At 47.5% G+C, this 57,671-nt stretch carries 47 protein-coding genes (2 of these 47 only partly in view); 30 read left to right on the plus strand and 17 right to left on the minus strand.

Features of this window, described 5'->3' with window-relative positions; translation table 11 throughout:
- Window positions 1–895, plus strand: partial view of a helix-turn-helix domain-containing protein gene (locus HGH90_RS10790; protein ID WP_169191068.1) — the 3' portion only. The gene continues 68 nt to the left of window position 1, outside the view; the window shows 895 of its 963 coding nt (coding positions 69–963); the start codon falls outside the window, past its left edge; the stop codon is at window positions 893–895.
- Window positions 896–939: 44 nt separating this feature from the next.
- On the opposite strand, the gene HGH90_RS10795 is transcribed toward HGH90_RS10790, so the two are convergent.
- Window positions 940–1,851: a LysR family transcriptional regulator gene (locus HGH90_RS10795; RefSeq protein ID WP_168767408.1), complete on the minus strand. Its 912-nt coding sequence runs from the start codon at window positions 1,849–1,851 to the stop codon at window positions 940–942.
- 97 nt (window positions 1,852–1,948) lie between these two features.
- Here HGH90_RS10795 and HGH90_RS10800 point away from each other — a divergent pair, with 97 nt between their 5' ends.
- The 10 genes from HGH90_RS10800 (at window position 1,949) to HGH90_RS10845 (ending at window position 10,601) form a co-directional block, all read left to right on the plus strand.
- Window positions 1,949–2,560 carry an NAD(P)H-dependent oxidoreductase gene (locus HGH90_RS10800; RefSeq protein WP_168767407.1) on the plus strand — a complete coding sequence of 204 codons (612 nt, stop codon included), beginning with the start codon at window positions 1,949–1,951 and terminating at the stop codon, window positions 2,558–2,560.
- A complete protein-coding gene (locus HGH90_RS10805; protein WP_168767406.1) occupies window positions 2,557–2,844 on the plus strand; it encodes a putative quinol monooxygenase in 288 nt (95 codons plus the stop codon). The genes HGH90_RS10800 and HGH90_RS10805 overlap by 4 nt, the downstream gene beginning before the upstream one ends.
- Window positions 2,845–2,847: 3 nt before the next feature.
- Window positions 2,848–3,831: an aldo/keto reductase gene (locus tag HGH90_RS10810; protein WP_168767405.1), complete on the plus strand. Its 984-nt coding sequence runs from the start codon at window positions 2,848–2,850 to the stop codon at window positions 3,829–3,831.
- A 139-nt stretch (window positions 3,832–3,970) separates the two neighbouring features.
- Window positions 3,971–4,300 carry an ArsR/SmtB family transcription factor gene (locus tag HGH90_RS10815; protein ID WP_168767404.1) on the plus strand — a complete coding sequence of 110 codons (330 nt, stop codon included), beginning with the start codon at window positions 3,971–3,973 and terminating at the stop codon, window positions 4,298–4,300.
- Window positions 4,301–4,355: 55 nt separating this feature from the next.
- Window positions 4,356–5,195: an arsenite methyltransferase gene (locus HGH90_RS10820; RefSeq protein ID WP_168767403.1), complete on the plus strand. Its 840-nt coding sequence runs from the start codon at window positions 4,356–4,358 to the stop codon at window positions 5,193–5,195.
- Window positions 5,196–5,235: 40 nt separating this feature from the next.
- On the plus strand, window positions 5,236–6,312 hold the full coding sequence (gene arsB, locus HGH90_RS10825; protein ID WP_169191156.1) for an ACR3 family arsenite efflux transporter: 1,077 nt from the start codon (window positions 5,236–5,238) through the stop codon (window positions 6,310–6,312).
- A 31-nt stretch (window positions 6,313–6,343) separates the two neighbouring features.
- Window positions 6,344–6,757 (plus strand): arsenate reductase ArsC, encoded by a 414-nt coding sequence (locus HGH90_RS10830; RefSeq protein ID WP_169191069.1) that lies wholly within the window; start codon window positions 6,344–6,346, stop codon window positions 6,755–6,757.
- Window positions 6,758–6,938: 181 nt separating this feature from the next.
- Window positions 6,939–8,354 carry an aldehyde dehydrogenase family protein gene (locus HGH90_RS10835; protein ID WP_168767400.1) on the plus strand — a complete coding sequence of 472 codons (1,416 nt, stop codon included), beginning with the start codon at window positions 6,939–6,941 and terminating at the stop codon, window positions 8,352–8,354.
- Between the two features lie 82 nt (window positions 8,355–8,436).
- Window positions 8,437–9,237 (plus strand): helix-turn-helix domain-containing protein, encoded by an 801-nt coding sequence (locus HGH90_RS10840; protein WP_169191070.1) that lies wholly within the window; start codon window positions 8,437–8,439, stop codon window positions 9,235–9,237.
- 566 nt (window positions 9,238–9,803) lie between these two features.
- Complete coding sequence (locus HGH90_RS10845) at window positions 9,804–10,601, plus strand: DUF899 domain-containing protein (protein WP_168767398.1); 798 nt, start codon at window positions 9,804–9,806, stop codon at window positions 10,599–10,601.
- A gap of 65 nt (window positions 10,602–10,666) precedes the next feature.
- Here HGH90_RS10845 and HGH90_RS10850 read toward each other — a convergent pair whose 3' ends face one another.
- Window positions 10,667–11,779: an acyltransferase family protein gene (locus tag HGH90_RS10850; protein WP_168767397.1), complete on the minus strand. Its 1,113-nt coding sequence runs from the start codon at window positions 11,777–11,779 to the stop codon at window positions 10,667–10,669.
- A 348-nt stretch (window positions 11,780–12,127) separates the two neighbouring features.
- Between HGH90_RS10850 and HGH90_RS10855 the strand changes: the two genes are divergently transcribed.
- The 3 genes from HGH90_RS10855 to HGH90_RS10865 all read left to right on the plus strand — a co-directional run bounded on the left by HGH90_RS10855 (window position 12,128) and on the right by HGH90_RS10865 (window position 18,874).
- Window positions 12,128–15,259: a SusC/RagA family TonB-linked outer membrane protein gene (locus HGH90_RS10855; protein ID WP_169191071.1), complete on the plus strand. Its 3,132-nt coding sequence runs from the start codon at window positions 12,128–12,130 to the stop codon at window positions 15,257–15,259.
- Window positions 15,260–15,291: 32 nt separating this feature from the next.
- On the plus strand, window positions 15,292–17,034 hold the full coding sequence (locus HGH90_RS10860; RefSeq protein ID WP_168767395.1) for a RagB/SusD family nutrient uptake outer membrane protein: 1,743 nt from the start codon (window positions 15,292–15,294) through the stop codon (window positions 17,032–17,034).
- Between the two features lie 439 nt (window positions 17,035–17,473).
- A complete protein-coding gene (locus HGH90_RS10865) occupies window positions 17,474–18,874 on the plus strand; it encodes an OmpA family protein (RefSeq protein ID WP_169191072.1) in 1,401 nt (466 codons plus the stop codon).
- A 102-nt stretch (window positions 18,875–18,976) separates the two neighbouring features.
- On the opposite strand, the gene HGH90_RS10870 is transcribed toward HGH90_RS10865, so the two are convergent.
- Entirely contained in the window at window positions 18,977–19,426 is a 450-nt protein-coding gene (locus HGH90_RS10870) for a lipocalin family protein (protein ID WP_169191073.1), read from the minus strand.
- A 238-nt stretch (window positions 19,427–19,664) separates the two neighbouring features.
- Here HGH90_RS10870 and HGH90_RS10875 point away from each other — a divergent pair, with 238 nt between their 5' ends.
- The 5 genes from HGH90_RS10875 to HGH90_RS10895 all read left to right on the plus strand — a co-directional run bounded on the left by HGH90_RS10875 (window position 19,665) and on the right by HGH90_RS10895 (window position 24,347).
- On the plus strand, window positions 19,665–20,489 hold the full coding sequence (locus HGH90_RS10875) for a hypothetical protein (protein ID WP_169191074.1): 825 nt from the start codon (window positions 19,665–19,667) through the stop codon (window positions 20,487–20,489).
- Window positions 20,490–20,541: 52 nt separating this feature from the next.
- On the plus strand, window positions 20,542–21,075 hold the full coding sequence (locus HGH90_RS10880) for an RNA polymerase sigma factor (RefSeq protein WP_168767502.1): 534 nt from the start codon (window positions 20,542–20,544) through the stop codon (window positions 21,073–21,075).
- On the plus strand, window positions 21,075–21,686 hold the full coding sequence (locus tag HGH90_RS10885) for a hypothetical protein (protein WP_168767390.1): 612 nt from the start codon (window positions 21,075–21,077) through the stop codon (window positions 21,684–21,686). The genes HGH90_RS10880 and HGH90_RS10885 overlap by 1 nt, the downstream gene beginning before the upstream one ends.
- Window positions 21,687–21,953: 267 nt before the next feature.
- A complete protein-coding gene (locus HGH90_RS10890) occupies window positions 21,954–23,945 on the plus strand; it encodes a hypothetical protein (protein ID WP_169191075.1) in 1,992 nt (663 codons plus the stop codon).
- 24 nt (window positions 23,946–23,969) lie between these two features.
- A complete protein-coding gene (locus tag HGH90_RS10895) occupies window positions 23,970–24,347 on the plus strand; it encodes a DoxX family protein (protein WP_168767388.1) in 378 nt (125 codons plus the stop codon).
- 69 nt (window positions 24,348–24,416) lie between these two features.
- On the opposite strand, the gene HGH90_RS10900 is transcribed toward HGH90_RS10895, so the two are convergent.
- The 4 genes from HGH90_RS10900 to xth all read right to left on the minus strand — a co-directional run bounded on the left by HGH90_RS10900 (window position 24,417) and on the right by xth (window position 27,351).
- Window positions 24,417–25,343, minus strand: a complete 927-nt coding sequence (locus HGH90_RS10900; RefSeq protein WP_168767387.1) for an alpha/beta hydrolase — start codon at window positions 25,341–25,343, stop codon at window positions 24,417–24,419.
- A 61-nt stretch (window positions 25,344–25,404) separates the two neighbouring features.
- On the minus strand, window positions 25,405–26,010 hold the full coding sequence (locus HGH90_RS10905) for a DNA-3-methyladenine glycosylase (protein ID WP_169191076.1): 606 nt from the start codon (window positions 26,008–26,010) through the stop codon (window positions 25,405–25,407).
- Between the two features lie 221 nt (window positions 26,011–26,231).
- Entirely contained in the window at window positions 26,232–26,435 is a 204-nt protein-coding gene (locus HGH90_RS10910) for a dodecin family protein (protein WP_145670487.1), read from the minus strand.
- Between the two features lie 139 nt (window positions 26,436–26,574).
- A complete protein-coding gene (gene xth, locus HGH90_RS10915) occupies window positions 26,575–27,351 on the minus strand; it encodes an exodeoxyribonuclease III (protein ID WP_168767384.1) in 777 nt (258 codons plus the stop codon).
- 178 nt (window positions 27,352–27,529) lie between these two features.
- Here xth and HGH90_RS10920 point away from each other — a divergent pair, with 178 nt between their 5' ends.
- Complete coding sequence (locus HGH90_RS10920; protein WP_168767383.1) at window positions 27,530–28,117, plus strand: hypothetical protein; 588 nt, start codon at window positions 27,530–27,532, stop codon at window positions 28,115–28,117.
- 12 nt (window positions 28,118–28,129) lie between these two features.
- Here the strand turns inward: HGH90_RS10920 and HGH90_RS10925 are convergent, their stop codons facing one another.
- Entirely contained in the window at window positions 28,130–28,492 is a 363-nt protein-coding gene (locus tag HGH90_RS10925) for a DoxX family protein (RefSeq protein WP_169191077.1), read from the minus strand.
- Between the two features lie 60 nt (window positions 28,493–28,552).
- Window positions 28,553–29,149, minus strand: coding sequence for a Crp/Fnr family transcriptional regulator (locus HGH90_RS10930; RefSeq protein WP_168767381.1), 597 nt, complete (start codon window positions 29,147–29,149; stop codon window positions 28,553–28,555).
- A gap of 126 nt (window positions 29,150–29,275) precedes the next feature.
- On the opposite strand from HGH90_RS10930, the gene HGH90_RS10935 reads away from it, so the two are divergent.
- Window positions 29,276–29,998, plus strand: coding sequence for a carboxypeptidase-like regulatory domain-containing protein (locus HGH90_RS10935; protein ID WP_168767380.1), 723 nt, complete (start codon window positions 29,276–29,278; stop codon window positions 29,996–29,998).
- 25 nt (window positions 29,999–30,023) lie between these two features.
- Here the strand turns inward: HGH90_RS10935 and HGH90_RS10940 are convergent, their stop codons facing one another.
- Window positions 30,024–32,309 carry a glycosyl hydrolase family 95 catalytic domain-containing protein gene (locus tag HGH90_RS10940; protein WP_169191078.1) on the minus strand — a complete coding sequence of 762 codons (2,286 nt, stop codon included), beginning with the start codon at window positions 32,307–32,309 and terminating at the stop codon, window positions 30,024–30,026.
- A 290-nt stretch (window positions 32,310–32,599) separates the two neighbouring features.
- On the minus strand, window positions 32,600–37,663 hold the full coding sequence (locus tag HGH90_RS10945) for a hypothetical protein (protein WP_169191079.1): 5,064 nt from the start codon (window positions 37,661–37,663) through the stop codon (window positions 32,600–32,602).
- Window positions 37,664–38,144: 481 nt separating this feature from the next.
- Between HGH90_RS10945 and HGH90_RS10950 the strand changes: the two genes are divergently transcribed.
- Window positions 38,145–39,014, plus strand: a complete 870-nt coding sequence (locus HGH90_RS10950) for a glycerophosphodiester phosphodiesterase family protein (RefSeq protein WP_169191080.1) — start codon at window positions 38,145–38,147, stop codon at window positions 39,012–39,014.
- Here HGH90_RS10950 and HGH90_RS10955 read toward each other — a convergent pair.
- On the minus strand, window positions 39,011–41,431 hold the full coding sequence (locus HGH90_RS10955) for an outer membrane beta-barrel family protein (protein WP_169191081.1): 2,421 nt from the start codon (window positions 41,429–41,431) through the stop codon (window positions 39,011–39,013). The two genes, HGH90_RS10950 and HGH90_RS10955, sit on opposite strands and share 4 nt — an antisense overlap.
- A gap of 396 nt (window positions 41,432–41,827) precedes the next feature.
- Here HGH90_RS10955 and HGH90_RS10960 point away from each other — a divergent pair, with 396 nt between their 5' ends.
- The 3 genes from HGH90_RS10960 to HGH90_RS10970 all read left to right on the plus strand — a co-directional run bounded on the left by HGH90_RS10960 (window position 41,828) and on the right by HGH90_RS10970 (window position 44,694).
- A complete protein-coding gene (locus HGH90_RS10960; RefSeq protein ID WP_169191082.1) occupies window positions 41,828–43,069 on the plus strand; it encodes a hypothetical protein in 1,242 nt (413 codons plus the stop codon).
- Between the two features lie 59 nt (window positions 43,070–43,128).
- Complete coding sequence (locus HGH90_RS10965) at window positions 43,129–43,689, plus strand: hypothetical protein (protein ID WP_168767374.1); 561 nt, start codon at window positions 43,129–43,131, stop codon at window positions 43,687–43,689.
- A gap of 150 nt (window positions 43,690–43,839) precedes the next feature.
- Window positions 43,840–44,694, plus strand: coding sequence for an ester cyclase (locus HGH90_RS10970; protein ID WP_169191083.1), 855 nt, complete (start codon window positions 43,840–43,842; stop codon window positions 44,692–44,694).
- On the opposite strand, the gene HGH90_RS10975 is transcribed toward HGH90_RS10970, so the two are convergent.
- The 5 genes from HGH90_RS10975 to HGH90_RS10995 form a co-directional block, all read right to left on the minus strand.
- The gene (locus HGH90_RS10975) at window positions 44,695–46,149 is read right to left on the minus strand and encodes an NAD(P)/FAD-dependent oxidoreductase (RefSeq protein WP_168767372.1); all 1,455 of its coding nucleotides are present in this window, start codon (window positions 46,147–46,149) and stop codon (window positions 44,695–44,697) included.
- A 12-nt stretch (window positions 46,150–46,161) separates the two neighbouring features.
- Window positions 46,162–47,547, minus strand: coding sequence for a radical SAM/SPASM domain-containing protein (locus HGH90_RS10980; protein WP_169191084.1), 1,386 nt, complete (start codon window positions 47,545–47,547; stop codon window positions 46,162–46,164).
- Window positions 47,544–49,919, minus strand: coding sequence for a hypothetical protein (locus tag HGH90_RS10985; protein WP_211172620.1), 2,376 nt, complete (start codon window positions 49,917–49,919; stop codon window positions 47,544–47,546). The genes HGH90_RS10980 and HGH90_RS10985 overlap by 4 nt, the downstream gene beginning before the upstream one ends.
- Before the next feature lie 23 nt (window positions 49,920–49,942).
- Complete coding sequence (locus HGH90_RS10990; RefSeq protein WP_169191085.1) at window positions 49,943–51,445, minus strand: ferritin-like domain-containing protein; 1,503 nt, start codon at window positions 51,443–51,445, stop codon at window positions 49,943–49,945.
- A gap of 534 nt (window positions 51,446–51,979) precedes the next feature.
- On the minus strand, window positions 51,980–52,630 hold the full coding sequence (locus HGH90_RS10995) for a Crp/Fnr family transcriptional regulator (protein ID WP_168767369.1): 651 nt from the start codon (window positions 52,628–52,630) through the stop codon (window positions 51,980–51,982).
- A gap of 81 nt (window positions 52,631–52,711) precedes the next feature.
- Between HGH90_RS10995 and HGH90_RS11000 the strand changes: the two genes are divergently transcribed.
- From HGH90_RS11000 to HGH90_RS11020, 5 genes are all read left to right on the plus strand, one after another.
- Window positions 52,712–53,407: an HAD family hydrolase gene (locus HGH90_RS11000; protein WP_168767368.1), complete on the plus strand. Its 696-nt coding sequence runs from the start codon at window positions 52,712–52,714 to the stop codon at window positions 53,405–53,407.
- Window positions 53,404–54,027, plus strand: a complete 624-nt coding sequence (locus HGH90_RS11005; protein WP_168767367.1) for a chloramphenicol acetyltransferase — start codon at window positions 53,404–53,406, stop codon at window positions 54,025–54,027. The genes HGH90_RS11000 and HGH90_RS11005 overlap by 4 nt, the downstream gene beginning before the upstream one ends.
- Before the next feature lie 156 nt (window positions 54,028–54,183).
- On the plus strand, window positions 54,184–54,777 hold the full coding sequence (locus tag HGH90_RS11010; protein ID WP_168767366.1) for an RNA polymerase sigma factor: 594 nt from the start codon (window positions 54,184–54,186) through the stop codon (window positions 54,775–54,777).
- Window positions 54,778–54,867: 90 nt separating this feature from the next.
- Complete coding sequence (locus HGH90_RS11015; protein ID WP_168767365.1) at window positions 54,868–56,055, plus strand: FecR family protein; 1,188 nt, start codon at window positions 54,868–54,870, stop codon at window positions 56,053–56,055.
- Between the two features lie 169 nt (window positions 56,056–56,224).
- Window positions 56,225–57,671: the start of a SusC/RagA family TonB-linked outer membrane protein gene (locus tag HGH90_RS11020; protein ID WP_169191086.1), read on the plus strand. Its footprint extends 1,889 nt past the window's final position; 1,447 of the gene's 3,336 nt are visible here — the first part of the coding sequence; it begins with the start codon at window positions 56,225–56,227; its stop codon lies off the right edge, out of view.

A 57,671-nucleotide genomic window follows, 5' to 3' on the forward strand; every position in this document is an offset into this window, starting at 1 on the left:
TGAGTATAGTTTACCAATGCCGGGTATAGACGGCGCCGGTAAGTTCGTACGCTGCGATGACATGGCCATTGCCGATGGGAAAGTAACCGCCGGACCGCCGGCTTTCTCCTGGCAGCATTACAACGAACAAGCTTTTGTGGAGCTTAATTTTGTCATAGCGGGGCAGCTATGTCAAACACATGAGGGACTGATTGACCGTCAGTTGTTTAGGCAGGGTTATTCCAACTTGTTGTTTAATCCCCGGTCCTGGGAAAAGAATGAGCTGACCGGTGAGCTGGGGTTTCGTAACCTGGGTATTTATATCAGCCAGGAAAAGATGATAGGGCTGATCAACAACTATGCGCCGGAATTGCAACACCTGGTAACCAAAATAGAAAAGGAGATACCTTTTGTGATGCATGCCCCCACACCCCATTTCAGTCCAAGGTTGCGGCAGGCGCTCGGACAATTATGGGAAAGTCCTGTTCCGCAAGGCCTCCGGCGTTTGCATTTTGAAACGCAGATACTGCAACTTTTCTACCTGCAATGCGAGGCCCTGTTGCCTTCCCGCACGCCTCATCCAGGTGAAGCTTTGCGTACGGCCGACAAAGAACGGTTGCAGCAGGCACGCCAATACCTGCTCGAACACCTGGCTTTTCCGCCCACCCTGGGAGAGCTGTCCCGGATTTGTGGCCTCAATGAGTTTAAGCTGAAGAAAGGCTTCCGGTTGTTGTTTAACCAAAGTGTGTTCGCCTTCGTCAATAATGAAAGACTGGAAGCAGCCAGGCAGCAAATACTGCAGGGCGATCATAATATTTCCGAGATTGCCTACGGACTAGGATATACGCATCCACAACATTTTCACCGCGCCTTTAAAAAGAAGTTTGGTACCACGCCGGGAGGGTTGTTGAAGTAAACGGCCAGACTATAGTTACCCTGAATGTGGCCGCCATCACATTATTATGGTGCTACCGTTTCCCATTTCTCTTCCAGCAGCTGTTCCAGCTGCGCAATTTCTTTCTCATACATGGTTTTCTTCCTGGTGCCGAAGTGAAGTGTATTTTCCAATGGCTGACTACCTTCCCATACGATTTTAATTTTTCCGCTGTTGATCGCTTCTACGCATAAGAAATCCGGTACAATGGAAAAGCCCATGTTGTCGCTCAGGCAGCGAATAATAGAGCTGATATTGGGCACGATGTAATTGGGGCTAAAATCTGGGTGTTCTCCAAAATGCCGCTGCCAGAAGTTCTTCAGGTGGTCCATATCAGCGGCGGTGCTGTACCAGAGTTGCTGTTTTAATAGTTGGGTGGCTGCTTTCATGTTATCCTGGTGCAACAGCTCTTCCAGTTCGGTAGTATCGGTTTTGCTGCCGGCAATGAGCACAATCCTTTCTTTGGAGAAGGGCCTGTACTGCAGGTTAGGCTGATTCCCTTTTTGTGGCGTGATGATGAGGTCCAGCAATCCATTATCCAGGTCGTGTTGCATCTGGGGATATTCCCCGAATTTGATGATGAGATTGAAGGGGAGGCTGGCCACATGCTCTTCCAGAGTGTATTGAAACGTTTCAAAGCACATGCCTACGCTGATGGTTACACGTTCATTCTGGGAACGTTTATGAAAGTGTTGTTCACCTGTTTCTAACTTCTTCAAAGGGTCCAATATATAGTTGTACAGGATCTTTCCCTTTTCTGTGGGTACCATTCTTCTGGCAGAGCGGTCAAATAGTTTATACCCGGTGAAAGCTTCCAGCGAGTTTAAATGGAGGCTTACTCCCGGCTGGGAAATATTGAGTTCCTGTGCGGCGGCAGACAATGTTCCGGTTTCATATATGGCGTTGAATGTCCTGAGCCATTCGAGGTTCCATCGCATAACTATAATTTTTATGATACAAAGGTACAATTTAAGTTATTTGTGTGATATATAAAAGTGATAGAAATTTGCAGTATCAATAATTAAAATTATAGACATGAAGGTATTCGTTATCAACGCAGGTCAGGTCTTTGCCCATTCTGGTGGGCTGTTTAATAATACATTAACAAGCTGGACCGTAGAGTTCCTGGACCGGAAAGGAATGGACTATCAGGTGATAAATATCAACGATGACTTCGACCCAATGGCGGAAGTTGAACGTTTTAAATGGGCAGACCTCGTCATCTATCATTCTCCTATTTGGTGGTTCCAGGTACCCAACCGCCTAAAGAAATATATTGATGACGTGTTTACGGCCGGTCATCAGAACGGCATGTATGCCAGTGATGGCAGGAGCCGGAAGAATCCCGCTATTAATTATGGTACTGGTGGACTGATGCAGGGAAAGAAATATATGGTCACCACCAGCTGGAACGCGCCGGAAACAGCTTTTACGCTGCCCGGTGAATTTTTCGAACAGCATTCGGTAGATCAGGGCGTATTATTTGGCTTTCATAAAATGAACCAGTTCGTTGGCATGGACCAGGTACCGGGATTCCATTTCCACGACCTGGAAAAGAATGCCACCCCGGAGCGATTGGCCAATTACCGCCACGATTACCTTCAGCACCTGGAAGCTTCTATCACCTTTGAAAAACAATTATCATGAGCATTTATTTGACCGCTATTGTTAAAGCAAAACCTGCACACCGCGAGGAGGTGACAGCAGTATTACAGCATATGGTGAAAGAAACAAGGAAAGAAGCAGCCTGTCTGCAATATGATCTTCACCAGGGCGCTGCAGATGAAAACGTATTTGTTTTCTACGAAATATGGCAAAGTCAGGAAGGGCTTGACCTCCATGGGCAGCAGCCTTATATTGTTGAATTCGGCCGTTTGGCAGAAGACAAATTACAGGAGCCTCCGGCCATTTATCTCACTAAGAAAATATAAGCAATGGAATATAGAAAATTAGGTAACACCAGCCTGGAATTATCCGCTATTACTTACGGTGCATTTGCTATCGGCGGTAACATGTGGGGTGGTAACGAACAGAAAGATTCTATCGCGTCGGTAAAAGCATCTATTGACCATGGTGTTACCACGCTGGACACGGCGCCGTTTTACGGTTTCGGACTCAGTGAACAAATGATAGGTGAAGCCATTAAAGGATACGACCGGAGTAAGATTCAATTGTTGAGCAAATTTGGTCTCGTATGGGATGGCAGCAATCAGGGCAAAGGAGAATTTTTCTTCGATGCTGAAGAGGCAGGGAAAAAAATACCCATTTATAAATACGCATCCCGGGCTAACGTGGTCAAGGAAGTGGAAGAGAGCCTGCAACGCCTGCAAACTGACTACATCGACTTGCTACAGATCCACTGGCCCGACAGTACCACGCCCATCACAGAAACCATGGAGGCGCTGGAACTATTAATACAACAAGGGAAAATCCGCGCTGCCGGCGTGAGCAATTATGCCGTGCCGCAGGTAGCCGAAGCGCAACGAAGTATCAACATTGCCAGCAACCAGGTAGGATACAGTATGCTGAATCGCGGGATAGAAAAAGACCTGGTGCCTTATGCCGGGGAGCATAACCTGGGCATTATCGTGTACAGTCCTATGGAAAGGGGATTGCTGACCGGCAAATATTTCGAAGCCGGCCAACTAAAAGACAATGATCACCGCAATGGTTATTTCCAGCAATTCGACCTGGAAAAAGTGAAACTATTCCTGGACACGATCCGTCCGATTGCCGCCGCTAAAAATGCGACGTTATCTCAATTAGTGTTACGCTGGACCAGCCTGCAACCCGCTATCACAGTGGTATTGGCGGGCGCGAGAAATGCGGATCAGGCCATTGCCAATGCCAAAGCAATGGAAATAGATTTGACCGCAGAAGAGCTGCGATTTATTAATACTGCATTGGCAAAGATTTAATTACCCATATCCATTTGCTAAAAGGCTGGAAGCAAACCACTTCCGGCCTTTTTTTATTGCTGAACAGCGCAAGGCCCTCGAAAAAAATTTGTTGGATTAAAAATACATCGTAATATTGCGATGTAATAAGCATAGGTTTATGGGCGCCACGAAGACAGATTTATTCACCAAAGAGCAGAATGAAATAGCCGCTATGGCCAAGGCATTGGCACATCCTGCCCGTATCGCCATCCTGCAATACCTGGTGAAAAAGAATGCCTGCGTATGCGGCGACCTGGTAGACGAATTAGGGCTGGCACAGGCCACCACTTCCCAACATCTGAAAGAGCTGAAAACAGCAGGCATTATACAGGGAACTATTGAAGGCGTGAGCGTATGCTATTGTATCAATCCCAAAGTATGGAAGCAGTACAAGGAACTGTTTAATGTCTTCTTTAAAGAGGTAGACCTACAGCAAACCTGCTGCTGATATTTTTTTACCTGCATTTATCGCAATATTGCAATAATACAATAAATAAAACGCTATGACTACTGATGAACAAATGAAGGAGATCGTAAAACAGAAATATAGTGAAATCGCTTTACAAGACAAGGCTACCAACGCTGCCTCCTGCTGCGGTTCCGGTTGTTGCTCTACAGAAGTATACAACATTATGAGTGATGACTATACAACGTTAGAAGGCTATCAGCCTGACGCTGACCTGGGGTTGGGCTGCGGACTGCCTACCCAGTTTGCCAAAATCAGGCAAGGGGATACGGTGATTGATCTGGGTTCCGGCGCGGGCAACGACTGTTTTATTGCCCGGCAGGAAACAGGTGAAACAGGAAAAGTAATAGGCATCGATTTTACGCCTGCCATGATTGAAAAAGCCCGGGCAAACGCAGAGAAGCTACATTTCAATAACGTAGAGTTCCGCCAGGGGGATATCGAGAAAATGCCGGTCACCGCCAATGTAGCCGATGTGATTGTCAGCAATTGCGTATTGAACCTGGTGCCCAATAAAGATGGGGTTATCAAAGAAATATACCGCGTACTGAAACCCGGTGGACACTTCAGCATTTCCGATATCGTGTTGGAGGGCGAGTTGCCCGCTACCATTCAACGGGCCGCTGAAATGTATGCAGGCTGTGTATCCGGCGCTATACAAAAACAGGCGTACCTGGACATGATTGAAAACAATGGCTTCAAAAACATCACTATTCAGAAAGAAAAGTCCATTACCATTCCGGATGATATCCTGGCTAATTATTTGAGCACGGAGGAAATAGCAGCATTTCGTGCAGGTAATACAGGTATATACAGCATCACCGTATATGCCGAAAAGCCAGCTGATGCTGCTTGTTGTGCGCCGGGTTGTTGCTGATCAACGCCGTTATATATTTTATTACATAGACAACATTACCATGCAAAACTCTCATCCGGCCCAACGTAAGCAGCTGGGCTTCCTGGATCGTTACCTTACCTTATGGATTTTCCTCGCAATGGCTGGCGGCGTAGCGATCGGGTACTTTATACCGTCATCTTCAACGTTTATCCATTCCTTTTCATCAGGTACCACTAATATTCCCCTGGCTATAGGGCTGATTTTGATGATGTACCCACCATTGGCTAAAGTAAAATACGAGAACATGGGAGAGGTGTTCCGTAATACAAAGGTGTTGACTGTTTCTTTGGTACTTAACTGGGTAATCGGACCAATCCTCATGTTTATCCTTGCGGTGCTATTTCTGCATGGTTATCCTGAATATATGACAGGTCTCATCCTGATTGGCCTGGCCCGTTGTATTGCCATGGTCATCGTATGGAACGAACTGGCGGAAGGCAACCGCGAATATGCAGCCGGTCTGGTGGCCTTAAACAGCATCTTCCAGGTATTGTTGTACAGCGTTTATGCCTATATTTTCATCACCTGGTTGCCCACCGTTTTCGGCATGAAGGGGATTACAGTGCCCATATCCATTGCAGAAATCGCGAGAAGCGTGGGTATCTACCTGGGTATTCCGTTTGCAGCCGGCGTCATCAGCCGCTACAGCCTCATTGCCTGGAAAGGGGAGAAGTGGTTCCAGGAGAAATATGTTCCTTTCATTTCACCGGTTACTTTAATCGCCCTGTTGTTTACCATTGTGGTGATGTTTAGTCTTAAAGGAGAATTGATTGTACAAATACCATTCGACGTTGTTAGGATCGCTATTCCATTGGTGATATACTTTTGCATAATGTTCCTGGTAAGTTTCCTGTTAGGCAAAGCGATGGGCGCCGATTATTCCCGTAATGCTTCTATTGCTTTTACTGCGGCGGGCAACAACTTTGAGCTGGCTATTGCCGTCGCTATCGGCGTATTTGGTATCAACTCCGGTCAGGCTTTTGTGGGTGTAATCGGGCCCCTGGTAGAAGTGCCCGCATTGATTGCCCTGGTAAACGTTGCCTTCTGGCTGAGGAAGAAATGGTACGATACTCCTGTCTCCACTATTAAAGCGTAAATACCTTTAAAAACTATATACCTTACATCAAATGAAAAAAATATTGGTGCTTTGTACCGGCAACAGCTGCCGCAGCCAGATAGCAGAAGGCTATCTCAGACATTTTGCCGGTGATAAGGCGGAAATTTATAGCGCTGGCGTAGAAACCCATGGCGTCAATCCCAGGGCCATCACTACCATGGCGGAAGATGGTATTGATATTTCCGCACACACCTCCAACAACGTGGTGGAGTACAGTGATATTCCATTCGACTACGTCATTACCGTTTGTGACAATGCTAAAGAAAGGTGTCCTTTCTTTCCCACCACTGCGCGAAAATTTCATGAAAATTTCCCGGACCCAGCTAAAGCTGTTGGTACCGAAGAAGAAATTATGCAGCAGTTCAGGGTGGTAAGACAGTTGATTAAAGATTATTCCAGTGCATTTGTGGCTGCTCACCTCTAATATAACTACTGCTTGATATTTGAATCCCTTGCTTAAAAAGAATAGGCAGGGGATTTTTCTTACTATCAAATTGTTGCTCTGAATCTCATAGTCCTGAGCCATTCAACAAAGCATATTTGAGCTATACAACAAAGCAGATATTCCCCGCTTCCCGGACCTTTGTGATGTAAAAACAAAACACATGAAAAACATCACAAAAGGTTATATCAATGGGGAGTTTGTAACACTCCATGGAACACAGGTTTTTAATTTGATCAATCCCACCAATCACCAGCTAGTGGGCCAGGTGACCCTGGGCGATGAAGAAGATGTACAGCGGGCTATTGCTGCGGCTAAAGCGGCTTTTACCTCATTCTCTCAAACAAGCATAGCTACCCGTATTGAGCTGCTGGAAAGTTTAAAACAGGCGGTGAGTAAACGAGAAAAGGACCTCATAGAAGTGATGATCCTGGAATACGGCGGCACCCGGCAGTTCTGTACCATGAGCCTGCAAAATGCCATTGGGTCTTTCGACAATATGATAGCCACGCTGCGTCATTTTGAGTTTCAACGGAAATCCGGCAATACATTTATCCAGCTTACACCCGTAGGAGTAGTAGGTATCATCACCCCTTGGAACTCCAGCAACAGCTTCATTTGCAGCAAGCTGGCCACCGCTATAGCAGCTGGTTGTACCGTGGTGGTAAAACCCAGTGAAATGAGCGCGTTGCAAACGCAGTTGCTCACAGAATGTTTCCATGAAGCAGGATTGCCCAAAGGCGTTTATAACATGGTGAACGGACTGGGAAATATCGTAGGAAGCGCTATCACCAACCACCCGGATATTGCCAAGATATCATTTACCGGATCAACTGTTACTGGCAAACAAATTGCCCGGTCGGCCGTGGATACAGTTAAACGGGTGACCCTGGAGCTGGGAGGTAAGTCGCCGAATATTATTCTGGAAGACGCCGACTTTGAGCAGGCCATTCCCCAGGCGGTATTTGGGGCATATATGAACAGTGGACAAGCCTGTATTGCGCCTACCCGGTTATTGGTACCCAGGGCCAAACTGGAAACGGTTAACCAGATCGCTAAAGCGGCAGCAGCACGCGTGGTAGTGGGTAATCCGGCTAACGATGCTACCAATGTGGGACCAATGGTATCCGAAAAACAATTCGAGCGCGTACAGCATTACATCCAGGTGGGACTGGATGAAGGCGCTACCCTGCTAGCAGGAGGGCCGGGTAAGCCGGCCGGCCTGGAAGAAGGGAATTTTGTAAAAGCTACCATTTTTACGAATGTCCGAAACGATATGCGTATTGCCCAGGAAGAAATTTTTGGCCCGGTACTATCCATCATTCCCTATGAAAATGAAGAAGAGGCGATTGCCATTGCCAATGATACCGTGTATGGACTAGCGGCCTATGTAACGGCTGCCGACGAAGACAAAGCGCTGAAAGTGGCCTCCAGGATTGACGCCGGCAGGGTATGTATCAATGGATTCAAACATGATCCCATGGCGCCTTTTGGAGGCTTTAAGCAATCCGGCCTTGGACGCGAATTTGGCGTATATGGATTGGAAGAGTACCTGGAACCTAAATCCATCCTGTTATAGACTGCAAATCAAAATGTTTTATATTTATGAACATCGCCCGGGCATGTACCGGGCCATGTTTATATACAGACCGATAAATAAAATGCCTGATAATACGAGCAATATTAATTATTCCTGTCACTTTACCGTATTCCGGGAAGGAGAGCAGTTTGTTACCCACCATAGCCTGGCAATGATAATTTCAGGAGAGATGGAACTAAATGATGGTACCGAACGGAAAATATTCAGGAAAGGCGATATCTATCTTGCCAGGAAGAACCAGTTGTTGAAGTTTATTAAAAATCCAACGGAGAAAGAGGAGTTTAAGTCTTTGTCCATCCGGTTTGGAGAGGAGTTACTTCGGCAAGCCAGCGCCCGGGAGGCTTTTCAGCTGGAGGAAAAACTCACTACGCCCTCATTTATTGATTTGTCGACAGCGCCCCACTTGTTTTATTTCATGGAGTCGCTATTGCAATACAAGGATCTACTTGAAAATAAAGCCCCGGAACTGCTGGAACTGAAACAACAGGAAGCCCTGATGTTATTGTTTGCGTACGATAAAAACCTGAAAAAGGTATTATTTGATTTTTCAGATCCATATAAAATCAACCTGGAAGAATTTATGCAGCAGAACTACCACTTCAATGTGAGGCTGGAGCGTTTTGCCTATCTGACTGGGCGGAGCCTGGCCACCTTTAAGCGGGACTTTCAGAAGATATTTCAGACTTCGCCCCGCAGCTGGCTGCAGCAACGGCGTTTGCAGGAGGCCTATTTCCTGATTACCCAAAAAAGGCAACGCCCCAATGATATTTACCTCGACCTGGGCTTTGAAGATTTGTCGCATTTTTCTTTTGCTTTCAGGAAACAGTTTGGACAAGCGCCTTCGGAGTTGTTGAAGAGTTGAAGCGTTATTTATTGTGGGACTTTCTATGATTTTGCGTTGGATAACCATCCGTAGATTTGCAAACAGCATGGGCGGGTTGAGGAATTTTTAATATATTCGTTCAAATATCCCTATATGAAAATCAGGCCACTAAATTATACGCCCTGGTATAATAATCCGAGAACGCTTACCCTGTTAATTATTTTCATGCCTGTTGTTGGATTAATTGGACTTGTGAAAACAACGCTTATTTCAGGAAGGAAGAAGTTGCTGATGATTCCCGCCTTTATAGCTATCATCATCGGTTTGGTGTTATTTTTTACTTTTATTTCGTCTATTCAGTGAGCATAAATCGCTACCTTCACTAGCGTTACAGTAATAAGCTCCATGAAGATTACTATAAACTTACTTCTATGTTTGATTTATTGATTAACGGCCGGGCCTGATCTATCGTGGCATTATCTCCTATTAAAAGTAATAGCCCTCCATATGGCCTGATACCCCCCTGGCAAAGTCTTATTTCCCCCCGTGTATCTTACTGAGAAGCCCTTAATTTTATACTATCGTATACCTCAAATTTCAACATCATGGAAAACCAATATCAGCATCCGAAAGCGGCTACACGGAAAGAATGGCTGGCAGCCAGGATCGCCTTACTCCGGGAGGAGAAGGAACTTACCAGGCGTAGCGATGAACTGGCACTACGGCGCCAGGAGCTTCCCTGGATCCGGGTGGATAAAGCCTATTATTTCGATACCGGTGCCGGCAGGGTATCCCTTGCAGATTTGTTCCAGGGAAGGTCGCAGCTCATGATTTATCACTTTATGTTTGGACCGGACTATGCCGCCGGCTGTCCTTCCTGCTCTATGATTGCCGATGGCTTTAACGGGATCGACGTTCACCTGGCCAATCATGATGTGATGTTTTGGGCAGTTTCCCGCGCGCCATTACCGAAATTACAGGCATATAAAGAGCGTATGGGCTGGACTTTCCCCTGGGCGTCATCTCACCCGGGCGATTTCAATCATGATTTCAATGTGTGGTTTACAGAAGATGAGCAAAGGGCAGGAGCGGTGGAATACAACTACCGGAAGGAAAGTGCCTTCGAATGGCGTCCGGAGCAGGAGAATGGAGGGCAATCCGCTGAGGCAAAGTTTGCCGAGATGTGCGGAACAGATGTCCCTACGTTTCATCGCGACCGGCCTGGTATGAGCACCTTCGCTATGGAAGACGGGGTTATTTATCATACCTATTCTGCCTACGCCCGCGGACTCGACAGCCTGTGGAACGTTTACCAATGGCTGGACCGGGCGCCTAAAGGCCGCAATGAAGCAAACGGCGTTTGGTGGCGCCGTCATGATGAGTATGATAAACGATCTGTTTGACGGTTATATACAGCTGCATTTGTAAAGAAGGTCTGTGCAAGGCACAGACCTTCCGGCTACACTTATTATGCGGTAGTTTGCGCTGCCACTTTCCGTTGCTCTTGCTTTTGTACGCTTCGCTGCGTCAGCCATTTTCTCACCGGTTCATCATAGTATCTTAACGCCAGGTAGCCTAGCAGCACGGTTCCTGCCAATACGGCAAGGGCTGCAAGGTACATATCCCCTGGGGCAGGCTTCATTTTGGTAAGGTAATTACCAAAGAGCCATACGGCCCATATATGCGTCATATACAGCGGATAGGAGAGACGGCCTGTAAATACACAGCAGCTGCGCAACCAACCACTCACCTGTGCTCCTGCTCCCAATGACAATAATAGCGGAAAGGCAACGATTACCAGTACCATTTCAGTAATCCAGTCTTTTTCATAGTGGGGAAACAGCAGGATGCCTATTAGTAACGCCGCCAGCCACAGGAAGTTGAGCCGGTTTTTGATGATAAGGTTGAAGCGGAAAATAGTAAGTCCTGCTAAAAATGAAAAGCTTACCCGTGCAAATCCATCCAGGAACGTAGGCGCATCCCAGCCGGTGATGATCCAGCCGCGGTGCCGTGCCACTGCTATTATCCAGGCCGCTGATATTACCAGTAGCAACAGCTGCCATCGTTTGGAAATACGTAATAACACAAACGCATATACGACATTGATGAGGTATTCCATGAACAGCGACCAGGCCGGTGTATTATAAGGAAACAGGCCACTGAACCTTCCCGGCAACCAGGGAAAAGGTAATAACAACAATGAACATACGAAGGCCGCCAGTATTTTACCGGTACCTGCTTCTGCTACCGAAGCTGCGCCGATATAAGGATCAAAAATATATCCCAGCAAGCCAATTACACTTCCCCATATCACCATGGGATGCAGGCGCACCAGGCGATTTCTGAAAAATGCCCGTAACCCCAGCTTGGGCGCCCGCTCGTCGTAGGCATACCCTATCACAAAACCCGACAGACAGAAGAAAAAATCCACTGCCAGGAAACCATGTCCAATCGGGCTTTTGGTGTAATCGGGCGAAATAAATTCATATAGGTGAAATACAACAATGGAGAGGGCTGCTAACCCTCTCAAACCATCCAGCACGTCAAAATGCTGTTTGGATTGCAATAGATTATTTTCCATAACGCTCGCATATAGTTGACTTAAAATAGCCAGTGATACCAGTAACAGGAAGGTTTTGATAAAATTGATCCGGTTTTGGGTAAAAATATATTATGATAGCCAACGATGGCAGGTAGCCGCCATCTAACTTGCACGGAATGTTGCCCGGTATTTCTTATTGCTTCCTCTTTGTATTCCCTTCATAGCGCACTTGTAACGAGTGATTAACAGACTGCAAAAATAGCATTTGTAATGGTCAAATTAAGAGTGGTATTCCGTCTGTCAAGATAAGATCTTTAACCTTGATTAGAATTATTATTGGTCGGACAATGAACTAGTAATTCCACAGATTAACTACCTAATTATTTTATGAACCAAACTAAATCGCTCCTAGGAGCCATGGCACTCCTATGCCTGGTCTTCCTGTGTGCTACGCGGGTGTATGCACAGAACAAAATTAACGTTAAGGGCACCGTTACCGACTCCCTGGGAATGCCGCTACCAGGTGCAACAGTCAGCGAAGACGGAAATGCAAAAAACGGAACAATTACCAAACAGGATGGTAAATTTGAAATTACTACTTCCAGCGGCGCCCGCATCAGGGTTACGATGACTGGATTTCGTACCACTTATGCGGTAGCCGGTACATCTCCGCTTACCATCAGGTTGAGTGCTGCTACTACCGAATTAACAGATGTGGTGGTAGTAGGGTATGGTACGCAGAAGCGCGCTAAAATGACATCCGCCGTTTCCTCTATGAGCGGAAAGGACATTGCGCTCATTCCTGCTACTAACCTCTCTAACACACTGGCGGGTCGTTTATCGGGAGTCTTTGTCAGTTCACCTACCGGTACCCCCGGTATTGGTTCAACGGTAAAAGTAAGATCGGCTTCTTCCTTTAGTAATAGCGCCGTGGAACCACTGTATGTAATTGACGGAGTAGTACGGGATAAGACCAGCTTCGATGCGTTGGATCCGAACGAAGTGGCCGATATCACCGTATTGAAAGATGCTGCTTCTGCAGCTATCTACGGTTCCCGTTCTTCCAATGGCGCTATCCTGGTTACGACTAAAACAGGTAAAAGCGGGGCAGCCGTTATCAATTTTAATGCTACCTATAATACGCAACGGGTGGGTGCATTGCCTAAGTACATGCCGGTAAAGGACGGCTTAAATTTATCGAAATCAGTGAATGGCGGTTTGAGTGATGAGGAAATTGCCTGGGTGCTAAAAAATAATCCCAATGGCGATAACTATTACAAGGAAGCATATACCAATCCTAACAGCCAGCACTATGCGTTGAGCGCTTCCGGTGGCAACGAGAAAATCAGGGGATATATAGGTGGATCCTATGTAAGCGAAAATGGCTTCCTGCCACAGGTAAACTATAAAAAGTATAACCTGCGCGGTAACCTGGAGGCCAACCTGGTGAAAAATCTTACCCTCGGTTTAAACCTGAGCACCAGCTATGGTACCCGTAGCCGCTTCAACTTTACGTACGACTATGGCTCCGATGACCTGAATAATCTCTGGGGTAAGCTCCTGTACTGGGATGTATTCGCTAGTCCTTACATCAATGGTAAGCCCAATAATCCTGGTTGGTTAGGAAATCCTATAGAGATGATGAGAAATGGTGGATACTGGCATAACAGCAATCAACAGATAGACGCGCTCGTTACCGCCGAATACAAAATACCGTTTGTAAAAGGGCTGAGTGTAAAGGGTACTTATAGCAAAAACTTTGACAATAACTATATAAAGTCTTTTGCTAAAAAACAATTGTTGTATAATTTCAAGAAAACTGGTCCTAATGGCCTGATATATAGCGACACACTGACCGGTACTACCATGAGTGGCGATCCGGGAACCCCGTACTTGTCAAATGCATATACAAGGGATAACAACTACCAGTTCAATACGCAGGTGAATTACGACAATACTTTTGGAAAGCATACGATAGGCGCTTTGTTTGTGTATGAGCAATTTGAAGGATTCAATAATGCGTTTGGCGTAACACGATATAATTTCCCACTGGTAGCGTCTGACCAGTTTTTATACACCAGTGCTAACAATGCAGATTGGTCAACAGGCGGTGGTGAAAAAGAGATCGGAAGATTATCCTATATCGGAAGAGTCAATTATGATTACGATGCCAAATACCTGTTCAGTGCCTCTGTTCGCAGAGATGGTTCTACCAACTTTGCACCTGCCAAAAGATGGGGGTGGTTCCCATCAGTATCTGGTGGCTGGGTAATTTCAAGAGAAGACTTTTTTAACTCATCAGCGGTAGGCCGTGCCGTTGATTTCTTAAAGCTGCGCGCATCCTATGCTACTACCGGTAACGACATCCTGGATAAAGATGATCCTAACAGCCGTTGGAGATGGATGGAGCAGTATATTATCCAGGGCAACACTTATTTCCTGGGCGCTAATGGTACCCCTGCGCCACTTTTGGCATATGGTGGTTTACCCAACAGTAACCTCACCTGGGAAAAATCAAATTCTGCCGGCTTTGGCATAGACGCTACCCTGTATAAGAACATCAGGTTCAGCTTTGATTATTGGAAACGTCAGTCTTATGACATCTTAGGATCCAGGATACTGGCCGTTCCCAACGAATTTGGAACTACCCTGCCTCCGGAAAACTACGGTAAGGTAAGTTCCCACGGTATTGAAATAGAGTTGGGATACAATAATACTATTGGCCGCAATTTTAGCTACAATGTGAAAGGTATGTTTACCTATGCCGCCAATAAAGTAATCCGGAAAGATGTAGCAGCCAATACCCAGGACTACGCCAATCCTAACGGCAAACCTCTGAATTATGGAACCGGCTACCAGGCATTGGGTATTCTTCGTACACAAAAAGATCTCGACAATTTACCAGCAGGTTACACGATCAATGGTGTAGCACCCGCATTGGGAGATATGTTATTTGCAGATATCAGCGGTCCCAATGGCAAACCTGATAATAAGGTGGACAGTTACGACCAGGTTGTGTTAGGTAACTATTTCGGGGCAGATCATGCACCTATCAGCTATGGACTGAATGTTTCCTTATCATACAAAGGCTTTGCAATTGAAGCGTTGTTCTCCGGGCTCACCGGCTATAAGATCTCTTACAATGATGCCTGGGGCCGGAATTTCGGCGGCGGGGGGAAAGTACCTGCATACCATGCCGATTCCTGGACCACAGATAATCCAAATGGTACTACGCCTAAAATATATCCATGGGGCGATCCTCATTCATATGGTTATACCTGGACATCCAATTTCAACGTATACAACGGTGGATTTTTACGGATGAAATACCTGAACATCAATTATAGCCTGCCTAATGCTATCTTAAGTAAAGTGAAGATGAAAGATGTCAGGATATTTTTGGCAGGATCTAACCTGTTTAACATCACCAAATTTAAGTTGTATGATCCTGAGATAGCCCAGTTTATGAGCTATCCAACTACGAAGACCTTTACCGCAGGAATTGACATCCGGTTGTAGAAATGTGTGTTTACATTAAAAGATTAGAAAAAATGAAGAACAAAATAAATACCGCGATACTCGCCGTCCTGACGCCGTTTTTATTAGCCGGCTGCAGCAAGGTGCTTGATAAAACCAACCTGTCTGCGGTTGGTCCTGACCAGGTATGGTCGGATGTAAATATGGCCACCGCTTATTTAAACCAGATTTATTCCAACCTGATGCCGGGAAATACGTCTGGCAGCGGTAACGGAACAGATGAGGGCGTACCTTATCAAAAGCAAACCAACGATTGGTTCAGAGGCACTGCTACCTTCGATTCCAGAAATATCTTTTCGAGATACACGCCGATAAGAACCATCAATATTTTGCTCGGTAATATTGATAAAGCGGCTTTCAGCCAGGCAGATAAAGATAAAATTAAAGGGCAGGCGCTGTTTTGGAGAGCCTGGGCGTATCATGACCTGGTAAGCAGCTATGGTGGGGTACCCCTGATCCTGGAAGCGCAGCCGCCTACCTCTGATTTGACTGCGCTGCAACGCCCGCGGAGCAAAACCTCCGAGTGTGTAACGCAGATTTTAAAAGATCTCGATGATGCGATTGCATTATTGCCCGATGCTTTTACCGGCGATGATATGGGTCGGGTAGATAAAGGAGTAGCCATGGCCTTTAAGGGAAGAGTGCTGTTGTTTTATGCCAGCCCCTTATTTAATGGCTTAGGTGGAATTGCTTCCTGGCAAAAGGCGTTCGAAGCCAACAAAGCTGCTAAAGAGTTCCTGGATGCACGCGGAAAAGGACTATACGCCCCCTACAGCAAAATATGGGACGATGAGTTGAATAAGGAGGTGGTAATGGTACACCGCTTCAATTATCCGCAGGCAACTTATTTTCAAGGCGGCCTGATGCCGTTGAACTGGTCTAAGGATGACGTAGGATATGACCGGCCATCATTGGAATTAGTCAATGCTTTCCCGATGAAAGACGGCTCCGCCTGGGAAGCACAGACAAGAAGCTACGATACCTTGTTTGCCAACAGGGACGACCGTTTCTATGCCAATATCTACTACAATGGCGCGCCTAATCAATATTTAAAAGGGATGCGCGATGATAAGACTTACCTGTGGACGTATTTTACCAGCATCACGGCTTACAGCGGCGCCACCGGACTGGAAGGGGTACACAACTCCGTTACCCAGGACCCGTTATGGTCTAATTCCAGCTTTTACCGTATCAAGGCCATTGATAAAACCATTGATAAAGGCACGGTATACAATGCTGCGGTTGACTGGATTGAAATCCGTTATGCAGAAGTGTTGATGAACTATGGCGAATGCGCCAATGAAGTAGGCAATACCGCAGTCGCATTGGATGTATTAAAGCAAATCAGGTCCCGTGCAGGCGTTTTGCCCGGTACGTTGGGCAATTATGGCATTACAGCTGCCACCCAGCCAGATATCCGTAAATTGATGCAGAAAGAACGTTTCGTAGAATTCTGCTTTGAAAATAAACGCATGAACGATTTACGCCGCTGGAAGATGTTTGATTACTTAAGAGCACTTCCGCAGCGCCACGGTATTGCCGTATTGCTGAAGGCTGGTCAGCCAGATGTTACGCCGCTGTCAGATATCAATACCGTATGGAACAGGTTTACTTCCACTGTCATCGCCACGGATGCAGTAGACATTGCTATTAAAGATCAGTATTATATTTACGGTATTCCTAAAACTATTTTAGACCGTAATCCCCTGTTTAAACAAAATAACAACTGGGGAGGCGATTTCGATCCTATGCAATAAATAGTCGTTAATGTGATTTGACCGTTACAGTAAAGACAGGGGCGCCTCATGTGCGCCCCTGTCTTTTTATGGGGAGTTGGTAAATCTAACAATTGGAATTTTCTCTTAATAGAATAAAAAAACTCATGTTTTGTGTGAATCTTCTTTGTTTGTTTAATTCAATATATGACTTGTGAATCCATGAAAGGGTAGTCATCACACTTAAATGAAACGGCTATATGAAATAAAAAAAGAATTGTCTCGTATGTCAATACTGTAAAGGGTTATATAGAATTGTAAGGCTGTAAAACACAGCCGTTTTATTACGTTTGTATAATACGTTGGCACAGCGTTTGCAAAGTGCCCCATGTTCTAACTCAGGTACCCGATGTTATGTTGAACCCACTATTATATGCCGTAGTGCGAAATTGATTTATTATTTAACCCGATTCATTTTATTATGACGACGTTTACAAAATTCAGGAAGTCGCTTTTGATGGCTTCTTCGGCTTTAGCATTGACAGGAACAGCATTTGCACAGGATAGCACCCATAAAGTTGACCGTGTAACCCCGTTTAATGGTGTAAAAGATTACCGCACCTGGTCTGTAGGTGCTTGGGGTGGCGGCTCGGGAGCATTCGGTCCGTTTGGTGGTCCCTACTACTTCAACAACTTTGACTTAAAGAATACTGGTTTGGTGTACGGCGCTTATGTTAAAAAGCAAATCTTTCACAACTTCGGCCTGCAGGCCGACTTCCTGAAAGGGCAGGTGAAAGGTACTACCAAAGGTTCCCAGGCATTAACTAATATTGTCGGTACACCTATGGCAACAGGAGGTATCAACGAATTTAAGACGGATATCGACTGGGCTGCTTCCGTGAGTGGCGTGTTTAGCCTGGGCAGTATCAACTGGATCAATAAACAGAGCTATATCATACCATATGTGTCAGCCGGTGCGGGTGCTATCGCCTTTAAACCAACGGCTGTTGCTACCGATGGTACACAAATCGCCGTATTAAATTCCGATGGTAGCAAAACACATCGCGAATTATATATCCCGGTAGGCGTAGGTGCTAAGTTTAATGTGGCTCGTGGCGTAAATATAGATCTGGGTTACAACGTAAATTTTGTCAACAGTAAAGTATTTGACGGTGTAAACAGCGGTAATAAAGATAAATTTTCAACCGCGCGTTTAGGGGTGGAATTTGCCCTTGGCAGCAAAAAGAAACCACAATTAGCAGTAGTAAATCCGGCTGCGCAGGTAGCGATGGATTTATGGGATAAGAATGCAGCCCTGAAAAGCTCACTGGAAGCAAGCGATGCACAGAACAAAGCTGCTATCGCAGGACTGAAACAGGAAATTGCTGATATGAAAACAGACTCCGATGGCGATGGCGTACCTGATTTCCTGGATAAATGCCCGAATACGCCTGCCGGTACTAAGGTAGATGGCGCCGGTTGCCCGCTGCCCACTCCCGTACAGGTGGTAAAAGAGAAGATCATCGTAACGGAAGCCGATAGGAAAGTAGTGAAAGATGCGATCGATAACCTGGAATTTGACCTGGGCAAAGCCACCATCAGACCTACTTCTTATGCTAGCCTGGATAGGGTAGCCAGCTTACTGGTAGAGAAAAACTTCAGCCTGAAACTCGCAGGTCATACCGATAATACCGGTTCTGCTACTACCAACATGCGTTTATCTAAAGAACGTGCCGAGGCTATCAAGGCCTACCTGGTATCTAAAGGCGCTAACGCTTCAAGGATCGAAGCTACCGGTTACGGTTCTACGCAGCCAATTGCTTCCAACAAAACAGCGGCTGGCCGTCAGCAAAACAGACGGGTGGAGTTTACTTTGTATTAATTCGTTTTTATTTTCGATAAAGCAGCAGCCCCTGGTGGGCTGCTTTTTTATATAAGATGCCTAAGAAAGGCCTCTCTGCTATGGCAGAAAGGCCTTTTAAAATTACTGTTTTACCATCGTAAACGTATATTTATCCCCCTGTACCAACACATTCTCCGTTACATATACCATCGTTTTGCAATCGAAGCTCGTTATTGTACCTTTTAATATCCCATTACTCGTCAAAGTATTTCCTTTTAAAGCCCAGGTGCCATGTTCATTACCGGAAGGATTGCAAACCGTACCCTGGTCTTTAAAATCATAGATGCCGTCGCTTTTCAGGATAATGATATCATCTTTTTCACAAGGTTCCCAGGAGTCTGTTTCTTCTACCGGTGTGGTGCTGGTACTCGATTTATACTGTAGGGAGGTGAGCTTATAGGTACCGGAAATGTTTACCATATTCACGCTGCAGGTGGGGGTGGGGGCACTGCTTTTTTCCTTTTTACAGGAAAAAAGTAAACTGCCTGCTACTAATACCATTAAGGCCCATTTCGTTGTAATTGTTGTCATACATATTGCTTAAGTAGGTGAAAAACTATTGTTTGATAGTAGTACCTCCTCCAGGAATCAAATGGTTGGGAAAAAATAAAAAATATTTTTTTGCCCGTTACCCAACCTTTGCCTAAGAATAGAGGTATTAGTGGTGAGGGAGGTGGGTATAGGACTCTTATTTGATGATTATCAATAATGTGAATACATTCGATCTCCAGGAAACAATGCATAAATAACCGATGATATTCAAAGTAAAATGAGAAATGCAGTATTAATGATGGGAATCGCCTGCCTGATGGGATGTGGCACTTCTATGAAATTAGCCGTTCCTGATGCCTTTAAACAGCAGGCTACTATGCAACATGTAGATGGCGCAAGAGGGAATAAGATGTCGTTCGCCAATATCAGCACGTCGGAAATTACAAGAGGGGTGCATGTAAGCTACCCCGGCTGGGGCGGCCGTGCCTTCTTCCTGCAAAACCTGATATTGAATAAATATGGTATACAGAAAAATGAAACCGTAGAGAAGGAGAAAGCCAGGTTCCGATACACCATAACAGACGGGAAGAATACCCTCGAAGTATATGCCAACGAGAAGCAGGTGACCAAGAAACTGGAGTACCAGTTAATCAAAGAAACCGGTTACTTCAGTAGTTTTGAGCAATTACAGCATTATCAATACATTTTCTCAGCCATTATCGGTACCGGCAATATGCCAGGGCGTAACAACTGGGAGTTGATGATGACGAATATATACGACCGGGAAGCAGAACACGACCCCAACCCATTCGCGTACGCAAAGCAGGAAGACAACGGGCTGGCCACCAATGGAAGGGATACAATTTATATTAACCCGTTGAGCATCCGGAAAACCGAGTTGAGTAATGGCAAAACCGGCAAGCTGCCTTTTAAACTGCTATCCGGTTACGAGCTTAGCAACAGCGATGGCGTAGTGGCTATTGTAGATATGATCGACCGCAACGTCTGGTTTTACAATGAGCTGGAGCCGATGGAAAAATTAAATATCAGCGCCATCGCCACGGCTATGTTTGCACGGAAAGTCCACGACGCAAAATGGTAATAACCATCAGCCCGGAAAAGTGAGGTATCAGTATTAAACGATTCGATAGTTCCTGGAACAAGAGTTACATCATATCATCATCGAATGCCGCAGTGGCAACAGGAGAGCGCAGGAGCAGCTATACCGGCAGCTCTATGGCTTTGCAATGGCTATTGCCATACGCTATGCCGCCGATACCCACGAGGCGGCAGATATCCTGACGCAGGCATTTGTAAAGATGTTCCGGAGCATTCATACATTCGATGATACCAAAGGGAATTTCCATGGCTGGCTAAAGCGGATCATCATCAACGAATCGCTGGACCATATCAAGCAGCGGAGCCGGTTTTCCAGCCTGGAACTGGACACGGTAGAAGAACCGGTGGTGAATAATGACATCATTGAGAAAACAGATGCGGCGGCTATCCTGGAGCTGGTAAGGCAGCTGCCGCCTGCTACCCACGCTGTATTTGTGCTATACGCCATCGACGGCTACACGCATAAAGAAATTGGCGGGCAGCTCGGAATTAGTGAAGGCACCAGCAAATGGCACCTGAGTGAGGCAAGAAAAATTCTTCAACAGAAAATAACAGCGATTAAAAATTAGTGAATAACATCACACCATACGAGAAATTAATAGCAGCAAAGCTGGAAGAGATGCCTGTGCCAGATATGGCAGACAGCATCTGGGCCAGTATTGACATGCAATTGGATGCCGTAGTGGATACGCCTAAAGAAAATCCTGTTCACCCATTTAAAATAAATACAAAAGGCTGGTTCATCATCGCCGGCATTGCCCTGCTCATCGGGGCCATATGGTGGTATATACACAGCCAGTCAGCAGCAAATAAAACAGTGACCCCAACACCTGTACCGGAAAAAACAGCCCCGGTACCCATTGCCCCGGCCGATAGTTCTTCTCTGTACCCACTGCCGCGGAAAGGAACTGCACTGCCGCTTCCCCCGGTAATGAAAAAAGATAGTATATCCGTGATCGATAAATTGCCCCAACAACCGCCGGTAGATTCCATCCAGGTACAACTGGTACCGGCTATCCGGGTAGATTCGCCTGAAGCAAAGGATAACCGGCCGCAGGAACGGGTTTTTGATTCTATCTATCTATTACCCACCCACAAAAAGCCCAGGGGCGTAAAAGGCATTACGCCCAACGATTACCGGATATCGGTGCAAAAAGACTCCACCCATAAACAACCTTAAAAGAATAGGCTTATTTTGACCGCTAACAGTCAAAATCTTTGGAGAAGAAGGTAATATCTGCAAGTTTTTTATTTTTCTATCTGCTAATTTCGCCACCGCGCTACCTGATAATTAGCTGTGAACGGTGTTATAGAACAAGAAAAAAAAGTAATCTGCCACGTTGAATTCCCGTTGCCGGATGCTATCACATTTTACCGACAACTCGCGCCCGGTACCAGGAGAAAGGGATGATGATGATCGGTTTTTACGGTGAAAAACTGTTGATATATGAATATATTGAAACGATGCCTGGCGATAGGCTGCTGGCTGGCCTCCGCCCAATTTTCCCTGGCACAAACGCCCCGCTGGGAGCTGGCGCCAGATGGCGGCATCCGCTGGATGGTAAAGCAAGGGCCTACCCATACCGACCATCTTGAAATGAGCGGGCTGCAGCTCTCCGCCATCATTACCTACGGCCAAAATGAACAACAGGAATTGTTGCTGAAGAAGCAGCTGGTATTCCCCATGCTGCGTACCATTCCCAATAACACACACGCCAGCCTGAAAACGGATTTCGACGGCAGCGAACTGCCACCCGTGAAGGCAGATGGTGTGCCGATGAAAATGATGCCGGCAGATTGCTACCTGAAAGGGCTACTGCAGGTACATTCCCGTACCAACACACCTATAACAGTAACGGATATACTATTTCCATCCACCGATAAAGCGGGGTTTATACAGTTGAGGGAGCTGACTAACGGCGGCAACCGTCCCTGTGGCATCGTAATCGACAGTTTACAGACCACCTGCCACACGGCCGCAGATAAAGGCGTTTATGGCGAGTATATCATCGAATCCCGCGTAACCGGCCATGGCAGCTTCATACTGGCGCCAGGGGAGAAGCATCGCCTGGCGGTGATTTACACCGCCCGCAAGGTAACTGAACCGCCCCGCTATATTTCCCCGGAATATGAATTGGCAAAGCGCACGGCTTTCATCCATCAGCTTACACAATCGCTCGTGCTGGAAACGCCCAACGATACGCTTAACCGCGGGTTTGCTTTCGCCAAAATACGGGCTACCGAAAGCATTTATGACACCCGTGGAGGATTGATGCATGGCCCCGGTGGCGGCGCTTATTATGCGGCCATCTGGGCCAACGACCAGGCAGAATATGCCAATCCTTTCTTTCCCTTCCTAGGTAATTTGAATGGCAATGAATCAGCCGTGAATAGCTTTCGCCTCTTTGCCGGGTACATGAACGAAGCATATAAACCCATACCCAGTTCTATTATTGCTGAAGGAGATGGATACTGGAATGGCGCCGGCGACCGTGGCGATCAGGCCATGATTGCCTATGGCGCTTCCCGGTTCGCACTGGCCTTCGGCGATACCGCCTTGGCGAAACAGCTATACCCGCTCATTAACTGGTGCCTGGAGTACCTGGAGCGGCATAAAAGGGCAGATGGCATTATTACCTCGGATGCTGACGAACTCGAAGGCCGGTTTCCCGCCGGGAAAGCCAATCTCTCTACCAATGCGCTGGCTTACGGTGCCTACGAGAGCGCGGCTTATCTGGCCACTGCTTTAGGCAGCAAGGATACCGCCAGGCTATATCATCAACGGGCACAACAGCTGAGTAAAGCCATTGAACAATTTTTTGGTCACACGGTACAGGGCTTCGATACCTATCGTTACTACGAAGAAAATACGGTACTGCGCTCGTGGATCTGTTTGCCGCTGGTCATGGGTATCAATGAACGGAAAGATGCTACAATGAAAGCATTACTGTCGCCCTACCTGTGGACACACAACGGTATCCTCACCGCTGCCGGCGATCATACCTTTTGGGACCGGTCTACACTCTATGCTTTTCGTGGACTCTTCTTCGCCGGCGCTACCGATACAACCCTGAAATACCTGGCTTACTATACCCGTCAACGTTTGCTCGGCGAGCACGTACCTTACCCGGTAGAAGCCTGGCCGGAAGGCGACCAGCGCCACCTCTCGGCCGAAAGCGCACTGTACTGCCGGGTGATCACTGAAGGACTTTTTGGCATCGTGCCAACAGGGCTACGGAGTTTTGAGATATGCCCGCGTTTACCCGCCGCTTGGAACAACATGGCATTGCGCCATATCCGGGCATTTGGGGCCGACATGGATATCGCGGTTAAGCGCGCAGGCAAACAACTAAAGGTAACGGTGGCGAATAGAGGAAAAGTGGTCACGCAAAAAAATTGGGATGGCAAGAGCCCCCTGAATATTTTATTAAGGGATTAAATATCTTTGTTCAAAACTACCACTATGAAGAACAAGATTCTATTTGTATTGAGCCTGCTGTTTGGTCTCATGTTTATAAACGCAGGGCTGAATAAATTCCTTAACTACATGCCGCCACCCAAAGATATGCCACCTGCCATGATGAAAGCTATGGGCGCGTTTATGGAAATATCCTGGCTGATGCCGCTGGTAGGCACCATTGAAATAATAGGAGGTTTGCTTTTTATCATTCCTAAAACAAGGGCACTGGGCGCTATCATCATCCTGCCGGTAATGGTAGGCGTGGTGTTAACCAACCTTACCTACATTCCTTCGGGGTTAACAATTGCATTACCGATGCTGCTGATCAACCTTTGGGTAATCTATGACAGCAGGGAACGCTATAAGCCAATGATCCAATAAAAATATACGTGATACTAAGGGTTCCCTCTTCCGTTTTTTGCGGAAGAGGGATTTTTTATAATGCTATACTTATTTCAACCAGCGAGTTACACTTTCCAGGAATACTGATTGTTGATCGGCATAAAGGTAATGCGAGCTGTTATCCACGTACCTGAAATTTTTTGTTCCGAGTAACTGCTCCAGGTGACGAAGCATGTTAGTAGAAAATATCCCATCCAACTTACCGTATATCCCATAAATTGGTATATGTTTTTCCCGGATGAGGGAGGCCAATACGGGTTGTACATAAATGTTCACACGCGTTTCGTTTTTATAAAAGCGCTCGGGCGCATTTTTATTACGGATATCGGTTTGTTTTAAGGCACTGCTGTCATAAGCCCGGGAAATTTCCTGTGCCTCGTGATCCGGATGGGCTACCCGGAAAAAACCATTTTCGCTGGCTAATCGGAAACATTCGCTTCGGTAGCGTGCCGATTTTTTATCTAGTTGTTCTACCAGGGCCACTTCCCTCAGTTTAGCCGTATCTGATTTTTGCCGGTAAATGCGTGTTACCGTATCCAGTATATGGTTGTAGGTGGCCTGTTGCGCAAACAGGGCGCTGCACAATACAATCGCCTGCACCTTTTCAGGATATTTCTCTGCAAAAAGTGTTGTTACCAGTCCCCCAAAACTGAAACCTATCAGGTTGGCTTTTGTCAGCTTATATTGCCGGTAGATGTTGTTCAAATCGGTAAATGCTTCTTCGTAGGTCAGTGTTGCGTTGGCATCTGCTGATCTGCATTCTCCCCGGCGGTCGTATACAATGACATAAAACCCTTTGGCTGCCAGCTTTTGCGCGGTGGTGGCTTCGAAATGTACGGCACTGCCGGCAGGGCCGCCGTGAATGAAGATGAGGGGAGTACTGCCAGGCTTTCCGAATGTTTTAATATAAAGCGATTGGGCAGATGTAGAAAGGCTGTAGCAGAGTAGCGTCAGTAATAACAGCGTATAACGCATGATGAAAGAAATATTAGGCTCCAAATGTAGAGAAACATTTTCAACGAGAGGTCGCGATCTGTTACAATCCTTTCCCTTTACTCACCCATCTATTATCTTTTATGGAGAAGCGATAGGGCAGTAGCGCGTCTTCGCCGGCATACTGCACACCCACGCGGGTGCCAGCCAGGATTTGTGCATCGGGAACGTGAGGGGCATCTTCTATCCAAATGCTGCTACCGGTTAATTTTTCACCGTTGAGTGCAGCATCGATGCCCAGGGCTTTACAAAGGCTACCCGGACCGGCTGTCATCTTTACCGTATTTTTATGCGGGTAACGTTGCTGCATGGCATCGATGCCGTCCAGTGGTTCCAGCGCTCTTACCAGTACCGCCTCGGGTACCTCTTTTACATTGGTAACTACGTTGAAAAGATAGTGCAGGCCGTAGCAGAGGTATACGTATACCAGTCCCCCGGGTTGATACATCACTTCGGTGCGTTGGGTACGACGATCATTCCATGCATGAGAGGCCCGGTCACGAATGCCGGCATAGGCCTCTGTTTCCACGATAATGCCCGCAGTACGTACACCATCTATAGCAGTAACCAATACTTTACCCAGTAGTTGCCGGGCAATGCTGGTCACATCGTTCTGCCGGTAAAAAGATAGCGGTAGTTTTTTAGCCATGTCTGAAATATCCGGAAAGATAACTATTGTCTGGATAAAATAGGGAGGGGGTTAACCTGTCTTATTCCGAAATATACACGACCGGACGGGAAGCTATGGGGATTTGTATTGCCGGTGGAATAGTCACTATCCTGATCATGATCTCCCTATCAGGCGTACTATATAAAATAATATAGAAAGCTATTGAAGTAACCAGCTGCTTCAATAGCTTTCTGTTGCCGTTAGCTATCCACCCGGAATGATACCTTACAGATAAGCCCGTAGGTGCTTATCTTCCCATCTTTTACATGGGCCTTGATATCTTTTACAAATACAGAGTCGATATTGTGAATGGTTTTAGACACCTCCGCTACTGCATTTTGTAAAGCATCTTCAATGCTTTTGTCGGACGACGAAATAACTTCAATGACTTTTACGATAGACATAAGCAACATGTTTTGAGTGATGAAATAAGGCCTCACGCCGGCTAACAGGTATAGCCTGCCTGGGCTCCCTGTGTTGGAAGCGTGTAGGGAACAGTATTTAAACGGAGAATAACAGGAATTGTTCAATGGCGGAGTGGCCCTATTTGTTGGCCAGCTGTATCCATACCGGCGCATGGTCGCTGGTTTTTTCCCAGCCGCGTACCTCGCGGTCTACCCCGGCTGCCTGGAGGCGTTTGCTCACCTGCGGACTAAGCAGGAAATGGTCGATGCGCAAACCGGCATTACGGCCATAGGCATTACGGAAGTAATCCCAGAATGTATAAATGGTTTCTTCGGGATATAGCTTGCGGATGGCATCTGTCCAGCCCTGGTCTACCAGGTTTTTAAAGGCCGCCCGCGTTTCCGGCCGGAATAGGGCATCGTCAACCCAACGCTCGGGCTTATATACATCTTTTTCGGTAGGCATTACATTGAAATCGCCGGTGAGTACCACCGGTATGCCCTGGTCCAGCAGGCTTTTGGCATGGTCGGTCAACCGTTTAAACCAGCTGAGCTTATAATCGAATTTAGGGCCGGGGGCGGGGTTGCCATTGGGTAAGTATAGGCCTCCAATGAGCAGGCCGTTGATATCTACTTCTATATACCGGCTGTGCACGTCATCCGGATCGCCGGGGAGCGTACGCCTTATTTCTTTCATGGGTAGGTTGCGGGATAAGACAGCCACTCCATTCCAGCTTTTCTGACCATGCCAGATCGCCTGGTAACCGGCGTCCAGGATAGCCTGCTCAGGGAATTTTTCCTGCGGAGCTTTGAGTTCCTGTAAACACACCACATCGGGAGTGGTTTCTTGCAGCCAGCGAAGTAATACCTGGAGATGTCCGTTAACGCCATTTACGTTATAGGTGGCTATTTTCATACGATAAAGCAGGTTTGTAGCCAATAATTTACGACATAATTGGCATATAGCAACATCTGCCGGCTGCGAGCGATAAAAAAGGATATAGGCGTTGGCGTTAGGAACATTATATTTTGCTGCACTCTTATAAATTGTTTATTTTCAATGTGCCGCTGTGCAATCGCTTAATGAGTACAATATGATGTTTAGCAAAGTATTCCCCGGAACAGCCCTGCTCTTTTTGCTGTTATTTTCTACCCAGGCACGGGCACAGTCACCCAAAGCCGCCGTAACGGATATTACTTTCGACCTGGTGACCTGGACCCGGCATCTGAATAATGATATTGATAAATATTTTTCCCGGGAGAAGGCTGCCGACCTAAACCAGCATCTCGAAGATCTGAAGCGGGAACTGAAGATTTATATGAAGTTACGGAAATCGCTGTCAGACAGCTTATTCCGTAACAACATCACGCCGGGTAAAAAAGACGAGGCGCACCTGGAAGCCCTCAAATCCAGCATGAACCTCGTGATGGAACAAATGCGCAATGTTACCGATTATGTCAGCGATCCGTTGAAGATCGAGGGCGATAAGCTCAATGACCAGATTTATGATATTTTATACGGACAGCAGGTACGCTACCTATCTAACCTGGACGCTTTCTTAGCCGGCAATGATATCAGCAAAAGAGACCTGGCTATTGATGGCAGCGCCTGTTACGGGCGACTCGAAGAAAGCCTCAACCAGATTGCTGTCTTACAGGAAAAAATAGCCAGGAAGCGGTAGTGGTAAGTGCTGTCAGGTATATCGCAGGACCATTACGGCTAAAGCTGTCAGCAGGAGGAAAATATTAAAGGCTACGGCAACATATTCGCCGCGTTTATAATGTATAGGCGCCGCCATCATCATAATTACGGCGAAACCCAATGCAGCAAAGGGAGTCAGCCATGGCAAAATTCCGGTGGCCCAGGGGGCTATCATACCCACTGCACCCAATATTTCAATCATACCAATAAACCGGATCATAGGATAAGATAAGTTGGCTACACCCGTTTGCCCGACCTCCACCAGTTTTTCTCTTTTCTGAGAAGATTTCATGATGCCGGAATACATGAAAACGGCGGCCAGCAGGCACTGGGCAATCCATAATAGCGTGTTCATAACCTTGTAGTTTTATACCACAAAGGTGGATACATCCCATTTTTTTTCCTTTGACATTTATCAATTACTGTAGCCGGCGCGGATACGGCTCAGTGTTTCGGGGGTAATGCCCAGGTAGGAGGCTACCATGCCCAGCGGCACCCGCTGAATAATGCTGGGATGTTGCTCCATCAGCTTTTGGTAACGCTCGCGGGCCGTGGCAAAATGCAGGTCGTCGAACCGTTGCTGCATTTGTACCAGGCCATAGCTTACCAGCAAGCGGCCAAAACGCTCTATCTCATGGTTGGCATCGTAGAGTTGCTGCAAATCGTCGTGACCAATAGCCCACAACACTGATGGCTCCAGCAGTTCAATGCTGCGGACATCAGGCAGGCCGGTAATAAAGCTGACAATAGAGGTGGCGAAGGTTTTTTCTACGCTGATCCAGTCGGTCACATCTTTTCCGTCTTTGCTGTAAAACGTCCTGGTAAGGCCTTTCTCAATAAAATATACATGCCGGCACACCGTTCCCGCACTCACCAGTTGATAACCTTTGGGCAGCTCCTTCTTGTCAAGAATAGCTGCCATCGCCAATTTGCTATCGGCAGAAAGGGTGATGAAAGATTTCATGACATCAAAAAAATCGTTCAGTGATGGATCGTATAATGGAGCTTGCATGGCCTTGGCAGTAAATATTCATGTGAAAATAAGAAAAGTTTTTAGCGCTGCCGGGCGCCTCAATGAATTGTTAATATTTGTGATATTCTTGTATATGTTTGCCACCTGTCTTAGATTGGGGCCGAAATGGGCATTTCTACACACTTACAAAAAGTAGCATTATTAGCAGTACTGATGTTGGCAGGCATCGTATCCAATGGCCAGGTACGGGTAAGCGGCACCGTTTACGACCGTACGCAATTGGTGCGCATGGCAGGTGTGAGCGTCAGGAGTAACTCCGGCGCGGGTGCTGTCACCGATTCTTTAGGACACTACAGCATCATTGTACCGGTAACGGATTCTATCAGCTTTTCTTACCAGGGAAAACCTACGATGAAATTTGCCGTCAGGGAAATTCCATTCAATCGCCCGTTTGATATGAGCTTACATGTGAGCGTAATGACCCTGCCTACCGTAGTGGTCACTGAAAAGATGCGGGGGTATAAATTTGACTCCCTGGAGCGACGTAATGAATACCGGAAAGTATTCGATTATTCGCCAGACTACCTGACCAGCGGTGGCAATGGCGTAGGAGCCGGTGTTAACCTGGACGCCCTGCTCAGTATCCGGAAAATTAAGCGGATGGAAGCTTTCCGGCGTTTCCTGGAGAGGGATGAACGCGAAAAATATATTGACTACCGCTTTAATGCCGTGTTGGTTAAGAAAATTACCGGATTACAATCGCCCGCGCTGGAAGCATTTATGAAAGAATACCGGCCCAGCTATGAGCTGCTGCTAAGCTTTGAAACAGAATACCAGTACTATAAATACATTCGTGACTGCGGAAGATTTTACACGGGTAGTCGGTAGAGCGGAAAGCTTTAAGCTTTCCGCTTTACTCATATCCATTTTTCAGTACCAACACACTACCTGGTTGACTGTTCAACAGAAGAAAACCATCCCCGGTATTTTTTATCACAAATCCTTTGTTGCTGGCCGCATAAAATGTTTTGAACGGTAGTTTCAAGCGGGTATTACCACCTTTTTCAGATACTATTTTCACTTCTGCCACCTGTGCCCCCTCTTTCTTCGCGCTTACCAGGAAAGCGCCTTCGGTACGCAAATTTTCGAAAGCCACGTTGTCCCAGTAGGCCGGAATAGCGGGCATAATATTGATAAAGCCGGCATAACTCTGCAATAGCATTTCCTGTAGTCCGGCTGCAAAGGCGAAGTTTCCTTCCAGGGTGAACGGGCGGTAGGTGAACTGGGACAAACCGGATTTGGTTTGGTCTCCATTCAGGTGGAAGCTGTTGATAGAGCAGAAGGCTTTTGCAAAGATTTGTAAATCTTTGGCTGCGCCTGCGCCGTCTTTAGCCCTGGCTTTCAGGTTGGCCATCCAGGAATAGGAGTAGCCGCACCAATATGCCGGTCCCATACTATCGGTGAGATGTATAGAATTGCGGATAATGGTTTGGGCGGCTTCACCGTCTTCCCATTTGATAAGCCCCAGGGGATGAATAGCCATCATATGCGAAAAGTGGCGGTGCGATTGGTTATACGCCATACTGGGGGCAAACATCAGCTCGTGTTGAGGGCTGAGTGCAAAATCACTGTATTCCGCCAGTATCTTTTTCCAATGAGCAGCTTCACTGCTCAATCCAAGCACTGTGGCAAGTTCTGCGGCTTTGCTGAAGGTAAACTTCATCAGCGCCAGGTCGTAGTTGGTGTTTTGTGGAAACCAGGCCTCCAGGCTATTGTCGTTGATCTCTGGACTGGAGCTGATTTTCAGCTTACGATGCCCATTTTCATCTTTTACCGTAATGTTTTCCAGGAAGGTGGCCGTGCTTTTAAACCAGGGATAAGCTTTTTCTTTCAGGAAATTTTTATCCATACTGTAGCGCCATTGGAGATAGTAGTGTTGGGCCAGCCAGGAAGATACGGTGGGCGACAACGAATATTGGATCCATCCACCCATTTCGGTACCGTCGAGGGTAGTTACGCCCGGTACGGCGAGTCCTGGTACGCCAAAATACATTTTCGTATAGCGCAGGTAGTTAGCTTTATTGTTTTCCAGGTGACGGAGATATCCTGTGGCTTCTTCCAGGTGATTGCTGCTATAAGCAGGCCAGTAACTGAGCTGCGTATTCAGGTCGTGGTGATAATCGCCTTTCCAGGGTGCAATGCGGCCATTGTCGGCTGTCCACACTGCCTGCAGGGAAATAGGCGGAGCATCCTTCCGGGCAGCTGCGCCAAATTTATATTGTTCCAGGTACCATTGTTTTTCCAGCAGGGTATCGGGCACATGAATAGCTGACTTGCTCCAAAATTGGCGCCACCAGCTGCTATGCGCAGTCAGCGCTTTATTGAAAGTTTGTGCTGTGCTACGGGCAGTTACCTTTTCTGCCAACTCCTGCACGGGCTGTTTCGGATATTGTGAGGAAATACTCCATACGCCTTCAATGGTATGAGCGGCTGTTTGTTTCCACCGTACATTGATATCATAGGTAAACCCATTCCAGCCTTCCTGGTGATAGGTAATACTATTGCCGGTTTGATGGATGTCGCCTTGTTTATAGCCCAACCGCGACAGGTCGTCGCCGCCTACCGGATCGCCACTGTTCTTTACCGCGCCCTGGTATTGTGGTGCTACCAGTTGAGGTATTAGCTGTGCAGGAATGTTTTCAAAACGGAACCACCCCACGGGTTTTACCGCATCTACGAAGGTTTGCAGCGAGGCGCCATTACGCCATTTTACCTCGCAAAGGGCATTTTGCAGGCTCAGATGTACCGATTGTACCGGTCCCCAGTTCCTGGTATCAAATTCCAATGCCCCGCCGGGAATTTTGGAGGGTGCTGCTTCGGCATCATAAGGCGCGTCAAGATATTGTTGTACCGGTTGATAGTCCTTTTTATGTACCTGGTCTATTACCCATTGGTAGCTAAATTCCTTGCGGTGTAATCCTTTCATGGGGCGAAGATCCCATAGGTCGGCCCGGTCGAGCGAAAACCGGAGGTGATCGCCGTTCTGCCAGATCAGGGCGCCCAACAGGCCGTTGCCCAATGGTACGGCTTCATCCCAACGGGAAGCCAGTTGGCTGAATTGCAGGTCATGCGTGGAAGATTGGCCTACGCTGGTCATTGCTGCGACAGACAATGCCAGGGCCGCGATAAGTTTGTTCATCTGTTCTGTTTAATTAGCAACCATAAGTCAGTGCCTAATTTACCCGAAAAAATGAAACTTTTTTTGAAAAATAGTCACGCAAAGGCGCAAAGGAGCTAAGCAGCTAAAATATAAGCGAATTTTCTGAAAGTAAATGGCAGCAATATAGTTGATAAATAAGGTTAACCGTATTTTATGGAGATTGTTGCCACAAATTAAGGTCTCATAGTGAATATGACAAATGTAATTACAAAAGAAAACCCGGCTAACAAGCCGGGCCTTCTTTGTTTTATCGATCACGCTAAAGTATACTATTGGGCAGGTACAATTTTTCCGGTGGCGTTAAAATGCCCTACACTTAATCTATAGATAAATAGTATCCTGGAAGTCTCAGGCACATGGTATTCTATGAGCTGCAAACTACCCTTGGTTACTTCTCCGCTGTAGATAACCGCTACCCGGCTTCCCTGCAGATTATACAATTCCAGTTGCGCTTTACCGGTTTCCGGTGCTACATAACGGAAGAATATAGTTTCTGTATATGGATTCGGGAATACGGTCACTGACAGATTCGCAGGTGCTACTTCCTTGGTGTAGTTCGCCTGGCCGGAATTGTCGTATGATACGCTTGAAATATTACTGATGGTGCTAACGGTCTTCGCCCACCTTACCAGTACGGCGCAGTTATTAAATCCATTATTGATCGCATCTACGGCCGCATTTACATCAGAAGCGCTTACACCGCTGACGGTCTGTCCTCCGAGGTATTTATTGGCCAGCATAAACAAGCCTTGTACGGTGGCCTGTCCGGTAGATGACAAGTAAGCCACAACATTAACCGGCAGCTTATACGCGTCTATCCGGGATACCGGTGTGCTGCTGCCGCAGGTGGTCAGCTTGGCGGTAAATAGGGAGTCGCCGCCGATGGTCAGTGCTGACAAAGTTGGGGTGATGCCCATATTAAAGAACAAGGTCATTGTTTGAGACAAGAGTACATCGTTAATCTTACCGAACGTTGTTGATGCGGTGGATATTGGCACATTAGGCCAGGTGGCTGATTTGCTGTAGGTAGCATATCCTTTCAGCGCAGCTGGAGTACCTCCGCCAGGCAACATATTAAAGATGGTGCCATTGGTAATGTCGTTCAGGAATAAGGTAAAGAACTTACCTGTTGATTTCAATCCAAAGATAGCGGAGTCGCCTGGTTGAGCGTCTACTACCTGCGACATCATTTGCTGAGCTTTGAGACTACCGCCGCCAGGAGTACATCCTACGCCACCCTTGTTGCCATAGAAGCCCTGGGTATAAGTACAGTAACTTACGCAGCAGCTTACAGTAATAGCCTGTTCTACATAGATGGAGTTGCCGCATTCGTCGGTGGCTGTCCAGCGCCTGATGTATTTAAACGGACAAACGGTTCCTTCTTTCCTGTCGCTGGTGGTTACAGTGACTTTACCATTACAGTTATCTGTAAATGTTGGCGCATCATACACGAGCGGAGCGCTGCAGCTGATCAGCTTATCGCTTCCCTGTGCGGTTGCTACTACCGGGGCAATACTGTCTTTTACGATAATAGTTTGTTTGATGGTATCTGACTTGTTGCCGCAGCCATCTACAGCCCACCATTTACGTACTATTGTGAATTTGTTTACACAGGTGCTGTCTGTGGTTACAGCAGAGAAGTATACGGTGGCTCCACTGCAACTGCCGTTGGCGGTGATGGTTGGCGGCGCTGGTACGTCTTTAGCACAGGCTACGACCAGGTCGGATGCTGTACCGGAAAGTACAGGCACAACATTGTTTTTAATGTGGATGGTTTGTTTAACAGAGTCGCTGTTACCGCAAACATCTGCAAATATCCAGGTACGAACGATCGTAGAATCGCAGGAGGTACCACTACCAACCTGACTGTATACTGGTGTAACGGAGGCATCGCAGTTATCGGTGGCTGTTGGTGTAGGCACCGGCGGGATGTCTTTTATACACTGTATGTTTACATCAGTAAAGTTGGCGGTGATCACTGGTTTCACGTTGTCGTTCACAGTGATGGTTTGTGTAATTGTATCCGAACTGTTGCCACAGGCATCTATTGCCCACCACTTACGTACCAGTTTGAATTTATTCACACAGGTACTGTCAGTGGTCATCTGGTTCATTTGTACGGCCACGTTGGCGGTACAGTTATCGGAAGCCGTAATCACAGGTGGCGCCGGGATGTCTTTGGCGCATGTAATAGCAGCATCCGGTGCTGTACCGGAAAGTACAGGGGCGATGCTATCCTTGATGTGAATGGTCTGTTTCACGGAATCACTGTTACCGCAGGCATCTGCAAATATCCAGGTACGAACAATTGTAGAGTCGCATGCGCTACCACTGCCCATTTCACTATATGCCGGAACAACGCTGGCATCACAGTTGTCGGTAGCGGTTGGCGTTGGCGCTGCAGGGATGTCTTTCACACACTGTACTTTCACATCTTTCGGGAAGTCGGCGGTGATCACCGGCTTCACGTTGTCATTTACAGTGATGGTTTGTGTAAGGGTGTCAGAGGTATTACCACAGGCATCAACAGCCCACCACTTACGTACCAGTTTGAATTTATTCACACAGGTACTGTCTGTGGTCATCTGGCTCATCTGCACAGTCACATTATCGGTGCAATTGTCGGAAGCGGTAATGACCGGTGCGGCCGGGATATCTTTCGCACAGCTGATAGACGCATCTGGTGCTGTACCGGAAAGTACAGGTGCAATGCTATCCTTGATGTGAATGGTCTGTTTCACGGAATCACTGTTACCGCAGGCATCTGCAAATATCCAGGTACGAACAATTGTAGAGTCGCATGCAGTACCACTGCCCATTTCACTATATGCCGGAACAACGCTGGCATCACAGTTGTCGGTAGCGGTTGGCGTTGGCGCTGCAGGGATGTCTTTCACACACTGTACTTTCACATCTTTCGGGAAGTCGGCGGTGATCACCGGCTTCACGTTGTCATTTACAGTGATGGTTTGTGTAAGGGTATCAGAGGTATTACCACAGGCATCAACAGCCCACCACTTACGTACCAGTTTGAATTTATTCACACAGGTACTGTCTGTGGTCATCTGGCTCATCTGCACAGTCACATTATCGGTGCAATTGTCGGAAGCGGTAATGACCGGTGCGGCCGGGATATCTTTCGCACAGCTGATAGACGCATCTGGTGCTGTACCGGAAAGTACAGGTGCAATGCTGTCTTTGATGTGGATGGTTTGTTTAACAGAGTCGCTGTTACCGCAGGCATCTGCAAATATCCAGGTACGGACAAGTGTAGAGTCGCAGGCAGTACCACTGCCCATTTCATCGTATACCGGTGTAACGAGGGCGTCGCAGTTATCGGTAGCGGTTGGAGCAGGTGGTGCAGGTATGTCGCCTACGCACTGTACTTTCACATCTTTCGGGAAGTCAGCAGTGATCACCGGTTTCACGTTGTCGTTCACGGTGATGGTTTGCTTGAGCGTATCAGAAGTATTGCCACAGGCATCTACTGCCCACCACTTGCGTACCAGCTTGAATTTGTTCACGCAGGTACTGTCAATGGTCTGTTGGCTCATCTGCACTTGTACATTACCTATACAGTTATCAGTAGCGGTAATGACTGGTGCTGCAGGAACGTCTTTTGCACAGGTGATAGTGGCATCTGGCGCTGTTCCGGACAGTACAGGTGCAATGGTGTCTTTAACATTTACTACCAATGAACAGGTATCTTTTACCTTGCCATCGGGGGTAGTGGTAATCAGTTGCAACGTGTAGGAACCGCAGGTGTTGCCCGCCATTACGGTTACCGTGTCATTACTCATGGCGCCTGTTATGCTGCCATCGCCGGTAATGCTCCAGCTATAAGAACCCACCTGGGAAGGCAATGGTCCCATATACACGTTGGAAGAACCAGGACACACAGGGGTAGGCCCATTAATGATGCAGGGTGGCGCCGGGTGTTGGGTAACCGTTATCACTACGGTATCCTTTCCTACGCAACCGGCACTGTCTGTAGCGGTAACCACAAACTGGAATGTTCCGGTACCTGTTGGTATAAATTGTGGATTAAAGATATTAGGATTGGAAAGTCCTGTTACAGGGCTCCAACTGAATGTATATGGGGCAACGCCTCCGCTGGCGGATGCGCTCAGGTAGGCGGTATCGAGATTGGTGATGCTCTGATCGGCGCCGGCATTGACCGTTACTTTTGAGAGCGTGATCACCTGGCCGGGATAAACGTCAGACCCCAGGTAGCTGGTATCAGCAAGCCCGTTGCGGGTAACGATCAGCTGAAGACTGAAAGACCCTGCAGTGAAGGTAGTACCAATGGGCACCACCTGTATATTGGCAAGGGTATTATTTACAATTTTGGCATTGGCGGTATTGCTGCCAATGATACTCCACAGGTAGGTGAGCCCTGTAGGATCATCTACCGTGGAGGTGTAATTCAACGAGGTGGTTTCTATACAACCTGCGGAAGGCCCACTGATAGAGCCTTCAGGAGGAATATACACCGCATTGGTTTTCAGGGACCTGTCCTGGTTACCAATGCTGACTACATTACCATCGATGATCCAGTTTTTTAACCGCATATGATAAGGCGATCCGTTAATGCTGGAAGCGGAATTGGTTTGACCGCTGGCATCTTTTCCCCAGTCAAGCACACTGGCGATATGCCCACCCCACGCCAATACTGCGGTTTCCTTTAACGCGGTGAAAGTGATGTTAATTACCGTTTCAGAATTAGACCCCGTAAGACTGCCTTCGGAGGCATATACCACGCTGTTGAGGGTGGCATTGTAACCTGTCATCACCCGTTCCGATGCTGGTAATGCATTGAAGCTGGTGGTGGGCTGCCCTGTAACAGGCGATCCCGCGCTGGATGGCGCCGGGATGGGCAGCGTACTGGTAGATGTAAAATAGCTTTTCGGAAAACCGGTAATGTTTAACAACGGATCTACCGTTTCCGCTGTATGCAGGAAAATGCCATGAGGTTCGAGTCGCTGGAACTGCGTAATGTAGTCCAGCGCATGTTTCCCGCTGGCCGTGATATCTAACCCGATAACGAGGGTGTACGTTTTATTGGCCACCAGGTTAGTCAATACTGCCCGGTAAGGCACCGAATATCCTTCCAGGAAGTGCGCCTGGTTGTTGTTCAGGTTACCATTCACCCAGTCGACCGGGGAGGTGGGGGCTGTGGAACTACCATTGCCTCCCTGGTCCAAATTAGCTGATTGGGCGTTGCCCTTTAACACAGCTGCAGTAAGGAAAAACAATAATAGTAGAACAGGCAGGAGTTTGGAATGAAAAGACGATACATTTTGGGAATAGCGGGGTAAATCCATTGCGTTCATAAACACAGATTTTGCCGTGAACAAAAAAGGTTATTTCGCGGGTAGATATCTACTCGTGCTTACCAGGGAAAAGGCCACGATGTATGTTGTTGTACTGCTTGTCAAACACAGTATAACCGCACGTGTCATCGCCTGATCACATGATTATTGTGGAATCCATAAATGAGGTTAAAATAAGAAGGCTCAGGGGATATAGTCAAAATATGCGAAAGACAAAATTGGTGGTTAGCTTACTCTCTGAACAGTGCATTCATCTAAATCCTTTTGGCTGATAATTTTCACAATCTTATGCAAAGGTTAAGCTTTTTTTTAAAACACAAAAAAAATTAACATATTAATATTTTGCAAAGATGTTTAATATACTATTTTTAAGTATTCGAAAACTATTTTAATATGGAAGATCAATTGTTGCCTTCACTGAGCAGAAATTTTCCTTTTTTAATCTAGCCTATACCACCACTGTCTAAATATCTAATTACAGATGAAATATTTATTGTTACTGTTCGTATGCAGCGTGTCTTTGCAACTCTATGCACAACAAACAAGACCTGTTGATGCTATATTGGATGAATTTTATCATCACCCCGAACACGTCATGGTGGCCGCTCACAGGGCCGCTCATACAAAGCATCCGGAAAACTCGCTGGCAGCTATCAGGGAGGCGATTGCACAAGGAATCGACATCGCAGAAATAGATGTACATGCTACGAAAGACAAAGTGCTGGTGATTATGCACGATGATAACATTACCCGTGCCACCGGCAAAAAAGGAAAGATTGCAGATTACACCTACCAGGAATTACTGCAATTTCCATTGCTGTTTAACGGGCAACCCACCACAGAAAAGATCCCCACCTTTGAAGAAGTGTTGCAGCTCACAAAAGGCAAGATTATAGTAGACATCGACTTTAAGGAAGACAGCATTGAATTTGCAAAACAAACCATCGACATGGTAGCTGCCCACCAGATGGAAGACCAGGTACTGTTCTTTATCTATGAGCCACCTTTTGCTACGCAGCTGCGCAGTTTCAACGCCCGTCTGCCCATTATGCCCCGCGCACATAACATAACTGAAATAAATGATATCGAACGGATGTCTACCCAATTGGGAAAGTTCCCCGTCATCCATATCGATGATTCTTTCTACTCAGATACCTTAGTACAGCGCATCACCGGTAATGGTACGCGCATCTGGATCAATTCCCTGGGAAAATACGATAAGATGGAGGGAAGGCAGGCCAATAGCGGCTTTGATCAACTGCGAAAAGATGCCCGCTTTGCCAATGTACTGCAAACAGATTATCCTGAAAGATTATTGGCCTACCTGCGCCAGCAAGGATTGCATCGTTAATGAACGCGCGATCTTTCGTCTTCGTTACCGGTATTGCCGGTAGTAACTTTGTGTTCGCTGCGGCCAAATTTATAGCTGACACTGAGCAGCAGGAACCTGTTTAGCTGAAAATTGGTAAACTGTTGTGGAATACCGTTAATGGTAGATCGCATGGCGACAGCACTGCTGCGGAAAAGATCGTTCATCGTCAGCGCCAGGTCTAACTGTTTTTTTAACAGCGAAGCCCGTACGCCCAGGTCCAGTTTATAGTAGGCATTTGTTTTACCAATATGGTCTATTTCAGGGAACTGGTACCAGCAGTTCACGGCAGCAGCAAAGGTCTTGTCTTTGTTTAAATAAATATTATTACTGGTCGACAGGTAAGCGCTGAATGTACTAATGCTGCTGATGGCAGGTAACAGGGAATGCGCATCGGTATGATAGAGCGTTACCTGGTTGTTGTTATCCCACCAGGAAAGCGGCGACAGCGCAATACTCTCTGTAATCCCAACGCGATGGGTACGGATAAAGTTTAACGGTATCGTATATACGAGATTGGTGTCTGCACTGGCCATGGTTACATTATTGAAACCATTGTTGGTGATGTTAAAAAAGACCGAAGTGGAGAACATACTTTTATAGGAGTGCGACAGCTCAAAATTGCTGCTGTACTCTGGATTCAGGTAGGGGTTACCTTCACCATAACTGTAAGCGGTATACAACGATTTAAATGGATTCAGGTTCCAGAAGGAAGGCCTGTTTACCCGTTTGCCGAAAGTAAATGAAAAGCTGTTGTCGGCATTGGCCTGGTACGAGGCCAGCACAGATGGAAACAGGCGAAAATAGTGATGGAGTGTGGTTTGTTGTATGGTATAAGAATATCCGTTGGTTTGCGTTAACTCTCCTCTCAATCCCGCTTCAAATTTCCACTTATCAATTTCTTTGTTCGCGTTAACGTAGGCTGCCTGGGTATTTTCACGATAATCGAATTCGTTGCTCAGGTTAGGGTCATAGATTTTTTCATCTGCCATATTTTTCCTGTAGTAAAATGCGTTACTGTAGTTGTCGATGAAGCTCAGTTTGGCGCCGAACCCTATCCTGGCAAAGGTGGTAGGCATTTCTACATCTGCTTTGAAGGTGTAAATATTAATATTTTGCTTATTGTCGTCATAGTAGCGGGTGGTGCCCACAGCATGTTCGAGGTCATCTCCCAGGTAATTATTCGTTTCGAAATTTGATCTGTCGGTACGATAGTAATTGAAGTAGTCAGCATTCAGCAACAGCTTGCGGCCAGTAGAATCAAAGTGTATTACCGAATGCAGGTTGATAGCATTGCTCAGCGCTACCGGATGGTAGGTAGCATATGTTTGCATCAGCGAATCCAGTTTGCCCGTACGCTTGTTATACACGGGATTATATACATGATCGGAGCCGTCATAAATATTTTTGCCTCCCTGGTAGTTGATACCGATGCTGGATTGATGGCCCAGCTTATAATCCACACCTGCTACTACGTTTATGTTGTTGTAGGTGTAGTTGCCGGTATCGGCCTGTTGCCATTTTTGTTTGGGATAATCAATAGTGGTTTCGAAGCCTTCCAGGTGATGGTCCTGGTCTATGTTGATGCTGCCATATGCCGACCACCGGGTGGTATTATAGTTCAGTACTGCGCTGGCATTTAATGCTTCATAATTGCTGGTACCAAAGGCTGCTGCCGGGCTATGAAACCAGCGTTTAGCGTTGGCCTGTATATTACCGGAGTATCCCTGTTGTTTACTTTGTTTCGTGGAGATGTTGATCAACCCGGCGTTTCCGTCTGCCTCATAATTGGCCCCGGGGTTTTTCAGCAATTCAATTTTAGTGACCTGGTTGGCCGACAGTGATTTCAGGTAGCGCATGAGGTCTAATCCCGACAACTGGAGCAGGCGTCCGTTGACCATTACTTTTACGGCGCCTTTTCCCGCCAGGCTGATCTCGTTATCATTTACGCGTACTCCCGGAATTTTGCCAATGGTAGTAAGTATATCGGCGCCGGTGGCGGTAATGTTGGAAGATATGTTATATACCAGTTTATCTGCCTGGTCGTTGATAGCCGGCCTGGCCGCGTTGACGGCCACTTCGCCCAATTGAACGCGGTCTGTTTTCAACTGTAGAACAATGCTGGTGTCTTTATAGATAGGCAGTTCCAATACGAGTGGAGTATAACCCATCATCGCTGCAGATAGCTGCCAGCTCCCTGCGCGAAGGCCGCTAAAGCGGAAATACCCGATGCTGTCAGTCATGGTCACCTGTTGCCGTGAAGCGCCAGTAGATTGTAGTGTAAGAGTCACAGATGGAATGGGCGTATGTTGTTCACTGTATATTGTTCCTGTTAGCGTTTGAGCGCTGCTGCTGCCATACAGAAAGGTTAACAGCAGCAATAAAAAAGAGCTTTTCAAATATTATAAAGTTTATTATTTAGTTGATGTACGACAGGTCAAGATAATAAATAAAATCATTGTTGTCAGGTAAGAATAGGTGTTTTTTAAGTCAAGAAAATTTAACGCATAAACGATTTTGATTGACTTAGCTAGTCCGTAGCTATCTGTTAACGGTGTTCAAATTTCAAGCTCCCGTAATTTACCGGATGATCTATATGATTGCATCTCGTCATTTGAAAACCCAGTCTTTATATGTAGACCTATATAAATATAGTTATTATATATGTGTTGGTGCGCTATTGATTCTATTAACTTAGCGCCAAGTTTGTCACCCGTGTATTGGCCCTATTAAGTTTGTTATGTATTGTATGTAGTATTATTTAAACTCCAATAATGACCCTAAATTTTTTCTCCATGAAAAGAAAAGTAATCCCAGCAATACTATTAGGTATTGTACTGCTAATTGCCTCCTGTCTGAAACACAATGGTTCCGGATCAGACATCCCTGAAAAAGACCTGATTTCAGAAGCAAAGAATTATTACATTTTTGATGTCTCAATTACCGAGGCTAAGGGGGCAGCTATGACGGGTAGCAAACATCACTATATTCAGAAAGCACCAGATTGGGACCGTGCTACCGTAGAGAAACTCAATTCCATAAACACAGTAGTTGTTCCAATTAGCTATTTAGACACTGCACTCACAGTAAACACGATCAATGCTGATAGTAGAAATCCATTAGGTAGGCTTTCCTACCTTTTAGTATACCGGGATCCCAAAAGAAATAATCAGCTTACATCCGAGGTCATGTATACGATACCGGATGCTTTGAGCAAACCTAATAGTTTTAGTGGGACATCAATTATCGAACAGTGGGATGGTACAATACTAAGAGGTTACCGGCATTCTAGTGGGAAAGTAACGCCCATGTCCATTGAGATAGGCGAAAAGTCATCTCTTGCCAAAATGACTACTGTTTGTGAAACGACAGATTGGTACGTCTGTGTTACAGTCGGAAACTCCCAGGAATACTGCGATTACCGGAACACCACAACTCACTGTATTCAAATTGATGATGGCAACGGCGTTCCTTCCTCCGGCGATCCGGGAGGAGGAGTGCCTTCAACAGGTAGTGGTAGAATAGGACCGGATGGATCAGTCATTCCGGGAACTGGCGGTACGGGTGACAGACCTGTAAGGGTACCCGCAGAGCCTGTTGGACCAATGGATATCTGTCCACAGTCATTTAACTTTACAAAAGCCGTGGCATTGGATGAAAAAGGTTTTGGAGGGTGGCAAATTGCTGCTGTGGCAGGATTACATATAACTTTGCTGGATACCAGAGGTGAAGCAATGTTAATTTCGCCTGGGCCGATTATTTATTTTGGGCTTCCGATTGTAAGAAAAAATGGAGAATTTTATTCAAAAGAACGCGCTGCGGAAATTGCTCACGACATTGATGAAAAGGCAATACAGACGCTTATGGATTATTATCATAGTGGTGTGCCGGTTGACTTTGAAGGGTTGAATGCTCAATACAGAAAGACTTTGAATACAGAAGCGGAAAAGTATGGGGGAAGAGCAACCTTAACTCCGGGCATAGGAGGCTTACCGACAATGACACCTACTGTTGCAAAATATTACGGTTGTAAGTAATAATGATAAGGGCAGTAATTCGGCTGCCCTTTTAGTTTTCTTATCATATTTGCAGTATTATGTCGAAATTTCAAATAGTATTATTATCACTACTTCTTTATTTTATGACAGGTCACGCACAAATCACCTCCCAGGGATTTGATTCCATAAAATTAAATAGCAATATTTATGAATATATGGATGTCACTCCATTTCAAAAATTCCAGGACCAGAATTTATTTAGTGTGGAGACTCCTGATGAATTTTATAATATAGGCCTTCCCATTAGTAAAGACACTGTACTTGATATTAAGTACATTTTTGCTCAAACTGACGCGGACGGTCAGATTAAGCGACTGACGCTGTTCATTGATGATAGTAAGAATAATGCACTGGCATTACTAAAACAGATATTTGGCAATGAACATACTACTGCCCAATCTTCATTGGGAAAAGCCTATGGTAACATTTTCTATGGTTGGGTAACTCCTGACAAAACAGTTATTATAATGGCGAAAACTGATAAGATCAATAAGAATCTTGGTGTTCCAGTTACATCTGTTGCCATTGCAAAACAATCTGACTTACTGAAAATTGCAGGAAATAATATTCATTTAAAACTTCCTGAATTATTATTCTAATATGGCAATATCCGGGTAAAAATATGAGTTTAAGTCATAGCGGATGAAAGGGAGCTGCTTGATAAGAAAACCAGCCATCGTTTACCGAAATCAATGATTTTTTACAATTCCCCGCCTGGCGGGGAAAGTACTTTTGTGAAAATAAATCGCATGATACCAGTACCAGCCCGGGTATACCTGCTGTCAGCATGTTTGCTCTTCACAGGTATCTCCAATGCGCAAACCATTCGTAAAAAACATTTCACAAAACAGGTAAACACGACTATCATGGAAGCAAATAAGCAAGTGATCAAAGAATTGTATGAAAAAGCATTGAATCAGCAACAAACGCAGTTGTTACCCTCCTATATCTCCGATGATTATACAGGTGTGCGTGGAGGGACAGGTGCGGCCGGATTTCAGACACCCATCGCGATACTGCGGGCAGCTTTTCCGGATATACATTACCAGCTGGAAGACTTGCTGGCAGAGGGTGATAAAGTAATGGTCCGTTGGAAATGGACTGGTACACATACGGGTACCTACCTGCACCTGGCACCCACCGGAAAGGTAGTCACCAACGACGGCATGGCTATTTACCAGCTGCGTAACGGCAAAGTCAGCCATGCGGAAATATTAACAGATCGCCTGGGCTTCCTGCAGGCGTTGCAGGTATTACCGCCCGTGCTGCCGTCGCCACCGCATCCCCAACAGGTAGCATTTATCGATAAATTCCTGGTACCGGCTGCGGCCATTGCCGCCTTCCGGGAAAGAACCGGTATTAACCGGCGCATGATTAAAACCCTGCCTGGATTTATCAGCGATGCAGCGTACGAGTATACGGATGACAAGGGCAATTTGATTTGTGTGACCGTAGCGCAATGGGAAAGCCGTGAAGCATTGGCACAAGCGAAAACCAGTGTACAGGCCAGCTACCAGGCCAGTGGGTTTAACATGGCTGCATTTTTACAGGAAACAGGAATTGTGGCCGATCGCGGGGTGTATATGGGAATGGACAATCAGTGATCACTGCGGGCACAGGATTTCCTTATCCCATAGGAACACCGCCATTTTAGCGGCCAGCGAGAAAGGGAGCTGTTTACTCCACGTGGTTACCAGCATGCCAAAAGACGACATGCCGGGTACCATTAGTAATAGCGGGTAAATTTCTACTGCGTCGAGGAAGGCAATATCTCTTTGCAGGTTAGGATGGCGGATAGCGGTTTTTAATTGCAGGCAATCATTTACCACACAAGACGTGGTAACATATTTTATGGCCGGGGAGAGCTGAATGCTTCCCGGCCATAATTTTAGCAGGTTTGGAGGTGGGTTGTCTCCTTCCGCCGGGGACGGCGACGGGGCAGTGGTTTGTTGCAGGGCATCTGACAGTTGTTGTGAAAAGGGGGTTGTTGTAATTTTTTCGGGGAGATAGGGAACGGACCGGTCTTTCCAGAAAGCGTGCATCACGCCGGGCCAGCCCTTTGCATAATACTGCCGGGTCCATTGGGTATGATGTACTACTGATTCCAGTAACTTTTCCTCGTAAAATTGTTGTGCCATGGCTGCGTCACCGCCTTTCAGTACCGTGTTAATGGCAATCGCTGCCTGTAGGGAAAAACGCATGGCTTTTTCTACACCGGTAGATGATAAGGGGTCTATCGCGAAAGCTGCCTCGCCCAGTTGTAACCAATCGTTTCGCCAGGGCTGTATATGTGCATAAGCAGTAACGGGGCAGGATTGCGGGCGCTCCGGCGATGCAGGCGCCTGAAATAATTTTGTTTGGCGAAGCAGCTGTTGATATACTATCGCGGCCGGTTGTTGTTGCAGGCTATCCGGGTCTACAAATGCCATTACCCGGTATTGATTATCGCCCGTTGGCGCGCCCCATAACCAACCCCTGGCAATGGCCTCTACGCAGGTGGCGGCTGGCATTTGACTGGCGTCGATGTGCGCCCATAACGCTACCATGGGCGGCGCCGTTATTAATTTTTCAGATTGGGTAATGCCTTGTCTGCCACGGGCATCGAGCACAAGCCGGCTATGTACTGTTATGCGGCGTTCGGGGAGTCGGACTTGTATTTCCCAATGCTGCGCATGGCGAATACTTTTTTCATAACGTGCCGGTTGCAACAAGTGCAGGCCGCGCGCCACGGCCAGTTCCAGCAGGTCTTTGTCGAACAGTCCCCGGTTTACCATTACGCCATGTCCCCGGAGCTGAGGCGTTAGTTGAAAAGGTGTGGTGGATTCCCAGATGACCTGGGCGGGCAGCTGATGTTGACAATGGGGTTGTTGCAATAGATGCGTAGCGTCGAGGTAATCGAAAAGGTTGTGAATACCCGGCGATAGCGATTCCCCCACCTGGTGACGGGGAAAAGCGGCGCTCTCAATCAGGGCTACACGATATCCCAGCGCCAGCAGCCGCAGTGCGGCACAGGTGCCCGCCGGTCCGGCGCCCAGGATAAGAATATCGAAGCTATCCATTTGTGCGGTTGTTTACATAAACCAATCCGGGGCAAGGCGGCTCAGGCGTTCATGTGCCTGTAAGGTGTAGTGTAGCCATCCACGGATATAATCACAGGCATGCCGTCCCTTTTCAAGTACCTCGTGGTGGCATCCGCCTCCACATAGGTATTGCGCCCAGCAGCTGCTGCAGGGCGTTTGCTGGTGTACATGCCGGGATGCCAGCCAGTTGTTTTGCAGGGTGCTGTCTACGCCGTCGTAGATATTTCCCATGCTGCCGGCAGGTTCATTCACGAAGCGGTGACAGGCAAATAATCCACCGTCGGCAGATACGCCCATATATCCTGCGCCTGCTCCGCAAGGGTATGGCCGGTGGGTATTTTTACCAATTTCCTTCAGGGCATTAATCATGTTGAGAAACGGAAACCGCTTGCCCTGCAGCACGTGTTGTTCAAACAGGAGGCCGCAGGCAATCATGTTTTCCAGCATCATTTTCAGGTCTTCCTTCGTCATTTCGTCGCGGCCGTTAGCTGCGCGCAGCAGGGGAGAGAAGCCTACGCTGTGAAAGCCCATATTGACAAATTCCAGTAAGGTGTCACCCAGGTCGTTTTGCCCCGGCGTTACCGTTACCCGGGCCGATACCTGCATTTGTTGCTGGATACGGAGCAAGGGCTGTATTTTTTCAATGATGTGCTGATAGGTACCGGCGCCGTTTTTAAAGGGACGTTGCCGGTCGTGTTGGACGCCGATGCCATCGAGACTCACCGTTACTGCAAAGCCATAGGTTTCAAAGAAGGTGGCGTCGTCAGGTTTCACTAAAGTGCCGTTGGTGGTAATAGAAAAATGAACCGGTATGTTTTTGCGAGCGCCCGCTTCCGCTGCATAGATGGTGGCCTCCCGAAGTGCGGGGCGGTTGATGAGCGGTTCGCCTCCCAGGAAGGTTACCTGCACTTTCCGGCCGGGTTCCGCATTGTTTAACAGTAGGTCGATCGATTTTTTAGCAGTATCCAGCTGCATGTTTTTAGCGGGCCCGCCAAAGTCGCCCTGGTCGGCGTAACAGTAGGTACAGCCCATGTTGCATTTCTGTGCAATGGCCAGCGACAAGGCGTGTACAGGGGGATCCTGCAAAGGCGTGTCGTCGATCGCCGGCGGCATATGGAGTCCCATGGCTACCAGTTCACGATGAATGGCAGATTCATCACCCAGCTGTATGAGTTGCTGCAGATGTGCAGCCGTTGTATCGGCAATCTTGTAATAGCGGCTGCCATTGCTCACAAAGAGCCGGGTGTGATCTGCGCCGGGAACCAGGTGTATTTGAGAAGAGCCAAGCAAAGATTGCTTGGCTACTTCCGATGCCAGTCGACTGGCCACAAGGTGGATGGACTGCCTGGCTATGTCTGAGGGAAAAGAAGGTGTCATGATTTATTTTTGTCGTGGTTGGGGGACGTACTTTCCGCTTTCTTTTTGGTTTGGCTGGGCTCCTCTACAAAGTCCATTTTCCCATCCCATTCGGGGAAGCGATCATCCGTTGCGCCCGTTGCCTGTTTCCCACTGCTGAGGGCATCGCGGCCGTTGATGATGAAGTTTAGTTCACCTTCCCAGTTTTGAAACAGGTCGTTGTAAGAAAACAGCCTGGAATCTACCCGGTTGTCGGGTACGTACTCCCCGGTACGTCTTTTTGCCAGCCACATATCGCCTTTACTGAGCCCGTTTTCTCCCGGTTCTACATTGACATAATCGGGGCGGGTAGCGGCCCAGTAGTAACAGGCGCATTCCCGGTAGTCGTTTTGCCAGGGTGCGCAAAGACCCTGGGTAAGTTCTCCCGGGCGCAGTATCTGTGTTGAGATGGAGGCGTTGTTGGTATCGAAGATTTCGCGCACCGTAAAAGTAAGGGCAGGGAATGCGCTTGTCTTCAATTGATCTTCGGTTACCAGTACGGGAAGAGTAGCTGCTTCGGGGGTAAATTGCAGGGTAACCTGATCGCCACCTTTGATTTTCAGGGAAGCGATGAAGTTAGACCACTCCATGAAGGCTGCGCCATTAGGGTTGTCCTGGGTACGCAGCGCTACGTTATCACCTCCGGGAAAAACGGGGCCTTCTCCGGCCACCATCGTAGGCTTACCGTTGATGCCCACGATCCGGCGTCCGGCCAGGTTGTTACTGGTGGTATCTTCCAATACGTAATTATCATTTTCACTGATGGTGATGCCGATGAAAATATGCCGCCACAGGTTCCTGAAGTCAGACTCCAGGCCGGGGAAGCAGTTGGAGATGGCGGCTCTTGACAGTACGCTGTAAGGGTTGCCCTGCCCCCGGTAATGGAGTTGCGCGTCGAGATCTGACGCTTTGATGGAACCGGACGGATATATTTTTGTCGTACTGGCGTCGGCGTTATCCCGGAACATGGCAGAAGCGGCGGCTTTTATCACTGTGTTGATCATGCGATAGGTGAGGGTTAAACCGCGTCCATCGGCGCCGCGCATCAGTCCTGGCATTTTACGGCGTTCTTTGTCGGACAGGTCGCCTATTTTATTCGGCCGGCGCAGGGCATCTGCAAACCAGGCGGCCATGCCGGTGCTGAGGCCATTGAATACCCTTTCATGAAGGGTGCGCAGAGCCAGGTTGTCTACAATAGAACCGGCCATAATAGGTTCATACAGCCGGCCAAAGTCGTTGGTATCCTGCCGCACCATGGTACTGGCTACATTCCACCGGCCATTGATAGGATTCCCGTTCATCACGGTGGTATTCATCAGTGTGATGGATTCAAAGGCGCGGCGCACAATTTCTTCCGCTTCTTCAATACCTACTTCTCCGTCACGGTCGGTGCCATGGAGTATTTGTTCCAGTTCATCTGAAATGGCGCGGATGGGTAGGATATCCGGTGCAAAGGCGGGAGGGCCTGCGCAGATGTGCGCGGAGGCGGTCAATGGAGCCTGGCCGTCCGTTCCGATGTTGATGACTACCGTACCATCGCATTCATCGTCGATATATCCCCAGCTATGCTGATTGCCGTCGGCATCGGAATAGCCGGCGAAAATCTGGGCGGGCATAGTGTAGGTGGGATTGAAGTTGGGTGATTCGCTGTATTTGGCCCATGGCTTGGTAGGATCGTATATCACATATGCATCACTTTTGATATTGTAGTCGTGCGTAGGCGCTTGGCCTTCGGCTTTGATACTGTTTCGGGAGCAGCCGTATACAGCGCCTGGTCCGGGCGTATAGCGTAGCCTGATTTCCGGGAAATCTTTATTGGGTTTGATGAATTGCACAAATCCCAGCGGCAGTTTTCTTCCCGTTATGAAGTTGTCGCACGAAGCCAATACCGCCTGCGGCGCAAAATTGCCCTTTTCAATCACCACATTGGCCGTGATGTTATCCGCTGGCTGGCCTGTTCTGCGCATAATTTTCGAATTACCCAGGGAGATTACCCAGGAGATATCCGAGAGCTGGTAACCTGCCTTTGTGAGCAGATCGGTGGTAAGGGGAACCAGGGTGCCGGGATTATCTTCCGTGATAGCAAATATTTCCAGGAAAGGCGCCACCGGGCGGATGGTGCCAGACGTATCCGTGGTACTGCTGGCATCTTTAAATATAATTTCTTCCGGTGTGTCAACGCTTAGCTCGTGTGTAGCGGGGTCTACATAAAAGGTAGGCTGAGGAACGATTTTGCGGAACCCCAGCGGCTTATCGGCCGGTATTTCCAGGTCGTAGGCGGCCACCGGCAGAACAGAAGATCCCAGTCTCGCCACGGCAAAGGGGGGAAGTATACGTATTTCGGTAATTTTCATAGCAATAGTTTTAAGCGGTGATGTTAAGCAGGTACGGCTACCATATCGCTGATAATCTGCAGCAGTTTGCTGTCGGCTTCCTGGAGGGCATACAGGTAGCGGTGATGCTGGGCAGCCGTAGTTTTCAGCAGGGTGTCGATCATCGTGGCAGATGCCTGTAATAGATCGGCGTGTACGCGCCACCTGTTGTGTTCACCTGCTGGTAACGACAGCGTATAAGGTGTGAGGAAGGGCGGGCCTGCTGTTTTATTGCCCGTACCCACGGTCAGCGGCATCTGAACCATAGCGGTGGCAATGCTGCGCAGGTTGTACATCTCTCCGAAGGTGGAGTTGATGATCAGGCCCCGTGGGGTTATGGCGCCGGCGCTGTTTAATCCATCTTCCAGCACAAAGCTATGCGTAAGGAAATTGAGGAGTAGCCGGTAGCGGAGGTTAAAGAGATGTCCCCAGTTTTGTGCATCGGGGTTGGTAATCTGATCTCTTTCCTCGTCGGCGGTTTGTCCCTCGGAGGGATCGCTGCTGCCATCTTCCACGTCTTCAGGGATGTAGGGGTTTACCGCTACGTTCCTGGCGGGCGCCCAGCTGCTGCCGGCTTCTTTCACTACGGCGCTCATCTGCTTGTAAATGTTGAGAAACCGCTCGAAGTGGGATGGGTCGGCGCTCGCGCCGGTATTGTCTTCTCCCTGTTCCGCAATGGCGTTAAGGGCGTTGAAGGCATCATCTCTGCTGGCCAGCGGCATTACCAATACATCCGGGCTACCGGGGGGACTTCCCTGCTTGGTATTGCCCCGTTGTCCGCCGGTATAACCCCGGCCCCATTCATCAAACTTGGCCTGGTAAGGGTAGGTGTCTGCCTGGAATATATCGTCGCTAATAACCTTGGGGTCCTGTATCAGGTGCAGGAGCACATGGAACAAAGCGCCTACCGTGTTGGCTTTGGGCACTTCTGCCGCTACACGGTCTTTGATCTCTTTAGCCCACGGGTCATCGCTGTTAATGAAATCGACGGGCGCTTCTGCATATACATATTTTGCAAGCGAGTTGAGGGTAAGCGGTTCCAGTTTAAAGGGGAACGGGTAAAAGGGAGTATCCCAGGGATAGTCCTGCCGCTCGAAATGTAAAGGCGCGCCAATCAGTTTCAGTACGTTTTGTACCGATACAAAGTGTCCCATTTCCTCTTTGGCAATACCCAGGATCACCTCCTGCCAGGAGCTGATCTGGTCCCGGTATTGATCCGGTACCTGTGGCCCGCCCAGGCTATAAGCGGCATAGAGGTATTGTAGCATCAGCCCATGCTCAATTTCCGCATCGATGTGCAGCAGGAAGGTCACGTAATCTTTCCCATTGAATTCAGGAGGTATCAGTATCTGTTGCTGATCTTCCTCTGTAAAGGATTCTGTGGTGAAAGTTTGGATTCCTTCCTTTCCGCCGATAAGGGCAGATTGTCGCATGATTTCGGCCCGGCGATCTTCTATTTGTGCTCTTTTGAAGACGGGACCAAGAAAACGGAGGTAGTTACTTTGCATAACTGTGGCGAGTTTACATGGTTATTAGGAGTGGTGAAAAGAAACGGCAAGCGCCGCACTTAGGATAAGTCAGGGTGTTTCATGGAAGTCATTTTGAGTGCGTTAAAATAAGTTCATTTTTGCGACGTGGCAAAATTAATTTACGGTACCCGGGGAAAATCCCGGTAGTGTTTTTTTATTATCTTCGCCCTGATATTAGCGATACCTATGATGACTGGCTGTATAACCCTTTACCAGATAAGTTTACCCAACATCTTGTTATCCCGGTTTTAAAACACCTTACTTAAATTGTTTACCTATGTTTTGCTGGAAGAATCAAAGAAAACAAGCATCTTCCCGATATCCGGCGGAAAAGGAAGTAGAAAAAGAAGGACTGGACCTGGGAGAAATGAACAAGAAACTATTGCAGAAAATAGAAGAGCTGACGCTATACATCATCGACCTTAAGAAGGAAAATGCGCGGCAGTGGAAGGAAATAGAAGAGCTAAAGAAAAATAAACAGGCGAATCAGGGACCGGATCATCCGGTCCCTTTTTATGCGTCCTCAAATCGCTTAATCATCTGCTCCAACTGTTCCTTACTCAGGTCGATATTCAACCCTTCTTTATCCAGGATATTTTTCTCCCTCAAATCTTTCAACGTCCTGTTAAAGCTTCTGACAGAAATACCCAGGTAAGCGGCCATATCTTTTTTGGAGAAGAAAGTTTGCTGGCTGGCTTCCAGCGACAGCAACCGCAACAGCGCATATTCTACCGGGTACAGTTGCTGGTAGGAGGTCCGGATACAGGTTTGATAGATCCGGGCAGCCAAAACTTTCAGCAGCAGTTCATTGAATTCCGGGTAACTGCGTAGCAGTGCCATAAACCGGTTATGCGGAATAGTAAAAACCGTCACCGGGGTGAGGGCGGTAATATTGGATAAACAGGCGCCCTTGTTAATAGCTTCCAGTTCCCCGGTGATTTCGCCGGTACCTAAGAATTCGAAAATATAGTCTTTCCCGTTATCTTCTGCAATATAACATTTGGTGATACCTTCCCGGATAATGTATACCTGGGAGATGATGGAGCCCTGCCGGATCAGGTGGGCGCCGGCGGCAAATGATTTCAGCTGTATGGCGTTTCCTGCCTGCTTATCCTCGAAAAGCTGTTCTACGAACTGCAGAAAAGCGGTGTTGGTTCGTAACATATCCTGGGAGTGGGACAAATGTCCCGTTTAATTCAGCGCCTGGTTTTATTTTTGCAGCCGGTAAAATACAAAAATAACACAATGGTGGATCATATTAAAGTCATCGCATTTGATGCAGATGATACCCTTTGGGTAAACGAACCTTATTTCCAGGAAGTAGAACAACAATTTTGCAGCCTGCTGGAAGATTACCTGCCTCGTCATACGGTGTCGCAGGAGCTGTTTAAAACAGAGATGGCCAACCTGCCGCTGTATGGCTACGGGATTAAAGCTTTTATGCTTTGCATGATAGAAACGGTGCTGCGGGTAACGGAAAATACCGCTTCTCCCGCCATCCTGCATAAGGTGATTGAGTGCGGACAGCAGATGTTAAACAAGCCCATTGAAATGTTGGATGGGGTAGAAGATGTGCTGAAAGCGCTCTCCGGTAAATACCGGCTGGTAGTGGCTACCAAAGGCGATCTGCTGGACCAGGAGCGTAAATTGAAAAAATCCGGGCTGGCGCATTATTTCCATCATATTGAAATTATGAGCGACAAGAAAGAAAGCGACTACCAGAAATTGCTCCAGCACCTGGACTGCTCCCCCGAAAACTTTGTCATGATCGGTAATTCCCTCAAGTCGGATATATTGCCGGTGCTGGGACTCGGCTGCTATGCCGTGCATATACCTTATCATACCACCTGGCAGCATGAGCATGTAGACGTTACCATTGAAGATCCGCATTTTTATCAATTTAACAGTATGGCAGACATACTACCGCATTTAATATCATGAAACAATTACTGTCACTCGATACCTGGGTAAGAAAAGATCATTTTGAATTCTTCAGCCGCTTTGAAGAACCTTTTTTCGGGGTTTGTACAGAGATCGACTGCACCAGGGCCTATGAACAGGCCAAAGCGGGGGGACATTCCTTCTTCCTCTGGTACCTGCACCGTTCGTTGGCGGCCGCGAATGCCATAGCCCCTTTCCGTTACCGTATCAGCGAAGGACAGGTATGGATATACGACCAGGTACATGCCTCGCCTACCATCAACAGGCCCGATGGGACCTTTGGTTTCGCTTATATGGATTATCACGCCGATTTCCACACCTTTGAAGCCGCCGGACAGCAGGAAGCCTATCGGGTGAGAAACAGTACAGGACTGGTTCCAGCGATATCCGGCGAAAATGTGATTCATTATTCATCCTTACCCTGGATCAACTTTACCGCTGTTTCCCATGCCCGTAGTTTTTCTTTTAAAGACAGTTGCCCTAAGATCGCCTTTGGAAAAATGACAGATATACATGGCCGGAAACGTATGCCGGTATCCGTGCACGTACACCATGCCCTGATGGATGGTTATCACGTAGGCCAGTACCTGGAGCTTTTCCAGGAAAAGATGAACCAGTAAATACCCACACAAAGCAGCAAAGGAGCCAAGACGCAAAGCTCTTTGCTGCTTTGCTCTGCTGCATGGAACCACGCCATCCATAGAGTAGTTTTGTAAATTAGCGCGGGTTGTATTATTTTCATGCATCACTACGTGTATGAATAACTGATACCGACCTTGATCCACGAAAACGAACAGGAATTATTGCTCTCTGTTGCCAGCGGAGATGAGCGGAGCTTCCAGGTTCTTGTCACAAAATACTGGCCGCAGGTATATGGTACGGCTCTGCGCCTGACCCGCTCTCCCGAGCAGGCCAAAGACCTGTCGCAAGACATCTTCATTAAGCTATGGAATAACCGGGAGCGGCTTCCGGGGGTAACCAATCCAGCCACTTTTATTTATGTATGCGCCCGCCACCTCATAATGGACCATCTGCGGAAGAAAGTGCTGCATACCGATAATATTGACCTGCTGGCCGATTACCTGACAGCCTCCCAGGCAGGTAATGCCCAGTCTTCCCTGGAATATAAGGAGCTGGAGCAGTCGCTGACAAAAGCCATTGAGCTCCTTCCTGAAAAGTTGAGAGAAGTATTTGTATTACATCGCTTCAGCGGGCTAAGCCATGCGCAGATATCCCGCAAACTGAATATATCAATAGTCAGCTCCCAAACCTATGTGGTGAGGGCGCTGCGGAGCATCCGGGAATACCTGAGCCGCCATTCGGAGCAGGTGTTGATACTGTTGCTGGTGTTTTCCAACTTTTTTTCATGAAATTTTATTTTTACTGTCTTACCCCAGATTTGTTTTCCGTCCTTACCACAGGAACGGGTATTACTGATATCATTAAAGCTACATCCGTATATGACCTTTGAAGCATTATTTCAAAAATACATGAGTGGTACACTCAATGCAGAAGAGCTCCGGCAGTTTCGCACCATGGCGCGGCAACCGGAGAACAAGGCATTGCTGGACCAGCTGCTTCAACAGGCGTTTACCGACCCGGCGTATATCGAAAATGCCGACTATAACGCGGAAGAGATGGCCTCCGATATCATGATGCAGGCCCGCATGCAGGATGCCGCTATGAACGTGGTACATAAGGTATATACGCCATTGATTTCCCGTTCCTGGTTTAAATATGCCGCTGCTGCCGCTATCTTTTTACTGCTGCTGGGCATTAGCTGGAAATGGCACACACACCGCTACCAGGCAGGTAAAATGATGGCGAGGCTGGAATTGCCTGCAGGCAAAGCAGCTCATCCCATCCTGATCCTGGGCGATGGTTCACGTATTTCGCTCGACAGCGCAGGGAATGGTACTATCGCCAGGCAGGGCGCCGCACAGGTAGTAAAACTGACCAATGGAGAACTGGCTTATCAATCATCAGGCGCTAAAACTGGAGAGTTGATTTTTAACACCATGCAAACGCCCAATGGTTCCCAGTATCAGCTCACTTTACCGGATGGCTCACGGGTGTGGCTCAATGCGGCTTCCGCTATCCGCTACCCGGCTACATTTGCAGATAGTAACAGGCGAGTGGAGGTAACGGGAGAAGCCTATTTCGATATTGCCACCGATGCCCGGAAACCTTTTATCGTAGCCACCAAAGGCATGGACATACGGGTACTGGGGACCGCCTTTAACGTGAAGGCCTATACGGAAGAGGAAACAATTAAAACTACCCTGGTACAGGGTGCCGTAAAAGTGAATAACCAGATGGTATTACACCCCGGTGAGCAGGCGGTGCTGCATCACCATACGGGGCAACTGTTGGTGAACAAACCCAATATGGAAGAAACGCTGGGTTGGAAAAATGGAGAGTTTTATTTCCGGGAAACCAATATCCGCAGCATTATGCAGGAAGTGGCCCGTTGGTATGATGTGGAAGTGAAATATGAAGGAGACCTGACCAACGTAACGCTGTCCGGTATTGTAGCCCGTACAGCTGGTATTACACAGCTGTTGAAAGCACTGGAGCTGACCAAAATCGTACATTTTAAGATACAGGGAAGAACTATTACCGTGATGCCTTACCAGGCAGCCAATTAAATCATCTTTTTAAATGAACATGTCATGACCTGATTGCTGCACGGATACGATACGTATGCCTGCTGGAACCAGTTGCTGAGGGCCCTCGGCGCGGAACAGCATGTGCGGTACGTAAGCATAACCTTCCACGTTTTATGATTGCTAACGTTTAAATCCACGAATGAAAAATATGAAGTTCCTTGCCTCGGGCTTACTCTCTGTCACCAAAAGAGGGCCTGCCAAATTACTATGGATACTGCTGATAGTTGCACTGCTGCCGGTTTGCGCTGCCGCGCAAAATGTAACCGTATCCGTAAAAAATGTGCCGCTCGAAAAAGTATTTGCCGTGCTGAAACAACAGACCGGCTACTCCTTTATCTGGCGCGGACAAACCACACCGGCCATGAATAAGGTATCACTGGAATGCGCCAACGAATCGTTTACAAAGGTGCTGGGCACGCTGCTGGACCGCCTTTCGCTGCAATATGAAATAACAGATAAGATTGTAGTGATCACCAAAAAGGAAACGCCGGCTACTACCGGAAAAGAGCAGCCGCCGATGACCATCACCGGGCAAATCAGCGATGAAAAAGGGGGAACGTTGCCAGGCGTAACGATCCGGGTAAAGGGAACTGCTTCCGGCGCTACCACCGACGCGCAGGGACGTTTCTCCATTAATGTTCCCGGGGAAAACAGTGTGCTCATATGTTCCTATGTGGGCTTTGAGCAGAGAGAAGTGATGGTAGCCGGTCAACAAACACTACATATCACCCTGAAGTTGCAGAGTGCCTCTCTCAACGACCTGGTGGTAGTGGGATATGGCACGCAACAGAAAAAGAACGTTACCTCATCCATCTCCTCTGTAAAAGGCAGTGAGCTGACGGGCATAGCAGTTACCAGCCTTGATGGCGCCCTGCAGGGCAAAGCCGCAGGTATACAGGTAGTACAGAACTCCGGCGCTCCGGGCGATGAAACGTATATCCGTATCCGTGGTAACGGCTCCCTGTTTGGCGAAAACAGGCCCCTGTACGTAATCGATGGTGTACCCATGAGCAACCTGCCTGCCGCCCAATACGGCATTTCCGGCGATGGACAGCGGATCGCCACTACCAATAATATTAATCCCAACGACATACAATCGGTTGAAATCCTGAAAGACGCTGCCGCCGCTGCCATCTACGGTTCCCGGGGCGCCAACGGCGTCATCCTCATTACCACCAAAAGAGGCGCAGAGGGAAAGTCAAGGTTTAATTTCAGCATGTATACCGGCGTTGCCGATATTCCGAAGCGGCTGCCTGTGTTAAACGGCGAACAATTTGTAACGCTGTTTAAAGAATCAAGGGCCAACGCCGGGATGCCCGACGATCCGGCTATTGTAAACACAGGCCGAAATACCAACTGGCAGGACGCCATCTTCAGATCGGCGCCGGTATCCAACTATAACCTGTCTATCTCCGGCGGTTCCGGAAAAACATCCCACTATGTTTCCCTTGGCTACCTCGATCAAACTGGTACCATTGTGGGATTACAGCATTTTAAGCGCTATAACGGGCGGGTGAATTTCGACTTCGCCGCTACAGATAAATTAAAAATAGGAGTCAACCTTACCGGGGTACGTTCTATCAACAACCGCATGG

The sequence above is a fragment of the Chitinophaga sp. Ak27 genome (assembly GCF_012726295.1).
GTDB lineage: Bacteria > Bacteroidota > Bacteroidia > Chitinophagales > Chitinophagaceae > Chitinophaga.

Coding starts and splice junctions, on each gene's coding strand:
- HGH90_RS10830 (WP_169191069.1), top strand. CDS start 6,344: ATGAAAAAAATATTGGTGCTTTGTACCGGCAACAGCTGCCGCAGCCAG.
- HGH90_RS10950 (WP_169191080.1), top strand. CDS start 38,145: ATGAAATATTTATTGTTACTGTTCGTATGCAGCGTGTCTTTGCAACTC.
- HGH90_RS10840 (WP_169191070.1), top strand. CDS start 8,437: ATGCCTGATAATACGAGCAATATTAATTATTCCTGTCACTTTACCGTA.
- HGH90_RS10835 (WP_168767400.1), top strand. CDS start 6,939: ATGAAAAACATCACAAAAGGTTATATCAATGGGGAGTTTGTAACACTC.
- HGH90_RS10810 (WP_168767405.1), top strand. CDS start 2,848: ATGGAATATAGAAAATTAGGTAACACCAGCCTGGAATTATCCGCTATT.
- HGH90_RS10815 (WP_168767404.1), top strand. CDS start 3,971: ATGGGCGCCACGAAGACAGATTTATTCACCAAAGAGCAGAATGAAATA.
- HGH90_RS10890 (WP_169191075.1), top strand. CDS start 21,954: ATGAATATATTGAAACGATGCCTGGCGATAGGCTGCTGGCTGGCCTCC.
- HGH90_RS10900 (WP_168767387.1), bottom strand. CDS start 25,343: ATGCGTTATACGCTGTTATTACTGACGCTACTCTGCTACAGCCTTTCT.
- HGH90_RS10990 (WP_169191085.1), bottom strand. CDS start 51,445: ATGCAAAGTAACTACCTCCGTTTTCTTGGTCCCGTCTTCAAAAGAGCA.
- HGH90_RS10970 (WP_169191083.1), top strand. CDS start 43,840: ATGATACCAGTACCAGCCCGGGTATACCTGCTGTCAGCATGTTTGCTC.
- HGH90_RS10860 (WP_168767395.1), top strand. CDS start 15,292: ATGAAGAACAAAATAAATACCGCGATACTCGCCGTCCTGACGCCGTTT.
- HGH90_RS11015 (WP_168767365.1), top strand. CDS start 54,868: ATGACCTTTGAAGCATTATTTCAAAAATACATGAGTGGTACACTCAAT.
- HGH90_RS10920 (WP_168767383.1), top strand. CDS start 27,530: ATGATGTTTAGCAAAGTATTCCCCGGAACAGCCCTGCTCTTTTTGCTG.
- HGH90_RS10925 (WP_169191077.1), bottom strand. CDS start 28,492: ATGAACACGCTATTATGGATTGCCCAGTGCCTGCTGGCCGCCGTTTTC.
- HGH90_RS10805 (WP_168767406.1), top strand. CDS start 2,557: ATGAGCATTTATTTGACCGCTATTGTTAAAGCAAAACCTGCACACCGC.
- arsB (WP_169191156.1), top strand. CDS start 5,236: ATGCAAAACTCTCATCCGGCCCAACGTAAGCAGCTGGGCTTCCTGGAT.
- HGH90_RS10995 (WP_168767369.1), bottom strand. CDS start 52,630: ATGTTACGAACCAACACCGCTTTTCTGCAGTTCGTAGAACAGCTTTTC.
- HGH90_RS10845 (WP_168767398.1), top strand. CDS start 9,804: ATGGAAAACCAATATCAGCATCCGAAAGCGGCTACACGGAAAGAATGG.
- HGH90_RS10980 (WP_169191084.1), bottom strand. CDS start 47,547: ATGACACCTTCTTTTCCCTCAGACATAGCCAGGCAGTCCATCCACCTT.
- HGH90_RS10975 (WP_168767372.1), bottom strand. CDS start 46,149: ATGGATAGCTTCGATATTCTTATCCTGGGCGCCGGACCGGCGGGCACC.
- HGH90_RS10935 (WP_168767380.1), top strand. CDS start 29,276: ATGGGCATTTCTACACACTTACAAAAAGTAGCATTATTAGCAGTACTG.
- HGH90_RS10930 (WP_168767381.1), bottom strand. CDS start 29,149: ATGCAAGCTCCATTATACGATCCATCACTGAACGATTTTTTTGATGTC.
- HGH90_RS10820 (WP_168767403.1), top strand. CDS start 4,356: ATGACTACTGATGAACAAATGAAGGAGATCGTAAAACAGAAATATAGT.
- HGH90_RS10905 (WP_169191076.1), bottom strand. CDS start 26,010: ATGGCTAAAAAACTACCGCTATCTTTTTACCGGCAGAACGATGTGACC.
- HGH90_RS10865 (WP_169191072.1), top strand. CDS start 17,474: ATGACGACGTTTACAAAATTCAGGAAGTCGCTTTTGATGGCTTCTTCG.
- HGH90_RS10965 (WP_168767374.1), top strand. CDS start 43,129: ATGTCGAAATTTCAAATAGTATTATTATCACTACTTCTTTATTTTATG.
- HGH90_RS10800 (WP_168767407.1), top strand. CDS start 1,949: ATGAAGGTATTCGTTATCAACGCAGGTCAGGTCTTTGCCCATTCTGGT.
- HGH90_RS10945 (WP_169191079.1), bottom strand. CDS start 37,663: ATGAACGCAATGGATTTACCCCGCTATTCCCAAAATGTATCGTCTTTT.
- HGH90_RS10910 (WP_145670487.1), bottom strand. CDS start 26,435: ATGTCTATCGTAAAAGTCATTGAAGTTATTTCGTCGTCCGACAAAAGC.
- HGH90_RS10870 (WP_169191073.1), bottom strand. CDS start 19,426: ATGACAACAATTACAACGAAATGGGCCTTAATGGTATTAGTAGCAGGC.
- HGH90_RS10895 (WP_168767388.1), top strand. CDS start 23,970: ATGAAGAACAAGATTCTATTTGTATTGAGCCTGCTGTTTGGTCTCATG.
- HGH90_RS10855 (WP_169191071.1), top strand. CDS start 12,128: ATGAACCAAACTAAATCGCTCCTAGGAGCCATGGCACTCCTATGCCTG.
- xth (WP_168767384.1), bottom strand. CDS start 27,351: ATGAAAATAGCCACCTATAACGTAAATGGCGTTAACGGACATCTCCAG.
- HGH90_RS10795 (WP_168767408.1), bottom strand. CDS start 1,851: ATGCGATGGAACCTCGAATGGCTCAGGACATTCAACGCCATATATGAA.
- HGH90_RS10960 (WP_169191082.1), top strand. CDS start 41,828: ATGAAAAGAAAAGTAATCCCAGCAATACTATTAGGTATTGTACTGCTA.
- HGH90_RS10940 (WP_169191078.1), bottom strand. CDS start 32,309: ATGAACAAACTTATCGCGGCCCTGGCATTGTCTGTCGCAGCAATGACC.
- HGH90_RS10850 (WP_168767397.1), bottom strand. CDS start 11,779: ATGGAAAATAATCTATTGCAATCCAAACAGCATTTTGACGTGCTGGAT.
- HGH90_RS10985 (WP_211172620.1), bottom strand. CDS start 49,919: ATGAAAATTACCGAAATACGTATACTTCCCCCCTTTGCCGTGGCGAGA.
- HGH90_RS11005 (WP_168767367.1), top strand. CDS start 53,404: ATGAAACAATTACTGTCACTCGATACCTGGGTAAGAAAAGATCATTTT.
- HGH90_RS10875 (WP_169191074.1), top strand. CDS start 19,665: ATGAGAAATGCAGTATTAATGATGGGAATCGCCTGCCTGATGGGATGT.
- HGH90_RS11000 (WP_168767368.1), top strand. CDS start 52,712: ATGGTGGATCATATTAAAGTCATCGCATTTGATGCAGATGATACCCTT.